The sequence below is a fragment of the Celeribacter sp. ULVN23_4 genome (genome assembly GCF_054788345.1).
This window is the reverse complement of sequence record NZ_JBTVYO010000006.1, coordinates 113,608-167,454: the sequence shown is the minus strand read 5'-3', so window position 1 is coordinate 167,454 and position 53,847 is coordinate 113,608. Positions and strand designations below refer to the sequence as shown.

Here is a 53,847-nt window from a genome sequence, read left to right as displayed (position 1 = left end):
GCAGCAGCTGGGCGCGGAGTTGATTGAAGTTCCTGTGGCCTATGGCCAGATCGACCCGCAGGCGGCTCTGCAAGCTCTAGGCGCGCGCGGTTTGACGCGGGTGTTCTGCGAAGGCGGCGGGGCGCTTGCGGCGTCACTGCTCAGTGCAGGGCTCGCGGATCATGTTGCCCTTTTCACGGCGGGCCTTGGGATCGGGGCGGAGGGCATGCCGGGGCTTGGCGCTTTGGGCTTGGACAGGCTGCAAAACGCGCCGCGCTATCATCTCGACAAGATCGAACAGATTGGCCCGGATGCTCTCACGCTCTGGTCGAAGACTAGCTGAGACCGAGCGTCGCCGCTCGTATCTGCCGCAGTTTTGCGAGCAAGTTTTGCATCAGACGGCTGCGCCCTTTGGGTGACTGCGCAAGATACTCCAAGGCTTCTTCTGGCGACAACGGGGCTCCGGTCTTGGGATCGAAATAGCGCGGATAATCGATGAGCACTGCATGGGCGAGGGCCATGAGGTCGGGCCGTGCGGCACGTCTCGCGGGCACGGCGCCAAGATCGGTGGTCAGTCCCCAGCCCGCATAAAACGGCGTGCCGGTGCAGGTCACTGGTTTGCCGCGCATCAGCGCTTCAAAGCCGATCAGAGAGGTCATGGTCCACACCTCGTCGCAGGCGTCGATCAGAGCCAACGGATCACTGTCTTTTGCGATGACATCAGCGATCTGCGCTGCCTCGTGTACTTTGCCGCGGCGCAGACCTGCTTCGACATCCGGGTGCGGTTTGTAAATCAGGATCGCGTCGGGATGTGCCGTGCGGGCCGCTTGCAGCAAGGAGAGATTGGTCGAAATCTCTCCGGCCCCCAGCGTGATGGAGGCGTCATCCTCGACCTGTCCGGCCACCAAGATGCGGTGTCCCTCCGGCAGCGCGGGCAGGGTGGCTCCGACGTTGTATTTGCTCAGGTGCAGGGCCTTCATCCGGTCGATGAAGCGTTCGATCCGGCTGCGCTGGCCGGGCGTGAGCGTCGCGCGCGCCGTGATCATCTCTTCGAGGGCTGAGGGGCGTGTCGGGTCGAAATAGATGCCTTTGTCGTCCAACACGAGGGACAAGGGGCGCACCAAAGCGGCGCCCAGACCGCGCGAACGCAGGAACCCATCCTCAAGCCGGAGGTCAGACGTGGGAGCGGCCCCCCATGCAATATGGCGCAGGCCTGCGTTTTGTTTCTGCGTGATCGTTTGCGGGCTGTCACTGAAAGTGATCGCAGTGCGCCCAAGGTAGCTCCGCAGAAACCGACGTTTCCAGCGCAGGATGCCGGAGGCGATGTAGCCGGGCGCATCTTCGCGTGCGGCGCGGTCACGGGCTTCCAGCCGGGCGAGGATGTCTTCGAGGTCGAGATTGGTTTCACCAGAATGCCATGTCGTCGCCTGTATCACGGCAGCGAGAAAGAGCTGCGCGCGGGTGAGACGAAGCGTGCTATGGGGATTGGGCGTTTCATCCTCGGTCAACCCGAGCGAGCTGTACCAAGGCTGCCCAAAGACACGGGGGCGATGCCCAGCTAGGATCGCGTCGAAGCCGTAGCCTGAACTGTGCGTGTAAACCGCAGTGGCGCTTTCAAGCAGCCGGTAGAGATTGGCATGCGCAGGAAGGATGGTGAGGCGGGGATCATCCGAGGTTGAGAAGACACCTCCCTCACAGGTCAGTATGACGACATGTGCGTTAAGTATTTCGGTTTGAGCGAACACGAGCATTTCAGCCATGTCCGCCGCACTTGGGGGCGTTTCGGCTCCTGCGGGTTGATCCAAAACGAGTACAAATGGAACATCTGGAGTGAGATCTGGGTCATATGCATTTCTAGAGCGCGACAATTTCAACGAAACCAGCCAATCGATGCTCTGCCGGGCGCGCGCGAGCGAGGCGGTGTCGTCGAGCTGTGGGGCCGCGATCAAGTCATGCCAGTAGAGTGTCGCGCAGGACAGGTCGGTCTCATTCTCGAGCCGTTCGATGAGAAGAGACGGCTGAAACGAAAGCCGCCCCGGCAGGGCAGCCGGGGCGGAGGAAATCATATTGCTCAAGGGCGTCGCCACGCCGATCAGTTGGCGACGTTAGCCAGCGAGTCGACGGAGGATGTCGCACCGGTAATAGCACCCAGAGTTTTCTGCCACTGGGTGAACGGTGCTTCGGTGACATAGATCGTATCGCTATCACGGATCAGGAAGTCGCGCGCAAGGAACAGGCCGTTGGGTTGGGTCAGATCAAGCATGTAGATAAGACGCTGCGCCCCGGAAATATCATCGCGCCCGAGCACTTGCTTGGAAATGGCTTCGGGTTCGTTGCGGAAGACGAAGACACCGGTCGGATCGGCCGAATTGGTGTGCAGGCCGCCAACTTGAGCAATGGCTTCAAGTGCGGAAAGATTGCGTGCTTCGAAGGGGATGACACGTTGCGCACCAGTTGCGCCAAGCGCGGTGAAGGAGCGCGGGTCGGCTTCGACGAGAATGCGGTCGCCGTCGCGGAGCGGGATGTCATATTTCGGATTTTCGTAGAGATCCTGGAACCAGACGGTGCCGGATTTCGAGCCGCGCATGACTTTGACCTGAGCGATGTCGGCTTCGACAGAAACGCCACCGGCGCGGGCCAGCATTGCGGTGAGGCGGCGGGTCGGCCGCTCAATCGGATAGACGCCTTGTCCGGCCACCGAGCCAGTGAGGGTGACTGTCGCGCCATCGCCCGCAGAACGGGTTACCATGACCTGCGGATCAGGCGTTTGCGTGTCGAGCTTCTCGGTGATCAGGCGGCGGATCGCTTCGGGGCTGTTGCCTGCAGCTTTGATGCGGCCAGCATAGGGCACGAAGATAAAGCCGGAGCCATCGACCTGAACATCGGAGAGTACGGTCGCATTGGCACCTGCGCCCGCCAAAAGCCCGTCATCCACGTTTTCCCAGATGGTGAGCGAGAGCACATCGCCCGGAGAGATCGTGTCGGACCCCACAATACCGGCATTCTGGAAGGCGCTGGAGAAACCAAGCTCTTCATTGACGGCGGTTACGGCGTTCACGTGATCGTTCACGGCCACGACGAAGGCATCGCCTTGCTCAAGCACAGAGCCTGCAAAGATTTCTTTTTTGTTCGGGCCGGAGCGGGGCAGGCCACATGCAGAGAGGCTTGTCACCACGGCAACAAGCGCCACAGCGCGGAGTGTACGCGTTGTCAGGATGTTCACTGCTCTGTCTCCTCTGCCCCATATTTTTATCGGGTTTAATCAGAAGATTACTGGCTGGCGAGTCAAAAATCCAGTTTTGTGGCGGGAAAGGGAGACGCGGCGTAAAGGGTGTTGCGCGAAGGTCGCGGGGGTGCAGAGAGTGTGTTTCTGGCGAACGACGTCTCATCATCTAGTGGTGCACATGCCGCGTCATGTGCTCAATTTTGACGCACTTGCAGTTACTTGACGAGACGAAGGGGCTGGCGTGGCGGGGCTTTGCCGCTCAGGAGGGCTGTGTCGGGTGCTTCGGAGGCGAGCATCAGATCGACGACCTGACGCATAAGCTGGCGACGACCGCGTTTCGAATAGAAGCCCCCCGGCACCTGAGAGGTTTCGAGAAGGAACTGACGATAATCGCGATAGGCGCGGGTGTCAGGGCGATCCGGCTGCGCGAAGAACGCTTCAAGTTCCTGATGTGACACGAATTCCGGCTTGTCATAGACCGCACGACCGAGAATGCGCAGCGGGATGCCGAGGGACAGAACCTGCTGCCCGGCGGTCGAATTTACGGTTACGGCGGAACGGGCATTCAGAAGGAGCCTCTGAAGTTTGCCGCCGCGCACGTAATGCACCCGGTCCTCGATCCCGAATTCGGAGGCGATACGGCGAATTTCATGTTTGAGATTGCGCCGGTCATTTTCCAGTGGATGTGCTTTGAACACGAGGTGATGGTGCTGCGGCGCGCCTTTGGCGAAGCCCTTGATCACGTCTGCGACGAATTCCGGCATGGTCGAATAGGGGCTGTGGACCTGAAAGCTGGTGTCATGTTCGAGTTGCAGCAGGGCGATGTGGAACGGATGGCCCGCTGCAAGGATCGAACGGGTGTGCCAGCCGCGCGAAATCCAATGCTGCGGCATGAGAACAAGCCGTTTGAAATAGAGCAGAAACTCGCGCGAGACGGGCAGGTCCCTGTGGCCGCGGTAGTGCCGGAAGCCCGAGTTTCGGAACATGACGAACCAATGGTAGAGCGCGCCGTAGAAGATGTGTTGACGCATATCGCCCCATTGCGCGGGAGGTTCGATATTGTCGTGGTCGATATTGGCGAGCGCCGCCCGCATCTCTGCGACCGAGAGGGTCATCAGGGCGGAGTTCCCGTTGGAGCCATTGCGCTCATAGGTCACCCAATAGGGGCGGATATACCCCTCTTCAAAGACATGAACGGTGAGGCCGAGCGTTTGTGCGCGCTCAATAGTAAGGGCGTGGACCGGACGGGTGTCGCCATAAAGGACGATGTCGGTGATCCCTTTTTGATGCACGATGCTTTCAAAGGTGTCGGGCCAGATCTCTGGCTTGTCTTTGAACGCGATGAAACTGTCTTTGGAAAACCAAAAGGCGCTATCGCCTGCATTAAAGCCGACACGCCAGACCTTGCTCCCGGCAGAGGCCAGCATCTTGCTGAGCCCCCAGAAGAACGGCCCATGTGGCCCCTGAAGCATCAGGAACACGCGGGGCTTTGGGTCTTGGGTCTCGGGGTGGCTTTGCATGACGCTGTCTTGCGCTATCGGGGTGGGTTTGTCTTGGTCAATGTTGGCGTAGTTGCAAATTTCGTCTGATTTGTGGCTCTGTGAGCGCAGGGAAAAGGCGGCGGTAAGACCTTTGAGGGGCAGAAGGGGGGCCGTCTGAGACCCTAGCCGCTTGCGGGGCGGGCGGCGGAAGGCTACCTGTTGGGAGCAAATGCGAAGGAGACGGCATGTTCACAGGGATCATCACTGATATCGGTACCGTGTTGGAATTGGAAAAACGCGGTGATCTGAGGGCGCGGATCGGATGTGCCTATGATGTGGATGGCATCGAGATCGGGGCCTCGATTGCCTGTGACGGTGTTTGTCTGACGGTGATTGCGCTCGGCACCGAGCCGCAGAACTGGTTCGACGTGGAAATCTCGGCAGAGAGCGTGTTGAAAACCAATATCGGGGCTTGGGTCGTTGGCAAGCGGCTGAACCTCGAACGCGCCTTGAAGCTCGGGGATGAGCTTGGCGGGCATATCGTGTCGGGCCATGTTGACGGGGTGGCCGAAATCACGGCCATGGTGGATGAAGGCGACAGCACCCGGATCACCTTTGCCGCGCCAGATGCTTTGGCAAAATTCATCGCGCCGAAAGGATCGGTTGCTCTCAATGGAACGTCCTTGACGGTGAACGAGGTCGAGGGCGTTTCCTTCGGCATCAACGTCATCCCGCATACGCAGGAGGTGACGACATGGGGCGTTGCCAAGGTGGGCGATAAGATCAACCTTGAGATCGACACTCTGGCGCGCTACGTGGCGCGGCTGCAAGAGTGTCAGGCATGAGCGTGCAGGGGATAGGTCACAACGGTGGACCGTCTTTTGATGCGGGCGTGAGGTTCCGGCAGTTTGCCTGGAAGAAAGCACGCAAGGGGCTCTTGGGTGAAAGCCTTCCGATCGAGGTGATCCGCATGCGGGTGCGCCGGGCCTCGGAATTGGGTCTGCCTTATAAATCTTATGCTTCGATTCGTGCTTCGACTGGGCGCGATGTTGTCGGTTTCCTGTTTTCCTCGAATGCCCTGCGGTTGATCCGTCAGGGCGACAAGATGCCGGTTGCCCATGCCGACAAGCTCTCCACTGTGAAAGCCGCGCGCATTGTGGCGGCGCATCGCCCGCTCGTGCCGGAACTGATCGAGGAGCTGGAAACTATTGATCGAGCAGGGAGCGCGCCGCGCCCCTTTGCCCCTTGGGGGCAGCAACGTGCCGCTCTGACGGAGATTTTGGGCCGCTCATTGCCTCGGGATGGCGTGGTGCTGATCTCTGATGCGCCCTTCGAGACGGAATGGTGCATGGCGGGCAAGCTGGCTGGTCAGATTGCCGCCGGGGAGTTTTTCGGCGGCTAAGGGCGATTGCGCACGGGAATTGCGCGGAAATGCTTGGCGATTGTGCATGGCAACGGGCTGGCGTTTATTGGAACAAAGCTGTACGGAAAGGCGACCAAATTTCCAGAAGGCCCGCCGAGACGACCATGTCCGAGACTCTGAAAACCGACAGCGATAGCTATGAAGCCGCCATCTCCCCGATTGAGGAGATCATTGAAGACGCCCGCAACGGGCGGATGTTCATCCTTGTGGACCACGAAGATCGCGAAAACGAAGGCGATCTGGTGATCCCGTCGCAGATGGCGACGCCGGAAGCGATCAACTTCATGGCCACCAACGGGCGCGGGTTGATTTGTGTGACCCTCACGGGCGACCGCATCGACGCGCTGGGCCTGCCGATGATGGCGTCGAACAACTCCTCGCGTCACGAAACGGCCTTCACTGTTTCCATCGAAGCGCGCGAAGGCGTTTCCACCGGGATTTCCGCCCATGACCGCGCGCGCACCGTCGCCGTGGCCATCGACCCGTCGAAAACCGCCGCTGACATCGCGACGCCGGGCCACATCTTCCCGCTGCGCGCCCGCGACGGCGGTGTGCTCGTTCGTGCTGGCCACACCGAGGCTGGTGTCGATGTTGCCCGCCTTGCAGGGCTTCTGCCCAGCTCCGTGATCTGCGAGATTATGAACGAGGACGGCACCATGTCGCGCCTGCCCGATCTCGTGGGCTTTGCGCAAAAGCACGGTCTCAAGATCGGTACGATTTCGGACCTGATCGCCTATCGTCGCCGCCACGACAACCTCGTGACCCAATCGGCCTCCCGCACTGTCACCTCGGCCTTCGGCGGTGACTGGGATATGCAGATTTACACGGACGATCTTCAGGGCGCCGAACATATCGTGCTCTCCAAAGGCGATATTACCGATGGTGCGCCGGTTCTGGTGCGGGTGCATAACCTCAACCCGCTCGAAGACGTTCTCGGCATCGGTCGGACCTCCCGCGAGATGGAAGGTGCGATGGAAGTGATCGCGGAAGAGGGGCGCGGCGTTGTCGTGCTTCTGCGCGACACCACGATGAAAATGGTCGAAGAGGGCGAAAGCTCGCCGCAAACGCTGCGCCAATACGGTCTCGGCGCACAAATTCTCGCGGCGCTGGGTCTGCACAAACTGATCCTCGTGAGCGACAGCCCGCAGCCGAAAGCGCCGGGTCTTGAGGCCTTTGGCCTTGAAATCACCGGCACGCGCAAGATCACGGAAGGGAAGTGACCCATGGCCGCCAATGAACAGCATTATACGCTCGACCTGCCGACATTCGATCAGCCGGTGAAAATCCTGATCGTCGTTGCGCCTTATTACAAGGACATCGCAGACGAGCTGGTCGCCGGGGCCAAAGCCACGGTCGAAGCCGTCGGCGGCACTTGGGATCTCGTCGAGGTGCCGGGCGCGTTGGAAGTGCCGACCGCGATTTCCATCGCTGACAAAATGTCGAACTTTGACGGCTACGTGGCGCTCGGCTGCGTCATTCGCGGCGAAACCACCCATTATGATACGGTTTGCAACGACAGCTCCCGCGCGCTCCAGCTCATGGGGCTGCAGGGCGTCTGCATCGGTAACGGCATTCTGACCGTTGAAAACCGCGAGCAAGCGGTTGTCCGTGCGGAAAGCAAAGGCCAAAATAAAGGTGGCGGCGCGGCGGCTGCGGCCTTGCATCTCATCGCGCTTTCGCGCAAATGGGCCAATCCGAGCAAGGGCGTGGGATTCCACGCGGACGCGATCAAGCTTGCCGGACAGCCTGACGAGAGCACAAAAGCATGACTGAAGAGAACGAACATCTGAAACCGCCGACCAAGCGCGAGATGAAATCTGCCGCCCGGCTCTATGCCGTGCAGGCCCTGTTTCAGATGGAAGCCTCCGACATGACCGTCGATAAGGTGCGCCGCCAGTTCTACGATCACTTCTTCGGCCTCACGACTGAGGAAGAGGGTGAATTCATCGACGGTGACAGCGACCTGTTCCACGAGATCACCGAGATCGCCGTGAACGATCAGGCCAAGGTTGACCAAATGACCAACCGAGCGCTTGTGGCGAAATGGCCAATCGCTCGGATCGACTCGACGCTGCGGGCGCTTTTCCGTGCGGCAGGGGCGGAGCTTCTGTCCGGGCGCACCCCGCCGAAGGTTGTGATCGTCGAGTTCGTGGATGTGGCAAAGGCCTTCTTCCCGGAAGGGCGCGAGGCAAAGTTCGTCAACGCGGTGCTTGATCACATGGCTCGCGAAGCGCGTCCTGAGGCGTTTTAACGCAAAGGGAAAGCGCTCCACGAAGCGCTCTCACCGAAATAATCTATGAAGACGCCCTGCAAATCGCGGGGCGTTTTGCATTTGAGCGCTGCGACGGAATGGAACTGGAAAAAATTGCAGTTTCTGCTACAATTTTTGAATATGTCCTTCGTCGGAGTGCAGACCATGCCCAAGCTCGTCAAGCTTTACATCACACAAGTTCTGATTGGCTTTGCCATCGCTGCAGCCTTTGTGGGCGCGCTTCTGTACTTCAATGTCGCCAATCTTTGGCATCTCGTGACGCATACCGAGGCGGGGATCATCGCGGTGATCGTGCTTTGGTTTGCCAATGGGATCGTATTTTCCGGCGTTCAGTTCGCCATCTCCATCATGCGCATGGCTGGCAAAGACGATGACGGTCAGGGCGGTAAGCGCGATGAGCTTCCGCTCATGGCGATGCAGCCGGTGCCGGTGGAAGCAAATCAACGCCGTTGAGAGCTCTACGTTTAAAACAAGAAAACGCGCCCTTTGAGGCGCGTTTTCTTGTTGGGGCCTTTGAAAAAGGCGGCGGGGGACCACAGCATCCGTAGCAGCGCATTTTGCTCCCGAAGCCTGAAAAATCAGGTGGGCGCCAGGTAACTGGACCAGGATCCAGACAGAGCCAGCTCCCATTCGGTTGCGTAAGGCCACCGGAGACTTGCGCCCATGTGTACGAGAAGAGCAGATCCCGCCTGAGGCCCGAGATAGGGCTTTGTTGGGGAGACGACAAGGGGGAGGCGTTGAAAATCGCGCGAGACTGCGGCAGGGTCCGGCCATGACCGATACGTTCCTCACCTCCGCCCAACCCGGCCAGCTTTTGGCGCGCGGTGTCAGCCGCCACCTGCGGTCCTATGATTTCGCCTGTGTCGAGGAATGGGTGCCGACGCGCGGGCTCCGGGTCGATGTGCTGGCTTTGGGCGCGAAAGGCGAGGTCTGGGTGATCGAGTGCAAATCATCACGGGCCGATTACATGTCCGATGCCAAATGGCAGGGCTATCTCGACTGGTGTGACCGGTTTTTCTTTGCTGTCGATGCGGATTTCCCAACGGAGATTCTGCCCTCTGAGGCGGGGCTGATCATCGCGGATGCCTATAATGCGGAAATCATTCGGATGCCTGATGCAGACAAGCTTCCCGCTGCGCGCCGCAAGGCCGTTCATCTGAAAGCGGCGCGCGATGCCGCCGCGCGTTTGCAGGGCTACCGCGATCCGGGCGTGGCCGCACTCTTCGGAGGGGACGCGTGAGACGTCCTTACTTGGACATCTTGCGGGCCTGAGCCGCAGCCGCGCGGAGTTCTTCGGCGATCTCTTCCGCTTCTTCGGGCTCGAAATCCATCGGAATTTCGATGCCGCCATTGGCTTCGATGAACATGCGCACCATGCCGAGCGTGGTCGGCCCGATTTGCAGGTTGGCTTCGAGGTCGCGTTCCGAGTTGATGCCCATGGGAGCTCCTTTTGATCTGCCCCGAGATACGCTGTCGCTTTGCATGACGCAAGAGGAACAGAAGGCGGCGGGCAATCGGGGCTTTTGACATTTTCTCGCAATCTGCCTCTTGCATTCATCTGCCCGCCTCGTTAAATCCCCCGTCAGTGCCGCCTTAGCTCAGTTGGTTAGAGCGCCTGATTGTGGATCAGGAGGTCCCCCGTTCGAGCCGGGGAGGTGGTACCACCCTTTCTTCAAAATTTGGAATTCTCTCAGCCAGTTGCCTGTGCTGTGAATACGCTTGCGCCCGGTCGTCTATGCTTGCGCGACTTTATTGTGCCTCTTGTCGTGGTGTCATGCTGCGTATAGGGCGGAGTTGGGGCGCTAACGTACGTCCTGTAGATTTTGGCAGCGCAGGAACATCACATGAAAAATCAGGTTCAGCTCATCACTTACGCCGATCGTCTGACGGGGGCCGGTTTCCCCGCGCTGAAAGAGATGCTCGAAGGCCCGCTCAAAGGCCTCTTTGGCACCGTCCATGTGTTGCCGTTCTTTGACCCGATCGACGGGGCGGATGCGGGGTTCGATCCGACCGATCACACCACTGTCGATCCGCGTCTCGGGACATGGGCGGATGTGCACGCGCTTTCGATCGGCACCGATGTGATGGCCGACATGATCGTCAATCACACCTCCGCGCAATCGACGGCCTTTCAGGATTTCCTTGCAAAAGGCGCTGAGTCTGAGTTTGCCGATATGTTCATGACCTATGGTAAGGTTTTCCCGAATGGTGCCACGGAAGAGGATCTTCTTGCGATCTACCGTCCGCGCCCCGGATTTCCCTTTACAAAAATGCGCTTTGGTGACGGCAAACACCGCCTCGTTTGGACGAGCTTCACCGAGAACCAGATCGACATCGACGTGAAAAGCCCGGACGGCGCGGCCTATCTCGACCGTATTTTCGATGCCTTCTCCGAAGGCGGCGTGTCCTCCATCCGCCTTGATGCGGCGGGCTATGCGATCAAGAAAGCTGGCACGAGCTGTTTCATGATCCCGGAAACCTACGAATTTCTGGGCGTTCTGGCGCAACGCGCCAAGGCACGTGAGATGGACGTGCTTGTCGAGATTCACAGCTATTATCAGGATCAGATCGACATCGCGAAACGCGTGGATCGGGTCTATGATTTCGCGCTGCCGCCCTTGGTGCTCCATGCGCTCTACACCGGCGACGCCGCCCCGCTTGCGAACTGGCTGGACATCAGCCCGCGCAACGCGATCACGGTTCTGGACACCCATGACGGTATCGGCGTGATCGACGCCGGGGCCAGCACGGATGGTCGTCCTGGTCTTCTGAACCCGTCGCAGATCGACAATCTGGTCGAAACCATGCACGAAAAATCCGGCGGCACCAGCCGGGAGGCCACGGGGGCAAAGGCCTCCAACATGGATCTCTATCAGGTCAACTCGACCTATTTTGACGTGCTGGGACAGAACGAGACGGAATATCTCATCGCGCGCGCGGTTCAGTTCTTCGCGCCGGGTATCCCGCAGGTCTATTACATCGGCCTTCTTGGCGGGACCAATGACATGGAGCTTTTGCGCAAGAGCGACGTCGGGCGCGACATCAATCGGCACTATTACACCGAAGACGAAGTCACCGCTGCCCTTGCCACGCCGATGGTCCAAGAGCTTTGCGAGCTGATCCGCTTCCGCAACAGCCATCCGGCCTTCAAGGGCGCGTTTAGCTTCACCACCCCATCCGAGGGTGTGATGGAGATGAGCTGGAGCGCTGGCGAAGACCACGCCGTGCTCACAGTGGACTTCAAAGAAAAAAACGCCGCGGTGCGGCACAAAACCTCGGGCGAAGACGAAAAGGCATTTGAGATCAAGTCTTGATCCATGACGCGCTGCGGCGTCTTTTGGGTGCGGCAAAATGTAGCAGTTTTGTGAATTTTGTGATATCCTTCCAAAAAGGGAGGAAAAAATGCATCTTTATTTCGCGGGCGCGGTTTATGCCGCCTTTGTCATGTCACCGATCCTGTTTTTCGCTCTCATCAGTCGTGAGCTGAGCCGGGATTTGTAAAAGCACAATGGGGAAGACGGAGGGATGGGAGGTCCCTTCGTCTTCCTTGAAATCCATTGGGGGGAGGCGCCGGCGGGAACGTGAAAGTTCCTCCGGCGTTCATTTTTGTAAAACGCGTTTAGAGAGAGGACGGGACGTTTGGGGCTTGCGCCCTCTCAATTCGTAGCCGTGTTGATGGCAACACGCTGGCGCAGAGTGCCCGTCGCGGCATCGAAAATCAGAATCTCATTCTCCGCGACAATCGCCACCCAATCAGAGCCACGGGTGAAGGCTTCGGGCGTGACACCCTTCGGAATATCGAGCGTTTCGGGCAGGTCGAAAGAGACGGATGTGGACGCCAAATCCTCGGCGGACGGGAAACGGGTGACAAAGGACACGATCAGCACTAGAAACCCGACAATCATCACCACCAAAAGTGTCATGACCAGTCGGCGCAGAAGCGTCAGCCGGGCGGCATCTTTCGGGTCAATCTCTACCGGATCGCTCATGTCTGTTTCTGCCCCTGTCGTCAAAGTCGAATTCGTGATCGCGGAAAACCCGCCCAAGCGCCTTGATAAGGCGATTGCCCGCGATGTGCCAGAAGAAGCAGTGCTGTCGCGCTCGCGTCTCGTCAAATTGCTCGCGGATGGTGCGATCAAGGTGAACGGCACTGTGGTGATGGATCAGAAGGGCAGGGTGGCGGAAGGCGACCAGATCGAGATCACGGTGGAAGAAGCCACCGAGGTCGAAGTGCAGGCGGAGGACATCCCGCTCGACGTGATCTACGAGGACGAAGATCTGATCGTGGTGAACAAGCCCGTCGGCATGGTGGTTCACCCCGCGCCCGGCTCCCCGTCGGGCACTTTGGTCAATGCGCTGATGTTCCATTGCGGCGATACCCTGTCGGGCATTGGTGGGGAGAAGCGTCCCGGCATCGTGCATCGGATTGACAAGGACACGTCCGGGCTCTTGGTTGCTGCGAAATCCGACAAGGCGCATCAGGGGCTCGCGAAACAGTTCGAGAAACACACGGTTGAGCGGAAATATTACGCGCTGGTTTATGGCGCGCCGGACCCGATGGACCCACGTCTTCGTGGTGTGAAAGGCGTGAGTTTCGAAGGTTCCAACATCCTGCGCATCACCTCTTTTCTGGGGCGCCACAAAACGGATCGCCAGAAACAGGCGGTTTCTTTCACGGAAGGCCGTCACGCGGTGACACGTGCGCGGGTGGTGGAGCTGTTCGGCACACCGCCGCAGCTTGCTCTGGTGGAATGCTGGCTTGAGACCGGGCGCACCCACCAGATTCGCGTGCATATGGCGCATGCCGGGCACGGGCTGGTCGGGGATCAGACCTATGGCGGGCGGCGCAAACTCAATCACAAAGCGCTCTCGGACAAGGCTCGGGCGGCCGTGGATGCGTTCCCGCGTCAGGCGCTTCATGCGGCGGTTCTGGGCTTTGTGCATCCCGTCACGCGTGAAGATATGCGCTTCGAGGCGCCGCTGCCCGAGGACATGCAGCACCTCTTGGATCAGCTTTAAGCCGCAGCGCTCGCCATGTGGCGGTGACCGAACAGGAGCCAAAGGCAAAATGCGGTCTCCGACACCAGTGGGATGAGATAGACGAGTTCTATCTTTGCCGCGAAGTCGGGGGCGAGCAACGCCGAGAGGCTTCCAACCAGATACACCGCAGCAGAGGCCATGAGCAGAGGCGGCAGCCAGTTCGGAGCGATCTCCGCGCGGCAGAGAAGCTGCGCCATGAGGGCTGTATTGAGCGCGAAGAAGATCAACCCGAGGTCATAGCCATCGGCATGAGCGGCGAGCAATGCGGGAGCCAACTCCGGGGCCTGCAGTGCTTCGGTCGTTTCGCCCGCGTGAACTCGATCTCATTGCCCGCAAACTCGGGGATGAGCGCGCGTATCTCTATGCCTCGCGGGACTATGCCGCGCAGATCGAGCATGACATTGCTTCTGGGCTGATGAGGGATGTGTCCGAGGCCGACGTCATTGGCTTCGACAGCGGGCCAGAGCTTCGGCTGGCTTTGGAGGGGATCGGGCTGAGCGTGACGCCAGAGCGGTTTTAGACCCTGTCCAATTCCTTTTTGGTGGTGCTGGATATGATCCGATCCGGGCTTGGGGTGGGCATCTTGCCCGAGCGGGTGGCCGAGCGGGAGCAGGGAGTGGTTCGTGTTGGTGACCTTCCGCCGCTCAGCTATCCGCTCGGGATCGTGGCGCATCGGGAGCTGCGAACATCTGCACGTATTCGCGCGGTTTTCGACGCTTTGGTGCAGAATATCACTTTGTAACAGAGGCCACGTTGGCGTGATTTCAATGAAATCTAGTGGAAGAACGGCGGAACCGGGCTCATCTTTCGTTTAGACCTTGAGGATAGAAACGCGTTGCCGCCCCTTGAAAGCGCTAACAGCGCTTCCTAAATGGAATGTTAAGCCTTATAACATGGGCGCGTATGACGCGGGAGAGATGTGAGACATGAGTAACTATGCGAATTTGCCGGCTCCGAGTCCTGAACAGGGGCTGAACCGCTATCTGCAAGAAATTCGGAAGTTCCCGATGCTGGAACCCGAAGAAGAATACATGCTCGCCAAACGCTGGGTGGACCACGAAGATGCGCCTGCCGCGCATAAACTGGTGACGTCCCACCTGCGCCTGGCGGCAAAAATCGCCATGGGCTATCGTGGCTATGGCCTGCCGCAGGCCGAGGTCATTTCCGAGGCCAACGTGGGCCTGATGCAGGCGGTCAAACGCTTTGACCCGGAAAAAGGTTTCCGTCTGGCGACCTATGCCATGTGGTGGATCCGCGCGAGCATTCAGGAATATATCCTGCGCTCGTGGTCTCTGGTCAAACTCGGCACCACCTCGGCGCAAAAGAAACTGTTCTTCAACCTGCGCAAGGCGAAAGCCCGGATCGGTGCGTTTGAAGAGGGTGATCTGCATCCGGACAACGTCAAACAGATCGCGCATGATCTGGGCGTGACCGAGGATGAGGTGATCTCGATGAACCGCCGCATGTCGGGGGGCGACGCCTCGCTCAACGCCACGGTCGGTAGCGATGAGGACGGCTCTGCGCAATGGCAGGATTGGCTCGAAGACGAAAGCGCCAACACTGCCGCCGATTACGAAGCGCGGGATGAAATGGAAACCCGCCGCGAGCTGCTCGTGAAGGCGATGGATGTGCTCAATGATCGTGAGAAAGACATCCTGATGGAGCGCCGTTTGAAAGATCAGCCGATGACCCTTGAGGAGTTGTCCGGTAAATACGATGTGTCGCGCGAACGCATTCGCCAAATCGAAGTCCGTGCTTTCGAGAAGCTACAGACAAGGATGCAGGAGCTCGCGAAAGAACAGGGTCTTCTCGAACAGGCCTAAGCGCGAAACTCAAATGCAATGGGGCGGTCTTCGGGCCGCCCTTTTTACGTCTCGATGCAGCCTCGATGCCCACAAAAAAGTGACGGTTTTGATGCGGATCAAGGCCGGATTATGCGACTCGGGGTATTCTTGAGATGTTGGATAGGCAAGAAAAGGAGGAGACATGAGAATGTTCCGCGCTTCTGGCTCAGACAACATGGAGGATCCGCCGCAATAACCGGAACCTCCGGCTTAGGTCTCTTGGATCCGTGGAGGGATATCCGAGGGCAAGGGTGGAGAAGACGGTTTGAGGATTCGCCGGGTGCTGCCGATTGAGGCTTTGAGACCCCGGATGAAGCGAGACGGAGGAGCATGTGCCCCCTCGCTCAAAGGGCCAACACCCGGAAGAGTCCTCCCGGTAGGGGGAGGAATCCTTAGGGAGGTACAAGTGGATAGGGCGCCCCTGATCGGGCGCCCGTGTTCGTTTCGGGGTATGCGCTTTTTGAGTCCTGTGCAGCTCTGTTTTTGTACCTCCGCTTGCAGCTATGCCACCTGATCGCCATATGTTTGATATGACGCGTTTTCTTATTTCCTTGGTCTGTGTTTTCGGACTTCTGAGCGCTCCCGCCACTGCGGCCCCGCAGGGTGAGGCTGGATCACAGGTTCAGGACACGCCGGGATGCGTTATCCTGCTCCACGGTCTCGCGCGCACGGATCGATCAATGGACCTCTTGGCCTACACTTTTCAGGCTGCCGGCTATGAAGTGGTGAACCAATCCTATCCCTCGCGAGAGGCCCGGATCGCGCTTTTGGCTGACCCGGCGCTTCGTGGCGCGCGGGCCTCTTGTGCCAAGCTGTCCCCCGATACCCCGCCTGCAGTTGTGACCCATTCGATGGGGGCGATCCTCTTGCGCAGCTTTGCGGCGGATCATCCGGAGATGGACTGGGACCGCGTGGTGATGCTTGGACCGCCCAATCACGGGTCTGAAATCATCGACCGTTTCGAAAGCTTCGCCGCGTTCGGGCTCGCCAATGGTCCGGCGGGCTTACAGCTTGGCACAGATGGTCTGCCGAAGACATTACCGCCCGTACCCTTTGAGACGGGCGTCATTGCCGGGAGCCAGTCGCTTAATCCCATCCTGTCGGCTGTGGTTGAGGGCGAGGACGACGGCAAGGTGTCTATCGAGAGCACAAAGGTGGAGGGAATGAGCGCGCATTTGACCCTGCCGGTGACGCACACGTTCATGATGCAAAACCCGCGCGTGATTATTCAAACGCTGAACTTCCTTGAAACCGGCGCTTTCGACCCCGATTTGAGCATGGTGAAGGCGTTACAGCGGCTTTGGGCGCTCGCCGATACCGAGTAAGCGCCAATGGATCACGCCGGAGATTTTGGTCCCGCGCCTGACGCGCTACACTTGATAACGATGACAACAGAATCACACAGGGAAACACGCTATGGCCGACCCGCATGAATTCGATCACGTGATGCCCGAACTCGGCGCGACACGGGAGAAGCGGCCCGAGGAAATCACGGAGAACATCGGCGCGCGTATCCTGTTTTCCATTCTTATCTGGATCATGATGAACCTCGCCTCGACGATCATCGGGGTGCTTGCGATCCTGCAGGCCGTCATTCTTTTGCTCAACAACAAGAAACCGAATGCCCGTGTGGCCGATGCGGGAACCGATATGGGCATCTGGTACGCGAAGGCAACGCGCTACATCACAGGGGATAGCGAGGTAAAACCGTGGCCCTGGACGGAACTGGATTGAGCCGCTGGAAGCTCGGAGCGGCTGCGGCGGTTGTCTTTGCTTTGGGGATCGTTGCAGGACGTGGGCTTGAGCGATGGATCTACGAGGATGCCTGTCTGGATTTAGGAGGCGGGCGGAACCCGACCGGCTATCCGGTCTGTGTGATTGAAAAGTAAACGGAAAGGCAAACGCCATGGCGGGCGGATGGGCAAAAGACGGGGCGGTGAGCGAACAGATCGAAGCCTCGATCAGCGACGAGCTGGCACGGATGAAACAGCACCGCACGCCGATTGGTGAGAGCTTTGCGGAATGCGCGGAATGCGGCGAGGACATCCCGGAAGCCCGACGCAAAGCCATCCCCGGCGTCAAACTTTGCATCGACTGCCAGCGTGAACGCGACAGCAGCTTTAAACCGCGCGGCGGGATCAACCGGCGTGGCTCGAAAGACAGCCAGTTGAAGTGATCAGGCCAGTTTAAGAGATTAAAGCGTTTCTACTTAAACCTGAATCAGGGTTTGAGCAGAAACGCGGTGCAACGTCCAAGCGGAGCGGGCGTTTCGACTTTATGTGATAGATCAAGTTAAAGTCGAAACGCTTTAGGAGAGGGGCAGCCGCATGATGTGCTGCGGTCCGAACCCACCATCGAGATACAGCGCGTTCGTGTCGATGAACCCGCCCTTGAGGTAAGCTTTCCGCGCATTCGGGTTGCGGCAGTTCACGGTCAAATAACAGGCTGAATATCCCGGATAAGTCACACTCAGATAAGAGCGTAACGCAAGGCAGGCTGCGGAGGCGTAGCCTCGGCCCTGAGACGCGTGATCAATCAGAAACTGACGAAGGCCCAGAACGCTATCAGGTGCAAAATCGTGATGCTCCGCATAGTCCCGGTCGATGGCGAAAAAGCCGACGGGTTGGCCTTGGGCGAGGATTACATGACCATCGCGCGCCGCACCGCTGGACAGGGTGACAGAGGGCAGATCGGCAAAGCCCGCTTGGTCGGGCGGCAAGGAAAACCCCGCGAGACGGCTCACGTCTTCGCGGGGCAGAGGGGCGAGCGTGATGCTCACTCCATCGCTTCCAGTTCGTCGATGAACCCAGAGATCATCGACAGGCCTTTGTCCCAGAATTTTGGATCAGAAGCGTCGAGGCCAAAGGGTTTGAGAAGCTCTTTGTGATGTTTTGAGCCACCCGCCTTGAGCATGTCGAAATACTTCTCTTGGAACCCGTCCGGTTGCTCCGTGTAGGCCGCATAAAGCGCATTCACGAGCCCGTCGCCGAAAGCATAGGCGTATACATAGAAGGGCGAGTGGACGAAATGCGGGATGTAGGACCAGTAGGTTTGATATTCCGGGAAGAATTCAAACGCCGGGCCGAGGGATTCGCCCTGCACCGACATCCAGATTTTGTTGATTTCTTCCGGGGTGAGTTCGCCGCCGCGCCGCGCTTCATGCAGTTTGCATTCGAAGTCGTAGAAGGCGATCTGGCGCACGACCGTGTTGATCATGTCCTCAACTTTGCCCGCCAGCATCACCTTGCGCTCGGTCTGGGTTCTCGCGCCTTTGAGCATCTGTTGGAAGGTCAGCATTTCGCCGAACACCGACGCGGTTTCCGCGAGCGTCAGCGGAGTATCGGCGAGCAGTTCGCCTTGGCCCGCAGCCAGCACTTGGTGCACGCCGTGACCCAGCTCGTGCGCCAGTGTCATCACATCGCGCGGTTTGCCGAGGTAGTTGAGCATCACATAGGGGTGCGCGTCGGTCACGGTCGGGTGGGCAAAAGCGCCGGGCGCTTTGCCCGGTTTCACGCCCGCGTCGATCCAGCCTTTGGTGAAGAACGGTTCGGCAATCTCCGCCATGCGCGGATCAAAGCCCGCATAGGCGTCCATCACGGTCTTGCGGGCCTCGTCCCAACCGACGGTGCGCGTGGCTTCCAGAGGCAGCGGCGCATTGCGGTCCCAGACCTGCAACTTATCGAGGCCAAGCCAGCCGCGTTTCAGTTCGTAGTACCGGTGAGAGAGTTTCGGATAGGCCGCGACCACAGCGTCGCGCAGCGCCTGCACCACTTCGGGTTCCACGTCATTGGAGAGGTGACGCCCGGTTTGCGGCGTCGGCATGCCGCGCCATTTGTCCTCGACCTGACCCATTTTGGACAGGGTGTTGTGAACGCGGGCGAAAATTTTGATGTTGTCGCCCAGAACCTTGCCGATCTCGCGGGCGGCGGCCTCGCGGACCGAGCGGTCCTGTTCGGTCATAAGCGTCGTGGTGGCCTCGATCCCGAGCGTCTCGCCATTCACTTCGAATTTCAGGTCCGCAATGGTTTCATCGAACAACTTGTTCCAAGCGGAGGCACCGACCACGGACATGTCGTGCTCATAGCGCTCCAGCTCGTCGGAAAGCTGATAGGGGCGCATTTTGCGCATGCGCTCGAAGATCGGACGGTAGCGGGACAGGCCATCATGCGTGAGCATGTCTTCGAGCTTGTCTTCCGGGATGCGGTTCACTTCGAGCGAGAAGAACACCAGAGGCGCGGTGAAATTCGTGATCTTGTCCTGAATGTCGGAGAGGAATTTCGCGCGTTCGCCATCGACCGTGTTCTGATAGTAGAGCAGTCCTGCGAAAGAGCCGAGACGTCCGGCCACCTGCGAAATCCGTTCGTTGCGCAGGATGCAGTCATGCATGCCCTCGCCGTCGAGATCAGCCAGCTTGCCCTCAAAATCCTCTGCAAAGCTGGCGCAGGCTTCTTCGAGCCAATCCAGATCGCGTTTGACCTCGGGCGCGTCGGTCGCAGGGTAGAGATCGGTGAGGTCCCAATCCGGCAGGTCTCCGAACGCGTTATGCCCGCTCTGGGCGTTTTGATCGAAAACCGGTGTGGGAAGGGTGAACCGCATCGCATCTATCCTCTTGTTGTTTCTCAACAGATAGGGCGTCCGGCGGACGGATGCAAAGGATCAGGCGGCGATTTGATCGGAAAAAAGCTTGGCGAGATGGTCATAGAACAGCTTGCGCGTGGCGGCCGTCTCCATCGGGATCTCGTGACGGGCTCCGGACACTTCGATCAATTCGCAGGAGTGCCACCGCGAGGCGAAGGCGCGCACCGCGTCAGTGTTGACGATCTTCTCGTCCAATCCGAGGAAGCAGAGCACCGGGATGTCGGGCATGGGATGGTCAAACGCCCAGTCGTTTTCCGTGATGGCCTCTGACACCCAATGGGACGAGGGGCCGCCGAGGGACAGGTCTGGCTGTTCAACGATCTGACGCGCCATATAGTCGAACATCTCGCGGTCTGAGGTCAGCAGATTGTCCTCAAACCCATGCCAGAGCATGTAGCTCTCGGGTTTCGTTCCGGGCGCGCGCAGGTTCTGCAGGCCAAGCGCATGTAAAACGGGGGAGACGAAGCGCGCCAAAAGCTTTTGGACCGGAGACAGGCCGATCCCCCACATCGGGGCGGAAAAACCTGCGGCTTTGAAAGGCTTGCCCTCGATCAGGGCGCGCACGCCGATCGCGCCGCCCATGGAATGCCCGATCAGGAACCACGGTTTCGGCATGGCTTTTTCTTCGGCCAGTGCGATGACCGCATCGAGGTCTTTCTGGTAATCCGCGAAGTCTTCTACATGGCCGATGCGGCGATCTTTGAGCAGGCGGTCCGCGATGCCCTGTCCGCGCCAGTCTATGGCGAGCGAGGCAAAGCCGCGGGCGGCGAAATCCGCAGCCCCGCGGCCATATTTTTCAACGCATTCGGTGCGTCCGGGGAGAATGAAAACCGTGCCCTTCGCATCCTCTTTGGGCCAGAACCCAACGCGAATGCGCACCCCGTCGGAGGCGGTAAGCCAATAGGCTTCTCCGCCTTCGGGGCCGTCTGCAAGATCGGCAAAAAAGGGTGCGGGCTCGGCCATCTCGGGTGTCCGGATCAGGCCAGAGCAGCGCCGAGCTGCATGGCGAGGCCCATGTCGCCATCGACCGAAAGTTTGCCCTGCATGAAGGCTGCGGTCGGGTTGACGTCGCCTTCGATCATGCCTTGAAACGTGTCGAGATCGGCGGTCAGGGTCACGTCTGCGTCGTCATCGGATGCGCGCACGCCGTCAGCGTCCACAACGATGGCGCCTTCGCCTTCGATCACGAATTTCGCAACGCCTGCGCTAAAGCCGTCGATTTTCTCGGACAGGGCTTCCACAGCCTTGGTGATGATATCGCTCATTTGTCGTCCTCCGGTTGTCTGGCGCGCCATGTGTTCAGCTTTGCCACTTATTTGTGACTATGAACATGGGGGTCAGAAAGCTACAATCCAGATCGTTATGAAGAGATTACGACAGTTTCTCAAATGTGCCGTTACGTTCGGGCTGTTTTTTGCGGCCTCCGGCGCTTTTGCCGCGGATGCGGCGAAGCTTGACGAGCTGTTTTCGGCGCTTGCGAAGGCCGATCCTTATGACGCCTCCCGGATCGAGCAAGAATTGGCTCTGGAGCTGTCGCGGTCAGGTTCTGATGCGATGGACCTGTTGTTGGAGCGGGGCCGTGCGGCGCTTGATGCCGGGGATATCTACGCCGCGATTGATCACCTGACCGCCCTTGTGGATCACGCTCCGGATTTTACAGAAGGCTATAACGCGCGTGCGACCGCCTACTATATGGCCGGGCTTTACGGGCCGGCGATTCAAGATATTGCCGAGGTTTTGAACCGTGAGCCGCGCCATTTCGGAGCGCTTTCAGGCCTCGCGCTGATTCTCGAAGACATCGGCGATGAGCAGCAGGCGCTGTCCGTTCTGAAAAAGCTCGAAGAGATACATCCGAATATGGCGGGGCTATCTGAACGGATCGCCCGGCTTGAACTGGCGCTCGGTGGCGTGTCGCTCTAAGGTCCCCATTGAAAACGCGAGACAGGACGACACGCTATGACGAGCGCGATGGGCGGCGGCCGGATCACGGCTGTACTTGGCCCCACCAATACAGGCAAAACCCACTATGCGATCGAGCGCATGCTGGCCCACCGAACAGGTGTGATCGGCCTGCCGCTGCGGCTTTTGGCGCGCGAGGTTTACGACAGGATCGTGGCTGTGCGCGGCCCGTCCGTCGTGGCGCTTGTGACCGGTGAAGAACGCATCGTGCCGCCACGCACGCAATATTGGGTCTGCACCGTCGAGGCGATGCCGACGGGTATGGGGGCGGATTTCCTCGCGGTCGATGAGATCCAGCTTTGCGCCGACCCGGAACGGGGCCACGTGTTCACGGACCGTTTGCTCCATGCGCGCGGCACCCATGAGACGCTGTTCATGGGCTCTGACTCCATGCGTTCGGTGATCGCCGAGCTTGTGCCGAAAGCGCAGTTCATGCACCGCGACCGTTTTTCGCGTCTGACCTATGCAGGTTCGAAAAAGATAAGTCGAATGCCCGCGCGCGCCGCAATCGTCGGGTTTTCGGTTGATGATGTCTATGCCATTGCCGAGCTTCTGCGCCGTCAAAAGGGCGGGGCGGCGGTGGTCATGGGGGCTTTGTCCCCCCGGACCCGCAACGCGCAGGTGGAAATGTACCAGAACGGCGATGTGGATTACCTCGTCGCCACGGATGCGATCGGCATGGGGCTCAACCTTGATGTGACCCACGTTGCGTTCTCTTCTACGGTGAAATTCGACGGGCGGCGGATGCGCCATCTGATGCCGAACGAACTGGCGCAGATCGCGGGCCGGGCGGGGCGGTATCAGACCGACGGGACTTTCGGAGTCACGGGGGAAGCGGAGCCATTTGATGTCGAAGTGATCGAGGCCATCGAGGAACACCGCTTTACCCCGCAGAAGAAACTCAACTGGCGCAATCCCCGACTTGAGTTTGGCTCGCCGGACAGGTTGATCGCCTCTCTTGAAATGGCGCCCTCGGATCCCGCTTTGGTGAAAGCGCGGGAGGCGGACGATCTGCAGGCGCTCAAGACGCTGTCAACCTTGCGCACAGTGCGTCCGCGACTTCGCACAGCGCGGGACACGAAACTGCTCTGGGACGTTTGCCGCATTCCCGATTTTCGTGGAATCAGTCATGGTGAACACACGTCACTTCTTGAGCGAATATTTGAATTTTTACACGAATATGGGCGCGTTCCGGACGATTGGATGGCTCAACAGGTCAAACGCATTGACCGGACCGAGGGCAATATCGACACTCTGTCTAAAAGACTCGCCTATATCCGCACTTGGACCTATGTTGCGCAGCGCGAAAACTGGGTTGATGACGAAAGCCATTGGCGCGAGGCAACCCGCGCTGTAGAAGACCGACTGTCGGATGCGCTGCATAGTGCACTGACGCAAAGATTTGTGGACCGGCGGACGAGTGTGCTCCTTCGGCGGCTCAAACAGAAGGAGGGCCTTGTGGCCGACGTGAACGACAAAGGTGAAGTGACGGTTGAGGGCGAATTCGTCGGCCGTCTTGAGGGGTTCCGCTTTATGCAGGACAAAGCCGCGACCCCGGATGAGGCCAAGACCCTCGCCGCTGCCGCCATGGCCGCTCTTGCGCCAGAATTCAATCTGCGCGCCGACCGGTTTTACAATGCACCCGACACGGAGATGGATTTCACCGACCAAGGTGGCCTGATGTGGGGCGAACATGCCATCGGGAAACTCGTTGCTGGCGATGACGCGCTCAAACCGCGCGCCGTGGCCTTCGTTGACGAGGGTGTTGCGCAGGATGTGGTGGACAAGGTCCAGCGCCGTCTGCAGCATTTCATCGACCGCAAAGTTGCGACCCTTTTTGAACCGCTTCTGAACATGTCGCGCGACGAGACCCTGACAGGGTTGGCGCGTGGCTTTGCGTTCCGTCTGGTTGAAAACCTCGGTGTCATCCCGCGTGAAGCGGTGGCCCAAGAGGTCAAAGAGCTGGATCAAGACGCCCGTGGCGCGCTGCGCAAGCACGGTGTGCGCTTTGGTCAGTACACGATCTTCATGCCGCTGCTTCTGAAACCAGCGCCGACGCGTCTGCGTCTTCTGCTCTGGGCTCTGAATGCGAAATTCGACGAATTCCCGGATGCCCCGCCGCCGGGTCTGGTGACCATCCCCGCCGTTGATCAGGCCCCTGACGGGTATTACCCGATGTCTGGTTACCGCCTGTCTGGCGAACGTGCGATCCGCATCGATATGCTGGAGCGTCTGGCCGACATCCTGCGCTCCCAAGACAGCCGTGGCGGTTTTGAAGCCACGCCGGACATGCTCTCGATCACGGGTATGACGCTCGAACAGTTTGCCGATCTCATGGGCGGGCTGGGCTACAAGGCCGAGAAGGGCGAACGCGTCAAAGTCAAAACCGTCGATCAGGTCGTCTCCGATGACGCGATGCCCGCTGGCGAAGCCGAAGTGCCGGAAGCCGCTGATCTCTCCGGCGTGGCCGCCGAGATCCCGGACGAAGGTGAAGCCCCGTCTGCCGAGATCGCGGAGCCGGTTCCGGCCGAGGACGAAGCCGCAGAATTCGACGAGACCGAAGTGCCCGAGGGCGTCGCTGTCGATGCGGGTGTTGTCGAAGACGAGACCGAAGAGTTCTACACCTTCACTTGGGGTGGCAACCGCAATGCCAACCGTGGCCCCCGTCGCCAGAACGCAGGCGGTGACCGCCCGCAAGGCAAAAAGGGCGGTGGCAAGCCTCAGGGCAAAAAAGGTGGCAAGCCGCGCCGTGAGGGTGGCCGTGACGGCGGCAAGGGGCATGGCGGCAACCAGCCGAAAACCTTCTCCTCCCGCCCGCCGAAGAAAGAGAAAGCCATCGACCCGGACAATCCGTTCGCGGCCCTGATGGCGCTGAAGGACAAGAAGTAAGTCCATATGGAAAAGCGGGAGACCATTCGTCTCGACAAGTGGCTGTGGTATGCCCGCTTTTTCAAAACCCGCGGGCTGGCGGCGAAAACCGTCACCGGCGGGCATGTGCGGGTCAATTCCTCGAAAGTGGCGAAAGCGGCAACCTCTGTCGGTTCGGGCGATGTTTTGACCTTTCCGCAGGGGCGGCATATCCGGGTGATCCGGATCGAAGCCTGCGGGACGCGGCGTGGCCCGGCGCCGGAAGCACAGTCGCTTTACGAAGACCTGAGCCCACCGGAGATCAGCAAGGACCCTGTTCCGTCTGTGCCACGGTTTGAGGGAAAAGGTCGCCCAACCAAGAAAGATCGGCGCATGACGGACCTTTCGCGCCCAGACATGCTTGAATGATCGCGCGCTTGCCGCTAGCAAGTGCGGAAGTAATCAGATTTGGATGAACCGCAATGACATACGTCGTGATTGATAACTGCATCTCCTGCAAATACACCGATTGCGTGGAAGTCTGCCCCGTGGATTGTTTCTACGAGGGTGAGAACATGTTGGTGATCCATCCTGATGAATGTATCGACTGTGGCGTTTGCGAACCGGAATGCCCGGCTGACGCGATCCGCCCGGACACTGAGCCGGACATGGAGAAATGGGTCGAATTGAACCGCAAATACGCGGAGCTTTGGCCGGTGATCCTCGAAAAGAAAGACCCGATGCCGGGTTACGAGGACAAGGACGGCGAAACCGGAAAGCTTGAGAAATACTTCTCTGAAGAGCCCGGCGAGGGCTCCTAAGCGGTCCTTTCGCAGTCGCGGCGATGATTCGCCTTTGAATTGAACACACCCGAGTTATCGTTTTTGAAGCGTGTATCGCGCTGACCAAGCGGTAAGTAATTGGAATCCCGTGTAACCCCCTGAAAACCGTGCCGATATCCGGTCGCAGATGGCGCGATGCTTTCTTTTGACCAAATTTTATGGTATAAAGGGGGGACCATATAAGGGCATATCGACCTCAACCCCCTGAAGCAGAGCTTTTTCGGGGATTGAGTTTTTCGCGCCTCTTACACCGTCGTCGAAGGTCGTTATGCCGTCAACGACATCGTCCAATGGCTTTTGTGTGTGCCATGCGGACGGGGTGAAAGAGACCGAAAGGTCGGTGGCCTGCGTGGTGTAAACGGTCCCGTCTGAGGAAAAAACCTGCAAATGAGCAAGACCAAGAAATCCGAATTCCGCCCCAACGATTTCGTTGTTTACCCGGCCCATGGCGTTGGCCAGATCATGTCGATCGAGGAACAGGAAATCGCGGGCATGTCCCTCGAACTTTTCGTCATCGCCTTTGAGAAAGACAAGATGACCCTGCGCGTGCCGACAAACAAGGCCGTGGAAAGCGGGCTGCGCTCGCTGTCTTCGCCGGAACTGGTGCAGGACGCGATGAAGACCCTGAAAGGCAAGGCCAAGGTCAAGCGCGCCATGTGGTCCCGCCGCGCTCAGGAATACGAGCAAAAGATCAACTCCGGCGACCTGATCGCCATTGCCGAAGTGGTGCGCGACCTGCACCGCACCGACGATCAGCGCGAGCAGAGCTATTCCGAGCGTCAGCTCTATGAAGCGGCTCTTGACCGCCTGACCCGCGAAGTCGCTGCCGTGTCCGGCACCGGTGAAGCGGAAGCTCAGAAGAAAGTGGACGACGTTCTGGTCAGCCGCGCTGCCTAAGACGTTCCGTCTTAAGCTAATCGTTAGAACCGCCGCGAGGGAGACCTTGTGGCGGTTTTCTTATGCGGGGTTACACCAAGGCCGTGAACACGGTGAGCGCGGCGATCTCCCCGAGCAATTGAGTAGCCCCCAGAACATCCCCCGTTTGCCCGCCGATCTTCGTTTGCGCGATCCGTGCAACGGCATAGGTGGTCGCCACGATGGCTGAGCTGGCAAGAATGGTCGGAACAAAGCCGACCACGATCCAGGATAAGAGAAAGGCGATGACTGCACCGAGGCTGGCGGCATCGCGTGGCGGGCGTCCCGTTGTGACCGACAGTCCGTCTTGGCGCGCATGGGGCAGGAGGGTCATGAGATAGGGCATCGCGGCGCGCGACAGCATGGCGGCGGCGATCATACCGGTGACGATCACGTCCTCATGCGCCAAGGATGAGAGCGCGGTGAACCGGAGCAGGAGGGCAAGGATCAGGGCAAGGACGCCATAGGCACCGATCCGGCTGTCGCGCATGATCTCAAGACGGCGCGCGCGGTCGAACCCGCCCCAGAACCCGTCTGCGCAATCTGCCATCCCGTCCTCATGCATTGCGCCTGTCGTGATCACCAAGGCCGCCAAGGCAAAGCCGGCGATCAGCCCCGCTCCGAGCCCGAACCAACCCGCGATCGTGGCCACGGCTCCCGCGACCAAGCCGACCGCCAATCCGGCCAGAGGAAAGGCCCATGCCGATTGAGCGCTGCGCTCGAAACCGGCGCGCACCGGAATGCGAGTCAAAAGCGCGAGCGCTGTGGCGATGTCGGGGGCTTGCGGTCTGAAACGTAGGGTCATGGCATCCTCGTGAACATTCGGTCCTGTCCTTGCTCACCTACAGGGGATAGAAGCTCGGTGAGCCGAATTCAATGAGGGAGACTTGGGCATGACTTTTTCCGATCTTGCAGGGTTCGAGGCGCTTTTGAAAGCGGCTCCGGGGCCGGATCTTGGGGCGAAAGCAGGGGCGGAGGCGCGCAATGGCCAGCTGACGAAGCCTGCGGGTTCGCTTGGGCGGCTTGAGGAGATCGGGATTTGGTATGCCGCATGGCGCGGGGAGGCGCGGCCCAGCATCTCTCGCCCACAAGTGGCTATTTTTGCGGGCAATCACGGGATTGCCGCGCGTGGCGTGTCGGCCTTCCCGACCGAAGTCACCGTGCAGATGGTGGCGAATTTCGAGCACGGCGGCGCTGCGATCAACCAACTTGCCCGCAACGCCGGAGCCACGATGTCGATCCATCCGATCGAATTGGATCGCCCCACCGCAGACTTTACCGAAGCCCCCGCGATGACTGAGGCGGAATGTGTCGCCGCCCTGAAAGTGGGCTGGGAGCAGGTCGATCCGCAGTCGGATTTGCTGGTCGTTGGCGAAATGGGCATAGGGAACACAACGTCTGCTGCGGCGATTGCCAATGCATTGTTCGGTGGCGCGGCGGCCGATTGGGTTGGGCGCGGCACCGGGGTCGATGACGCCGGGCTGAAGATCAAGGAAGAGGTTTGTGCGGCGGGCGTTGCCCTGCACGGGGACAAATCTCCCTTGGACATTCTTGCCTCGCTGGGCGGGCGCGAGGTGGCGGCGATGGCGGGCGCGATCGCACGGGCGCGGCATCTGCGTATCCCGGTGGTGCTCGATGGCTTCATTTGTTGCGCGGCGGCGGCCACGCTTGAGAAAGCGGTGCCGGGTGCGCTGGATCACTGTATCGCGGGCCATGTCTCTGCCGAAGCGGCTCACGGGGCGGTGTTGCGCGGCATCGGTAAGGAGCCACTTCTGTCGATGGGGCTGCGTTTGGGCGAGGGCTCCGGCGCGGGGCTGGCCATGCCTTTGGTCAAAGCTGCCGTGGAATGCTTGTCGGGCATGGCGACCTTTGCCGAAGCCGGGGTGTCGGACAAGTAAAGGACGGGAGGTCAGCGTTGTCTCACTGTTTTGAGAAGCGCTTTAGGCTGCACTGTCTTTCTTGCGGCTCTGTTCCAACTGCGTGAGCAGCGCCGCTTCGAAATCCTTGTCGAGCGTTTTCGAGCGCTCGATATAGGCCGGGTTCTCGGACGTGGGTTTGTTCGGCTCCCAAAGTTCCGCCAAAGACCGCAAAGCTTCGCGATCATGTTGGTAATAGGCTTTTTCAGTCATGGCCGCGTCATATTCGGAGAAGCCCATTTCCTCGAGCACATACCGTCCGGCGCGCAGACTGCTGTCGAACATCTCGCGCACGATTTTATCGGCCCCGGCTTTGTAGAGTTCATAGACATGGATACGGTCACGGGCGCGCACGATGATGAAAAGATCGGGCCGCAGGGACCGTGCGTATTTCACGAGACGGGTGGCGGCTTGCGGGTCGTCGAGCGTGATCACCAGAACCCGTGCGGTATCGATGCCCGCCGCGTGCAGGAGTTCCGGACGGGTCGGGTCGCCAAAGAAGCCTTTGAACCCGAATTTGCGCATCAGCTGAATGGTTTTCAGATCGTGATCCAAGACGGTGGTTTGAAAGCCGGAGGCCTGCACCAGCCGGTTCACCACTTGGCCAAAGCGCCCGATGCCCGCGATGATGATTTTCTGCTGATCATCGATGTTGTCTTCCGGCTGATCTTCCACCCGTTCCGACAGTTTCGTGCGCAGATAATCATGCAGCATGAAGAACAGCGGCGTGAACATCAGCGACAAGGCGATGACCAAAAGCACGCGCTCGCCGAGATAAGACGACAGCACGCCTTGTTGCAGTGAGAAGGTGGTGAGCACCATGCCGAATTCCCCGGCCTGAGCCAGAGAGAGGGTAAACAGCCACTGCGCTCGCTTGCGCAGTTTGAAGATCAGCCCGATGGCGAATAGGATCACGCCTTTCAGAACCATCAGAGCCACGGTCAGGCCGACGATGGTCAACGGGTCGTGGAAGAGAACGGTGAAATTGATCCCGGCCCCGACTGCGATAAAGAACAGGCCGAGCAGCAGGCCTTTGAAGGGTTCAATCGAGCTTTCCAACTCGTGGCGGAATTCCGAGTTCGCCAGTACGACGCCTGCGAGAAAGGTGCCGAGCGCGGGGGACAGGCCCACGGCACTCATCAAAAGCGCAATGCCGATGACGATGAGCAGGGCCACGGCGGTGTAAATCTCGCGCATGTTGGCGGAATGGATGTAGCGAAACACGGGGCGGGTGAGGAAGACCCCGGCCAAGATGATCGCGCCCACAGCGCCCAGCGTCACCAGTGTGACCTGCCAGCCGGGGAGGCCGGCCACGAGAGAGGCGCCATGCGTTGCGGCATCATGGGCCGCGTCAGCTCCGCGGCTGATCGAGCCATCCGGGTTGAGCTTGAGCTGTGATCCCACCGCCAAGAGCGGCATGAGTGCCAGCATTGGGATCACTGCGATATCTTGTGTGAGCAAGACAGAGAAACTTGCTCGACCTCCGCCGGTATGGATCAGCTTCTTTTCTGATAACGTCTGCAAAACCACAGCCGTGGAGGACAAGGACAAGATCATCCCGAGCGCCAGCCCCGTTTGCCAGGTTTGCCCCGCCCAGATCGCCAGCCCCATAATCGCCGCTGTCGTGAGTGTGATCTGCAACCCACCGAGGCCCAATAGCTTGTGCCGCATCTCCCAAAGGCCGCGCGGGTCCAGTTCCAGGCCGATCAGGAAGAGCATCATCACCACACCGAATTCGGCAAAGTGCATAAGGTCGGTGCTTTCCGAATGCTGGATCATTCCGAACAGCGGCCCGATGGCCATCCCGGCTAAGAGATAGCCCAGAACCGACCCGAGCCCGAGACGTCGGGCGAGAGGCACGGCCACGACCATAGCTGCAAGATAGATAACGGCTTGGGTCAGTGCGCCTTCCATCGGCGAGGCTTCCTTTCATCGGAGCAAAGGGGCGGTCTCAGCCCATAGTCATGTTTCGCCTTAAAGAGATAAAGGCTTCTTAGGCATCGACAAGTGACGAATGTCGTTTTCCGGCATCGCTTTGAGCTTATTCCGAAAAAGACATGTCGCAATCGACGGTGGATGAGAACTCAACCGCCGATTTCAAGCGTGATCGCGCGGCCGTGTTTCGCATAGGTAAGGCTGTCCGAGGAAATCGATTGAACCTGCCCACCATCGAGCTTGTCGCCGACTTTCACCTTGGCAAAGCGCCCCGAAGGCAAGCGCACCAAAGCGCGGCGGTCGGAGCTTGAGCCGTAGACCCCCATCAGGTTCAGCTTGCGCAAGTTGATCGCATTGTTGACCGTCGCAGCGCGGGCGACATTGGCCGGGCCGCTTTTCGGGAGCGTGCTCTCAGGAACGCGCGCTGTGACCTTTTCAGCTGCGGAACTGGCGGTCGTCCCGGCATCTGCCGCAGCAGCAGCGGCCGCTTCGGCGGCGCGGGCAGCAGAAGCGAGTTTCTCAAAATTCTGTGGCCGGGCTTTCGGAATGAGCGAGGCCGTCACGACAGGGGCAGTCCGATCTGCTTGGTCAGCACCGGAGGACCGCGCCTCTTCAGCCGCCAGTTCCTGCGCCGAAGCCGGGCGCGGCTGCGGTTTGATCCGACCAAGTTCCGCACGGGTCAGACCGCCCAGATTGGCCTTTTCGTTGTTCTCGACCAAACTTTCGGGTCGCAGCTTCGGCTGAAACTTGGCAAGGGCAAGAAATTGCGGATTGTCTTCATTTTGACGCGCGGGAGCGAGGGCGCTTTCCACGGCTTCATCCACGGCACTGCCGGGGCGCGGTTTCGGGGTGGCCGCTGGACGCCCGGCATACACCACCGCGCCATCGGGCATCACGGTGCCGTCAGGCGTCGCACGAATGAAACCGTCCTCATCGTAATCGTAACGCGTCCCCAAGGGCGCGGGCGGCAGGGCGGCACGCGGGGCTGTCTCGCCGACATGGCGGGAGGCTTCCGGCAGAGCAACGGCATCCTGCGAGGCGATCTTGTGGTCGATGGACGCTGTATAAAGCGCGTTCAGATCATCTTCGACGCTCTCTCCCGTCCCGGAAACTGGGGCCAGCGGCCAGATGCCCGTCGCGGCATACCGTGCGGCGAGAGCTTCGGTGTCGAGCGCATCCTCGGCAAGCTCTTCGGACGGCGGCGCAGGGACGGTGGCTTGTTCGAGAAGTTCGGGCGTCAGCTCGGCTTCTTCGTCTTCGGCGTTGGTCTCCAACTGCGCGACGTCGGTTTCATCCGTCGATGTGTCGGTCTCCGGCAGCAGGGTGCTCTCGGTTGAGGTTTCCTCACTGCCCGGAGCGGGAACGATGGAGCTGCTCTGCGTGTCTTCAACAACTGGCGGACTGTCTGAAGTGTCGCCGTCCGGGAGCAACCCGGCAGCGAGGCCAGCCAACAGCAAAAGTACGACCAGACCGCCGGTGAGTTTAAGACCGAAATGGCGGGGTTTGTTGCGGGCTTCGCGGTTCCTGCGACGTGCACCGAAGACGGTCAGAGCCTCTGCCTCGTCCTCGGAGTTCTCAACACGGTCGAGACCCGCAGCCCGATCCGACAAGGGCGACATGTCTTCGCCCGCTGCGGATGAGGTCTTTGGCAAGGGGGCTTTGACGATGTCTTCCGTTGAGGCAACGGGCTTGCTCGCGACCTTTGCGGCGGGTTTCTCCGCCGATTTCGCAGCGAGCGAAGACAGAGATTTCAATTTGCCCAACGCACCTGCGCCATTGCGCGCCTTGCCAACTTGCGGCTCCACCTTTTTCGCGGGGACGATGGGGGCAGGCATGGGCGGCGGCTCGGGCAGGGGGGCGGCTTTGCCCGGGCGTGGCGCTTTGGGTTTCGGAGCCTCTTCGAGCTCCTCAATCGGCAGTTCGGCAGATGTCACGGAAAGCTGTGGCCGCTCTACAGGCGCGTCTGCACCGGGCACATCGCCAGTGTCAGAGGTCTCAGCTTCGGGTTTACTGGCCTCTTTGCCAAGGGAGGGGGCAATCGCGGAGAGAACGCGGGACGGTTGAGCCGACAGGATCGGCGTGGCCTTCGCTGTCGTTGTGTCAGCCTTGGCGTCCGGTGTCTCGCTCTCAGTCTGTCGCCGACTGTGAAAGGTCGATGTCGGGACGTTTGTTGGTTCAGAACTCTCGGGTGGGAGCTTTTCCTGTTCCGCTGGAGACGACTGTTCTTCCGGAGCGGTGTCTGCCTCTGCGGGAGGTGTCTCCGCCAAAACGCTGTCTTGTTCCTCGGGGGCGGTTGATGCGGTTTCGTTCTCCGCGAGAGGAGGCGACAGGGTCTCGGGCTCCTCAGTGGAACCAGCGGTGTTTTCTGCCAGAGTGTCCGTCGGGGCGATCAGCGGTTCCGCTGTTGGAACGGCGCGCTGGGGCAGGATTTCGATGGGCTTGCTGTCTGGCTCAATGACGCTCTCGGCGCCGATCAGAGTGTCGGCATTGCGCGCACGGCCGAAAAATGGTTCGCCCTCGAATACGCCGTCTGCGGGCATGGCAATGAAGGACACGGGATTAAACCGATGCTCCATCGCAAAGCTTTCCGCTTCGTCCAGCGTTTCGCGGGCCAAGACGGCGATCTGGATCCTTTGTCCCGCCACGGTGCTGTCCCACACGAGATCGTCCAAAGCGTAGGGCGTTGCGCCATCCAGAGCGGCTCGAATGGCAGCGTCACGTTCGTCCGGTCCGGGGTCGGGGATGTCGCGATACAGGATTTGGCTGTCCGGGATCACCAACTTGGTGGCAAGGCCTGCGGTGGAAATGGTGGTCGCGCGTTCGCGCAATTCGGCGAGTTTCGCGGCCATATCCGGATCATCAAGCGCGACTTCCCCCGTGATGTGCCATCCATGCGAAGCGCGGTGCAAAAGCATGATGCCGTCATGGCTCAAATTCAGGGCAAAATTCGGTTTCATTTCCGTATGCTGGCTCGACTGGTCCCGGGGTCACGGGGCACCCTAACGCAGCTTCTCGGGCATGCAAAGCGAAACCGGGCTGAGGTTGAGGTGAGCCCCGACCGGCTGGCGAAACCTTGCCGGGTCAGACTATAGCGCAGAGGCCCGAGGGGCTTAACGCATCCAAAGCCCGGCTTTCTTGATCTGATTGCGGATCATTTTTTCCCGGCGTGGCAGGTTCTCGCGATCAAACATCGCGCGGATTTTGTCGCCCTTCGGTTGGTACACGAGCCGCTTGATCGGTTCATATTCCTTGAGCACCTTTTTGATCCAATTCGGTTTCGCAACCTCTCGCAGAACATCAACCACGCGATCCTTCTCGCGTGCAAAAAGGAGCGGGAAGGTGCGGTAGTGGCAGGAGATCGCGCCGTCGAGCGTGTCGTCCGGGATCGTCTTTCGCGCGCCGCCAAAAGAATGGATCACGAGCGGCAGAGCAACCTGATCGAGCCAAGGGTCAAAGGTTTGCAGGCTCGCCGCTTCGGGCGGATTGTCCCGGATTTCCAAAGCGTATTCGAGGAAGCGCTGGCCGAATTTGCGGGGGCACTCATAGAAGAAGAATCCCGCGTTGAAATAGAGGTAGCGTTTCCAATATTCGTTCGGCTGTTCCAGATCGAGCGTACTGTCGAACTCCAACCCGAACCGGTCGTACAGCGATTTCCAAATTTCCGTATAGCCGGGGCCGTACAATTCGATTTGCGGCCAAGTGCCCTCGACCTTGAGGGAGGCGCAGGGGCAGGAGAAATCGAAGGGGACAGAGGAAAGCGGCCCGGTGATCAGCGTGTCGCTGTCAAAGAACACAAAGGGCTCGCCTTCGGGCAGCGACAGAAGTGCCTCGATCTTGTTGCCATAGGGATAGCTTTGTCCGAAATGGTGGTTCTCAAAAGGAAGTACCTCTGCGCCCAGACGTTTCAGCGCGGCCAACAGATCGGCCTGTTTCATGCGCGGGTCATCGGTCCATTTTTCGCCGGGCTGTGGCTCCGCGATGAAAAGTTTGCCCTTGAAGTCCGGGTCCATCGCACGAAGCGATGCCGCGAACAAAAGCGCCTCATACATCAAGCGCCCATCCTGACCGATGACGACAACATTGAACGGGGCAGGGTTTTGAGGCTTACTGGTCATGCACGAACTCTGTTGGGGTGAACTGTCGGACCGGGGAGGTTAGGGGGACTATAGGGTGGTTTATGGACGACCTAAAGGCGCTAATTCCTTCTTAGAAAAAGGATTGTTTTGATGTTGCCGAGTATGACCAAGGGTATGGGGGCTTTTGCTTTTTTTGTGGCTGCCCATGCCGCGCAGGCTGAAAACTTCACCACTGCGGCGGAGGTGAAGCCGATCTTGCAGGCGACCAAGCCGCAATGGATCGCGGTGCGCAATTACGATGGCAAGGATCTGCTCTACTTCACCAATCTCCTGAGCTGGCGCTGTGGGTTGACGGAGATTTTCTATTCGCTGAACGGTGCCGAGATGGTGCCTTTCGCGATGGAGCCCTGTTATCTCGACACGGCCCAACCCAATGCGCTCAAGGCGGAAACGCTCGACGCGATTTTGGTGAGTTTCCCGCCCGGAACGATCGAGACGGTCGATCTCAACGTGATCTTCGACGACGGCACGTCTGAGCAGACGCAGTATGAGCGTGCCGCCATCGAGATTCAGTAGGCAACTCGCGCTCAGCCGAAAATCTCGGCGAGAAAATCGACCATCGTTTTCCAGCCGCGCGCGCTCGCTGTCTCGCTATAGCCAAAGCCCGGTTGCATCCCCGGTTTTGCGGCCGGGTTGGTGAAAGCGTGGCCCGTATGCCCAAAGGCGTTGAGCTGCCAGCGTGCACCGCGCTCCGTCATCTCCTGAGCAAAGGTTAAAACACTGTCGGGTTTTGCCAGCGGATCGTCCCATCCGTGCAGGACCAGAACTTCTGACGAAATGTCCACGTCCGGCGCGCTCTCCGCACGGTCTAGAATGCCGTGGAACGATGCGACGCCGCAGATGTCTGCGCCTTCGCGGGCGAGATCGAGCACTGCCTTGCCGCCAAAGCAATAGCCGATCCCGGCGGTGCGTTCGGCATCGACCAAATCCTGCGCCTTCAAGGTTTCAAGCGCTGCCACCATGCGCGCGGCGAGCGTTGCGCGATCCGCGTCAAGCTTCCCTTTGACGGCATGGGCCTCCGCCGGATCGTTCGAACTCCAGCCATTTCCGTAATAGTCGATCGCGAAACCGACATAGCCAAGAGCCGCGAGTTCCTGAGCGCGTTGTTCTTCAAAAGGTTTGCGCCCGCTGAAAGCATGCGCGACGAGCACGCCGGGGCGGGGACCATCCAGATCGGCGTCCCAGTGCAGGGTGCCAATGAAGGGGCCGCCCGGGCCCTCGTAGGTGAGTTCCTTGTTGCGCAGTTCCATGCCCGTTCCTTTGTGGGGAGAGGTGTTGCTGGCAAGTCTGAGGCTTTTGATCCGGTGTTCAAGCCTCTTTTCGGTCTTGTGATATCGGCGCGGCACTGACGATCTCCGGCGGATCGACACTGAGGGCTAAGCCATGCACCACACGGCCATCGGACAGGTTCAGCGTTTCGCAGTCTGCGGCGCTGTCAGCCCATTGCGCGCCGGGTGAAAACGCCATGAGCGCCAATGTCATGCCGCGCTTCTCCAAGGTGGCGTGAAGATGCTCCAAAGCGTGCCGGAAACTGTCGCAGCGCGTTTCAAATCGAACCTGCCGACGTCCGCCGCAGGCAAGGTTGAGCATAAGCTGGCAGGCGGGATCGTATCGCCACGCTGCGTGGTAATCGATGATACCTTCTGACGACTGTACGGTCCGACTGAGATGTTGGAACGGTTCGGGCGTTGTGGTGTCTGAGGGATTGCCGAGCTGCGCGCCGGGCGGGGCTGGCGGGCGCTTGAATTGAGCGAGCCAACCGAACAGCCCGGGTCTGCGCGTAAATATGGTCGGGGCGAAATCCGGGGAGAGGCGTTCTTCTTGCAGATCGGTGTCCCATGCGCTGACCCCAGTCGTCTTCTCCGCGTCGAAACCCGGAAGGTCGCAGGGAAGTCCCTGCAATAAAAAATTGCGCGCGATGAGCTTGTTCAGTTCGAGCTGGGCTTGCTGTTGTCCCCAGCCCTCTATTTCGAGTTCGGCAACCCGTGCCTTTAGCGCTTTAACAGTCTGAAGGCGTCCGCGATGTGTGTGCAGCGGCGCATGTGAGAAGGTTTCAGCCACAAGGGCAGGTAGGTCTTGGGGCGTCAAAGCATCAGTCATGCGCAACTCCGAAAAAGTCGGGTGGGCCGAGCATGGCACGTCAGAATGAAGATTATCTTGAGAGAGCGTGAAAATGTTTGGTGACGATGAGGCTTGTTTTCGACAGAGCTCAGGCACCCGTCGTCAAGCTGGCTTGCAGTTTTTCCAAAGCCTGGATCGCTGGATCGTAGCTACTGCCCGACTTTGGGTGGGTTGCCTTCATGTCGCGGTAGAAGCTCAGCCATTTGTCCAATTGGGAGACGGGATATTCGTTGAACCAGATGTTCCCTCTGAGGATGAACGTCTGGCGGTCGTCGCTGAGTCTGGCTGTGAATTTTGACATTGGTGCAAACTCCTAAAAGGAACGGCCAATGTCAAATGTGGAGGAGGGATTGGAGCACATTGCGCTCCGATTTGGGCAACCGACAAGCACTTGCGTGTGCCAGTTGCCCGAACAGGATCAGAAGGTGAGCGTGCCTTCGACTTTCTTCAGGCTGAGGCGCGCCATGCCAAGATTCGCGTTCGAGCGGTCAAGCGCGACGTAGAGAAACACAGTCGGGACGGAGGTCAGCGGACGGATCAGGTGCAGCTGTGTGCCAAGGGTGATGAGGATGTCCTCGATATGGTCATCCCCCAGCCCAAGCACGCGCATGGCGTTGCTCTTGGCGCGGACGACTTCGGTGTTCGCTGCGGCAGCGGCTTCGAGATCGAAGGGGATGCGGCTTGTCTCGCTGGCGAGCATGAGGCCGGTTTCGCTATCCACGAGGCAGGCTCCGATGAAGCCGGAGATGTTTTTGAGATCAGAGATATTCATAGTGTACGTTCTTTATTTGGGGAGGTTTTTAGGTTCGTCTGAGAGGAGGGTTTTGAGGGAACGCTTTGTTCGAAAGGCGTTGGGAAAAGGGCAATTTAAGGAAAAGTCCTCCTGAAAATATGTCAAAATCATGATTTTTGCATATGGATGTATACATATCATTTTTGGGAAAATTCATGAATTGAGGGGCTTAGCGGGAATAATCACGCATGTCGGTATCTTATTGAAATTGCTCGCCTAAAGGTTGTTTTGAGAAAAAATGGGATTCGTCGGCATGTGAAAAAGCCATTGCGGAGAATCATACCGAACCGGTGGCGGCGGAAGAAGCCGACCTCTTGTTGAGATGATGGGACGGGGGCTGCCCTAGAGGGAGGGAGCGAGACATAAGCTTTATAAGCTTCGCCAGCTTTCTCGGATACAGTGTCTGGAGAAAAGTGGTGGGCGACCCTGGAATCGAACCAGGCATGAGTCTCCTCGGCGGAGTTACAGTCCGCTGCCGCACCTTGCAGCCCGTCGCCCACTTTTCGCAGTCTTGGTCGTTCATTCGCTCGACCGTTCCGCGTTGTGTGGGGGGGTGGATACAAGCGAGTTCGGGGGGCGTCAACAGGAAAATGACTTGTACTTAGAGATTGCGCGCGGCAGGAAGGGGAAAGCATTCAAACCGGGACGGCAGAGCCATGAAAAAACCCAAGTGGGTCATCGAAAAAGAGCAGCAGAAGCGCAAATCGGCGCAGGAAACCGTGTGGCTTTTCGGGCTTCATGCGGTGCGTGACGCTCTGGCCAATCCTGCGCGGGAGAAACTGCGGCTGTTGGTGACGAAAAACGCCATGGCGAAACTCGAAACCGAAATTGCCGCCTGCGGGATCGCGCCGGAAGAAATCGATCCGCGTAAATTCCACGATCCGCGCAATCACGGCGTGCCGATTGATCCGGGGTCGGTGCACCAAGGGGCCATGCTTGAGGTGAAGCCGCTCAAATGGGGGGCTGTTGAAGAAGTCTGTTTGGCGGCGGGGGAGGGCGTGCCCTCTGTCGTGCTTCTGGACCAAGTGACCGATCCGCATAACGTCGGCGCGATTCTGCGGTCTGCCGAAGTGTTCGGCGCGGAAGCCGTGATTGCTACTGCGCGTCACGCTGCGCCGGAGACCGGGGCCTTGGCGAAAACTGCATCCGGGGCATTGGAACGCCAGCCCTATCTGCGGGTGCGCAACCTCTCCGAGACGATTCTCAAGTTGCAGGAGTTGGGCTTTGCCTGCCTGGGGCTCGACGGCGAAGCTGAGGTGACGATTGATGAGGCGCTTGGCGGTCTCAAGGGCCGTCCTGTGGCGCTTGTGCTGGGGGCTGAGGGGCCGGGGCTGCGCCAGAAGACACGCGAAACCGTGGATCAGCTTGTGAAAATCCCCTTCGCGCGAGATTTCGGGTCGCTCAACGTATCGAATGCCGCTGCGGTGGCGCTTTATGCAGTCGCAACGCGAGGCTGATGAAGACGGGAGAAAGGTGCGACGAATTCACATGTCGTTCACGTTTTTCTTACAAACTCTTCAATATGGAGAACGACCACCTATCTATCCTGGTGAAACGCGCAGTTTGGAACACGCGCGTTGTTCTCACTGTCCCTCGTTCCATACCTTTGCCCGGGCCTTGTGCCCGGGCTTTTTTCTTTCTCAGAACGCGCTATGGTTTCTCTCATGACATATGTTGATCAGCTGACAGATATCGATATCGCCCGCATCCTTGGAGACACGAAAGTGGTCGCCCTCGTTGGCGCGTCTCCGCGCCCCGAACGCCCCTCACATCAGGTTGGGACGTTCCTTACCGCACGCGGCTACAAGGTCATCCCGGTCAATCCGGGGCAGGCAGGCAAGACCTTGTTTGGCCAGACCGTCGTTGCCTCGATGGAGGAGATCGACGAACCTGTGGATATGGTCGACATCTTCCGCCGCTCAGACGAAGTGATGCATGTGGTTGAGGATGCGCTCAAGCATCTCAAGGGGCTGAAATACGTCTGGATGCAGCTTGGCATCATCAATGACAAAGCCGCCGCTCTGGCCCATGCGCAGGGCGCTGAAGTCGTGATGGACCGTTGTCCGGCCATTGAAATTCCCCGGCTCGGGCTTTGAGGCGGAATTTGAAACGTTTTTGAAGCTGATGGGAGCGTCAGCCGCGAGAGGCCTTTTCCGCAATTCCCGAAAGCCCCTGACGGCGGGCCAGTTCACCCAGCACATCGTCGAGCGGAATATCCCGCGCGGCCAGCATGACCAGCATGTGATAGAGCACGTCGGCGGCCTCGTAGGTGAGGTTTTCCTTGTCGTCGATGGCGGCGGCGATGATCGCCTCGACGGCCTCTTCCCCGAATTTCTCGGCGCATTTCTGCGGCCCTTTGGCGAAAAGTTCCGCGGTCCAGGAGCTTTCCGGATCGGCGGATTTGCGGGACAGGATGACCTGTTCGAGATCGTGCAGAACGGACATGGCCAGCTCCTTAGTTGAGACGCATTAATTTAGACGCATGGGGATACCCTTGGCGGCCATGTAGTCTTTGGCCTCCTGAATGGTGTAATCCCCGAAATGGAAAATGGAGGCGGCGAGCACGGCGCTCGCGTGGCCTTCGGTGACACCTTCGACGAGGTGGTCGAGATTGCCGACCCCGCCGGAGGCAATGACCGGAATGTTCACGGCATCTGCAATGGTGCGGGTCATTGGCAAGTTGAACCCTGCGCGGGTGCCGTCGCGGTCCATCGAGGTCAGAAGGATTTCGCCCGCGCCCTTGCTCTCAATCAGCTTGGCGAATTCCACGGCGTCAATTGGATGACCGTCTTTGTCGAGCGCGGCTTTACGGCCCCCGTGGGTGAAGATCGCCCATTTGGTCGGATTGCCCTCGGCGTCCCATTCGATGGTTTTCGCATCAATCGCACAGACGATGCACTGGCTGCCAAAGTGATCTGCCGCGCGGGCGATCACGTCCGGATCGGCCACCGCCGCCGAGTTGAAGGACACTTTGTCGGCACCGGCAAGGAGGAGATTACGCACATCTTCCGTGGTCCGCACACCGCCACCGATGGTCAGCGGCATAAAGCACTGTTCGGCGGTGCGGGTCGCAAGGTCGTACATCGTGCCGCGGTTCTCATGGGTGGCGTGGATGTCCAGAAAACACAGCTCATCGGCGCCTGCTGCATCATAGGCCCGGGCGCTCTCGACCGGGTCGCCCGCGTCGATCAGGTCCACGAAATTCACGCCTTTCACCACACGGCCATCGGCCACGTCGAGGCAGGGGATGATGCGGGTTTTGAGCATGGGGCGCGCGCCTTTCGTCAGTGTCGGCCATGGCTTACTGCGCCGACGCGCGCGATGCAATCATTTGGACGCTGTGCGACGGCCAAGCCAGAGGCGCAACAAGATGGCAATTAGGGCAAGCGGACTCATAAGAAACGTGAAAACCACGGGGACGAAGCTGAAGTACAGGGCCAGCCCCCATTCTTTCCCGCCGATTTTGCAAGACAGCGGTTCGAACATATCGCTGATCAGACCGCAACCGGTGATCAGGCTCACCACCCAAGACATGAGGGCCGTTACGATGGGCAGCGTCCAAAGGAGCAGAAAGACGGAAAGAGCGCGTTTCATGCGGCGCGGGCGATCCGGCGCATGGCGTTCCGCACGATCAGCACGTGAAACGGTTTGACGATCATCAGATACGCCCGCCCCAGTGCATTGTTGCGATGAACCCAGGTCGCCATGTGAATACGCCCCGCGTCTTGTCGGATGCAAATGCGAAAATTCAGGTGGGTGTCGTCGGTGCCGATGATGAGCTCGTCTTTGCCTTCGTATTCCACCGGAAACATCGCGTCCTCGCCACTGTCGGCGATCTCTGTTTTCAGGCCGAGAGGCTTCACGATCCAATTGCGCAGGCGCAAAAGCGCGTCGGCCCAGCCGGGCATAGTCAGGCCGATGTTCGCGGCCTCACGCGGCGACAGAGCGCTATTGACGGCGTAACCGTCGATGAAATCTCCGGGCAGGACTTTGGTCCATAGGTGAGAAGTCGAGGGGAGGGGGATATGTTGAACCTGTGCCATCGGTACTCTTCGGGTGATGTTGATGGCGTTCACTGAAAGGTGAAATCTAGCACAAAGATAGGAGCATGTTGACGCAGGGCTATCGGCGGCGGGGGCGACGGATTAGATCGACCACGATCAGGATCACAAGTGCAAGGGCCAGAAGAGCCGCGAGTGGCAAGGTCAACAGCAAAAGCCAGCCTGTCATACCCAATCCGGCAAGCGTGCCACCCCAGTCATGCCCGTTCACGATACAAGGATAAACGCCCGCCTCATCCACGCGACAGCCATGGCGCTCTGCGAACCACGACACCCAGATCAGCGCCGGGATCGGGGCAAGGCAGAGCGCGATGCCGAGGGAGAGGAGGGTGTAGAGGGCTTTCTTCAAGCCTTCATCACCATGAGCGCTTCCGCCAGATCAATCGCCCCATCGTAAAGCGCGCGGCCCGAGATAGCCCCATTGAGCGGGGCACCGCAGGCTTTGAGGTTTTCTAGATCGGCAATCGACGACACGCCGCCGCTTGCGATCACTGGGATCGACACGGCATTGGCCAAGGCTGCGGTTTCTTCGATGTTGGGGCCCTTCATCGCGCCGTCGCGGTTGATGTCGGTGTAGATGATGGCCGAGACGCCCGCGTCCTCAAAGGATTTCGCAAGATCGGTGGCGTTCACGTTGGTCTCTTCGGCCCAGCCTTTGGTCGCGACCATGCCTTTGCGGGCGTCGATGCCGACCGCAACATGGCCGGGGAAGGCTTTCGCGGCTTCGCGGACCAGATCGGGGTTCTCGACGGCAACGGTGCCGAGGATCACGCGCTCAAGGCCTTTGGACAGCCACATCTCGATGGTCTTCATGTCGCGAATGCCGCCGCCGAGTTGGGCGGGAACTTTGCACTGTTTGAGAATCTCTTCGACGGGGGCTGCGTTCACCGGCTCACCCGCAAACGCGCCATTGAGATCGACAAGGTGCAACCACTCGCAGCCCGCTTCGACAAATTCAAGCGCTTGTGCGGCCGGATTCTCGTTGAACACCGTCGCCTTCTCCATCTCGCCTTTGTAAAGTCGCACGGCATTGCCGTCTTTCAGGTCGATGGCGGGATAGAGGATCATGGGCTGGCGCTCCTGTCGTGAAACTGTCGCGCTTCCTTTGGCATGATTGCCGGGGAAATGCAAAACCCGCTTTGGAAGAAATGTGCCGTTGCGTTAGTCTTGCTTCAAAGTCGTTCGCCCGATCAGGATATGGGCATCTAGGGAGGATATACTATGAAACGATTTACGACTGCGGTCGTGACCGCGTTGGCGCTGGCAGCGCCTGCCTTTGCTGCCGATCCGGTGGAAGGCACATGGAAGACGCAGGTCGATGACGGGCATTATGCTTATGTTTCGATCAAACCCTGTGGCGCGCAGATTTGCGGCACCATTGCGAAGGCGTTTGATGCAAGCGGTCCGGTTCAATCCGAGAACATTGGCAAGCCAATCGTTTGGGACATGGTCGCAGCAGGCGGTGGGTCCTATAAGGATGGCAAGATCTGGCAGCCGTCGACCGGCAAGGTCTACAACTCGAAGATGACGCTGTCCGGCAATACGCTGAAGGTCAAAGGCTGCGTCGGGCCGATCTGTAAGGGGCAGACCTGGACGCGGGTGCAATAAATCCAGGCGTCAAAAATGAGAAAGGGGCCTCTTGCGGGCCCCTTTGTCTTTTCTCGGGGGAACGCCTTGAGATCTTACGGTTTCCAAGCGAGGAAATTCGAGACGATACGCAGACCGGCCCGTTGGCTTTTCTCCGGGTGGAATTGCATGCCGATCATGTTGTCGCGCGCCACGATGGCGGTGACCTCTTCGCCGTAGTTCACATAGGCCAGACGATGCGCCGGGTCCGCCACTTTGAAGTGGTAGGAGTGGACAAAATAGGCGTGATCGCCCGTGCTCACACCGTCCAGCACCGGGTGCTCGCCCTCAATGTGGAGGTTGTTCCACCCCATATGCGGCACTTTCAGGCTCGGGTCGGAGGGCTCGATTTTAACGACTTCGCCGCCGATCCAGTCAAACCCTTTCGTTTCCTCGTATTCGAGGCCACGGGTCGCCATCATCTGCATGCCGATGCAGATGCCCATGAATGGCCGACCTTTCTCCGTGACGGCCTCGGAGATGGCCTCGAACAGGCCTGTGTAATCGAACAGCTGTTTCTTGCAGGACGGAAACGCGCCGTCGCCCGGAAGGACGATGCGGTCGGCTTTTGCCACCACGTCCGGTTCGGAGGTGACGACAATGGTGCCCGCGCCGCTTTCGCGCGCCATGCGTTCAAAGGCTTTATGCGCGGAGTGGAGGTTGCCGCTGTCGTAATCGACGAGTGCTGTAAGCATGTCTTTATCTCTATGCAGTGCGGGCGCGCTTCAGAGCGCGCCCTTGGTCGAAGGCAGGCTGTCTGCCATGCGCGGATCGATCTCAAGCGCCATGCGCAGGGCGCGTGCGACGGATTTGAAGGCCGCCTCGGCGATGTGGTGGGAATTGATCCCATGCACCTTGTCGATGTGCAGTGTGAGGCCCGCATTGGTGGACAACGCCTGAAAGAACTCGCGCACCAGTTCGGTGTCGAACGCGCCGATCTTATCGGTCGGAAACTCGACGTTCCACACGAGGAAAGGGCGCGCCGAAAGATCGAGCGCGCAGGCGACCTGCGTGTCGTCCATGGCGAGGGCAAAGTGGCCGTAGCGGTAGATGCCCTTTTTGTCGCCGACGGCTTTTACCAGAGCCTGACCCAGCGCGATGCCGGTGTCTTCGACCGTGTGGTGATCGTCGATGTGATAATCGCCCTTCGCGCGGATGGTCATGTCGATCAGCGAGTGGCGCGACAACTGGTCAAGCATGTGGTCGAAAAAGCCCACGCCCGTCTGGTTGTCATATTTGCCAGTGCCGTCGAGGTTGATCTCGACGGTGATCTCGGTTTCCGCAGTTTGGCGGCTGATTGTGGCTTTGCGCATGGGCCATCCCTTTTGTCGCTTCATGCCGCTTATACGCGCGTGTCAGGGGATTTGCCAATGGGCGGGGGGATTGTGCAAAAGCAAAAAGCCTCCCCGAGGGGAGGCTTTTTTGTAATTGGAGCGGGTGATGAGATTCGAACTCACGACATTTACCTTGGCAAGGTAACGCTCTACCCCTGAGCTACACCCGCTCGGGTGCCAACCTGTGACGTCGGTTCGGTTACGTCCTTCCTGGGGCTGGTCATGACCGTGACGGTCACAACCGGAAGGAATTGGAGCGGGTGATGAGATTCGAACTCACGACATTTACCTTGGCAAGGTAACGCTCTACCCCTGAGCTACACCCGCGTCCTTCGGGTGAGGCGTGAGATATGAAATCCCGCCCGGGGCTGCAAGAGGAAAATCGCGCTTCGGGCAGATTTTTTCTCGGATGCCTTAAAACTGGACTTTTCGGCGTGTGGTATGTTCTCGATCAGATCGGCGATGCACGCGGCTGTGATCGGGATAGTCAACCTGACGCAGAGACATATGCTGTTTTTTAAATATATCTTTGATGTGGATTAAGGACGGAGGCCGGAAGGCGGGCTCTGATCACGATCGTATTTCAAGCTGGCCGCGCGGCCAGACAATCTTTCTCAGGTGTGCCATGACCAACCCTAAAACCCATATCATGATCCTCGGCAGTGGCTTCGGCGCGCTGACCGCCGTGCGCGAGATACGCAAGGCCAAGATGAATGCCCGTATCACCGTGGTCTCGCCGAACAATCATCTGACCTATCTTCCCAGTTTGATCTGGATGCCGTCGGAGCTTCGGAGCGCGTCCGACATTGATGTCGATCTGAGCAAATTCTTTGCCCGCGAAGAGGTCGATTGGCTGAAGGGCCGCGTGGTCAATGTGCGCGAGATGGGGCGCACGGTCGATGTTGAGACGGAGGCGGAGACCATTGCCGTTTCGAATGACGTGCTGATCATCGCGACCGGCGGGCGCTATCTCAAGAAGATGCCGGGGCTGGCGGAACATGCGATCATCCCCTGCGAAGGCGCCATGAATGGCCAGCTTATCCATGACCGCATTCGCGACATGGAGGGCGGTACGATTGCCTTTGGTTTCGGCACCAACCCGAAAGAGCCGCAGGCGGTGCGCGGTGGGCCGATGTTCGAGTTCCTGTTCGGAGTCGACACAATGCTGCGCCAGCAGGGGCGGCGGGACAAATTCAAACTCGTTTTCTTCAACGGCTCGGACCGTCCCGGCCAACGTCTCGGGCCGAAAGCGGTAGACGGTCTGCTGCGTGAGATGTGGAAACGTGACATCTCCGTGCATATCGGTGCGAAACCGCAGCGCATCGAGGCGGATAAGATTGTGACGGAGCGCGAGGAAATCCCCGCCGACCTTGTGCTGTTCATGTCCGGGCTGACTGGTCCTCTGTGGCTCGACAACACCGAATTGCCGCGCAGCGCCGGCGGCTTCATTCAGGCGGATGAAAAATGTCGGGTGGTCGGCTGGCCGAAAACCTATGTCGTGGGCGATACCGGTTCATATCCGGGGCCGGACTGGCTCGCGAAACAGGCGCATCAGGCCGATCTTCAGGCCGAGGCCGCCGTTGCCAATATCGGCGATGAACTGGCGGGGCGGGAGCCAAGCCATAATTTCAAGGCCGAGCTGGTCTGCATCGTCGACTCGGTGAACAAGGGCATTCTGGTGTTCCGCAATTACAAGCACGCGCTCACCCTGCCGAAATGCCGGGTCTTCCACTGGGCCAAGCGGTTCTTCGAGTGGCAGTATCTCAGAGCCTACCGGAACTAAAAGAAAGGGGCCGTTGGGCCCCTTTTTCGATTTCAGAAAATCGCCATCAGAATGTCGGCGACGGATAAGGCTAGCAGCAGGGCAAAGGTCGACAGGATGCCGTATTTGCGGCCCCACTCCTTGTCGCCCCCTTGCATCCCGTAAGCATGCATTGCGCGCGAGGCCACAAGAACGATCCCGGCGAGATGGACGAACAGGGCTGGGGCGCCCATCGCCTCGAACCCGGCAATCAGAATCAGCGTCAGAGGCGCGTATTCGTTGAAGTTGCCATGCGCGCGGATGCGGCGGTTGAGCGTGTCATCGCCGCCATCGCCAAGCCCTTGATGCAGGACGATGCGCTGTTTGATGACGTGGATCGAAAGGTAAAGGTAAAGCAAGCCGGTCAGTCCGGCGTAGAAAGCGGTCAGTGTGAGAGTCATATCTGCGTCTTTGAATGAGGAGGTTCGCATGCGCCGTAAAGCGGTCGGATAGTGCGAGTTTATTCAAACATATTCAAAAGTCATTGTGTGTTGCCGCACAGTCGATGCGCGAGCGAAGAGGCGTGACCCGTCGTCGCGGTTTAACCCTGTGCGCTGCGCGGATAATGGATCGTGTTGTGAAACTGGGCGATCGTGTCGCCTTGGTTCCGATAGCCATGAGGCTGATCAGCGGGGAAACGGAGCCCGTCGCCCGCGCGCAGAACCCGCCATGCACCATCATGCAAGAGTTCCATCTCGCCCGTGGTCACGAAGACATCCTCGACCACACCCCGGTCATGCGGCTGCGAGACATGGCTTTGTCCCGGCTCTAGCGTCATCAGAAAGGTTTCCGAACCGAACACGGGATCGAAGGGAAACACCGTTTGATAGCCGATATTGGCGCCAAGCTTTTTCGGATGGGGCTGCGCCGGGGCGTAGCTGCCGGTGGTTTGCACCGTGTCTTCGATGAATGCCGTGAGCGGCAGGTGAAATCCTTTTGCAATCTTCCAGAGCGTCGCCAGAGTGGGGGAGGATTCCCCGCGTTCGATCTGGCCCAACATGGCCTTGCTTACGCCTGTCACCTCCGCCGTCTGCGCGAGGCTGAGGCCCGCAGCCGTGCGCACGGATTTCAGGTGGATGCGGATCGTGTCGTCACTCATGGGTTCGCCTGATTGCCTATTGTGCGTTATAGCGTCCGTGCGTTATAGCGGTCTTGGCCGTTATAACGCACAATTGCGGCACTTCAAATCCAAACGCTCGTTTTGCAGAGGTTTCGCATGTTCGGACTGAAACTCTCCCATATCGTCGCTGGCGCCGTCGCGGTGCTTCTGGGCTACACAAGCAGTGTCGCGATCATCTTTCAGGCCATCGACGTCCTCGGCGCGACACAGGCGGAGGCAAACAGCTGGATGCTGGCGCTGGGCCTCGGCATGGGGATCAGCGGGCTGATCCTGTCGCTGCGCTACCGCATGCCGATCCTCACCGCATGGTCCACGCCCGGCGCGGCGCTTTTGGTGATCAGCCTTGAAGGTGTGCCGCTGGCGCAGGCAATCGGGGCTTTCGTCTTTTGTGGGGTGTTGCTGACGCTCACCGGGGTAACGGGCTGGTTCGAAAAGCTCTCGCGCTTCATTCCCGATGCGCTGGGCAGTGCGATGCTCGCCGGTATTCTCTTTCGCTTCGGCCTTGGGGTGTTTTCCTCAATGCAGGAAAACCTGCTGCTGGTGGGGCTGATGTGTGCGACCTACCTTGCCGGGCGACGCTGGTTCGCGCGGTTTGCCATTCCAATGGTACTTTTGGTCGGCATCGTCTTCTGTGCGCTCACGGGGGCTTTTGACACGACGCAGCACGTGAATTTCGAGATCGCCAAGCCCGTCTTCGTCATGCCCGAGTTCACCCTCGCGACGCTCATCGGGGTCGGTCTACCGCTTTATATCGTGACCATGACCTCGCAAAACGTCCCTGGTGTCGTGACCCTCAAGGCGGCGGGCTATGAGCCGCCAGTTTCCGCCTCGATCACGGTCACGGGGCTGACCTCTCTTATCCTTGCCCCCTTCGGGGGCTACGCCTTCAATCTTGCGGCGATCACGGCGGCAATCTGCGCGGGGCCGGAGGCGGATGACAATCCGGCCACGCGCTACAAGGCGGTGGTGGTCGCGGGTGTGCTCTATTCCATCGTCGGGCTGATGGGGGCGGCTGTGATCAGCCTGTTCCTCATCGCGCCGAAAGCCCTCGTGGTCACGGTCGCGGGGCTGGCGTTGCTCAATACGATCTCTTCGAGCCTCACGGCGGCTTTGAAAGATCCCGATCAGCGCGAAGCTGGCCTCGTTACCTTCATGACCACTGTATCTGGCATCTCGTTCCTAGGTATCGGCGCTCCGCTTTGGGCGCTTGTGTTCGGTGGGCTGACGTCTCTGGTATTGACCCGCAAGACATGAAACCTTTGGAATGAAAAAAGCCCCGCTCTTCAGCGGGGCTTTCTGTCTTCTGTCGCGCGGTCTTACTCGAACTCGACGAGCAAATCCTTGGCGTCGATCTGCGAACTTGGGATCACATGGACCGCTTTGACCGTGCCATCGTGATCGGCGGTGATGGAGGTCTCCATTTTCATCGCTTCGATGGTCAAAAGCACATCGCCTTTCTTCACGGTCTGTCCCGGCACCACGGCAACGGTCGCCACGACGCCTGGCATCGGAGCGCCGACGTGTTTGACGTTGCCGACCTCGGCTTTCGGATTGACCGCGACGGAAGCGGCGGCGGAGCGGTCTTTGACGCGCACGGTACGCGGCTGGCCGTTGAGTTCGAAGAACAGTTTGACCTCACCCGTCTCGGTAATATCCGAAATCGCCTGACAGCGGATTTCCAGCGTCACACCCGGATCGATGGTCGCCGAAATCTCTTCGCCTTCTTCCATGCCATAGAAAAAGTTCTTCGTCGGCAGCACCCGCACGGGGCCGTATTGCTCGTGGCGGCTGACGTAATCGGAGAACACCTTTGGATACATCAGATAGCCGTTGAAATCCTCCTCGTCGAACTCCTCGTCAGGGAACTTGGCTTGAAGTTCGGCGCGAAGCTCGTCGAAATTCGCAGCCTTGAGGTGCAGGCCGGGGCGTTCGGTGTTGGGCTTCTCCTTGCCGAGTGCTTTCTTGATGATCGTGTCGGGGAAACCGCCCGGCGGCTGGCCGAGGTTGCCGCGCATCATGTCGATGACCGAGTCCGGGAAGGCCACATCGACCTTCGGATCCTCGACCTGATCGCGTGTGAGACCTTGAGACACCATCATAAGTGCCATGTCGCCCACCACTTTGGAGGAGGGGGTCACTTTGACGATGTCGCCGAACATCATGTTCACATCGGCATAGCATTGCGCCACCTCATGCCAGCGCTCCTCAAGCCCGAGCGAACGGGCCTGCGCCTTGAGGTTGGTGAACTGACCGCCCGGCATTTCGTGCAAGTAGACCTCGGAGGCCGGCGCTTGGAGGCCGCTCTCGAAGGCCGAGTACTGGCCGCGCACGGCTTCCCAGTAGTTCGACATCTCGCGGATCGCGGCAATGTCGAGGCCGGTGTCGCGTTCGGTGAAGCGTGTGGCTTCGACGATGGAGCCAAGACAAGCTTGCGAGGTGCCACCGGAGAAAGCATCCATCGCCGCGTCCACCGCATCGACGCCCGCGTCGGCGGCGGCGAGGATGGTGGCTGCGGCGGCACCTGAGGTGTCATGGGTGTGGAAGTGGATCGGCAGGCCGACCTCTTCCTTGAGCGCCTTGATGAGCTGGCGCGCTTGCGCGGGTTTCAACAGGCCCGCCATATCCTTCAGGCCTAGTACATGCGCACCGGCGGCCTTCAGGTCCTGACCCATTTTGACGTAATATTTCAGATCGTATTTCGAGCGCGCCGGATCAAACAGATCGCCGGTGTAGCAGATCGTGCCTTCGCAGACCTTGCCGCTCTCGATCACCGCATCCATCGCGACGCGCATGTTCTCGACCCAGTTGAGGCTGTCGAAGACGCGGAACACATCGACGCCGGTCTCGGCGGCTTGGCGCACGAATTCCTGTACCACGTTGTCCGGGTAGTTCGTATAGCCCACGCCGTTCGAGGCGCGCAAAAGCATCTGCGTCATCACATTCGGCATGCGCTCGCGGATGTCGCGCAGACGTTGCCACGGGCATTCCTGCAAGAAGCGATAGGCCACATCAAAGGTCGCGCCGCCCCAGCATTCGACGGAGAACAGTTCTGACAGGTTCGCCGCGTAGGCGGGGGCCGCGTTGATCATGTCGATGGAGCGCATCCGGGTCGCCAGAAGCGATTGGTGCCCGTCGCGCATCGTCGTATCTGTGATCAGCAGTTTTTTCTGATCCAGCATCCAGTCCGCAACGGCCTGAGCGCCTTTCTCATCCAGCAGCTGCCGCGTGCCCATGGGCGGAGTTTCCGCCTTGAGCGCGGGCACCACGGGTTTGCGCGCGTCGGCAGCGGGCTTGGCGCGGCCAATGGTTTCCGGATGGCCGTTCACCGTGATCTCGGCGAGATAGGTCAGGATTTTCGTCGCGCGGTCGCGGCGCTGTTTGAAATCAAACAGTTCCGGCGTCGTGTCGATGAATTTCGTCGTGTACTCGTTCGACAGGAACACCGGGTGTTTCAACAGGTTCTCGACGAAAGCAATATTGGTCTGAACGCCGCGAATACGGAATTCGCGCAGCGCGCGGTCCATCCGGGCAATCGCCGCTTCTGGCGTGCGCGCCCAAGCGGTCACTTTGGTCAGGAGGCTGTCGTAATAGCGCGTGATCACAGCGCCGGAGTAGGCGGTGCCGCCATCAAGGCGAATACCCATGCCGGTCGCGGAGCGATAGGTGGTGATCCGTCCATAGTCGGGGATGAAATTGTTCGTCGGGTCTTCGGTCGTCACACGGCATTGAAGCGCGTGGCCGTCGAGTTTCACGTCATATTGGCTGGCGACCCCGGTGGCCTCGGTGAGGCTTTTGCCCTCCGCGATCAGGATCTGTGCGCGGACGATGTCGATGCCGGTCACTTCCTCGGTGACGGTGTGCTCCACCTGCACGCGGGGGTTCACCTCGATGAAGTAGAACTTGCCGCTTTCCATATCCATCAGGAATTCGACGGTCCCGGCGCATTCGTAGTTCACATGTTCACAGATGCGCTTGCCCAGATGACATAGCTCTTCACGCTGCGCAGGCGAGAGATACGGGGCAGGGGCGCGCTCCACGACCTTCTGGTTGCGGCGCTGCACGGAACAGTCGCGCTCGTAGAGGTGGTAAATATTGCCATGGGTGTCGCCAAGGATTTGCACCTCGACGTGGCGGGCCTTGGTGATCATCTTTTCGAGATAACCTTCGCCATTGCCAAAGGCGGCTTCGGCCTCGCGGCGGCCTTCCTTGACCTTTTCCTCAAGCTCCTCAGTGTTCATGATCGGACGCATCCCGCGCCCGCCGCCGCCCCAGGAGGCTTTGAGCATCAGGGGGAAACCGATCTCTGCGGCCTCTTTGCGGATTGCATCGAAATCGTCGCCCAGAACTTCGGTTGCCGGAATGACAGGCACGCCCGCCGCAATCGCAACCTTGCGCGCGGAGGCTTTGTCGCCGAGCTGGCGCATGGTCTTGGCTTTGGGGCCGATGAAGGTGATGCCCGCCTCAGTACAGGCATCTACGAAATCGGGGTTTTCCGACAAAAGGCCGTAGCCGGGGTGGATCGCGTCTGCACCGGCCAGTTTGGCGACGCGGATGATCTCTTCGATGGAGAGGTAAGCTGCGACGGGTCCCATGCCCTCGCCGATTTTATAGGCTTCATCCGCCTTGAAGCGGTGCAGCGAAAGCTTGTCTTCTTCGGCGTAGATTGCAACGGTGCGTTTGCCCAGTTCGTTCGCGGCGCGCATCACGCGGATGGCGATCTCGCCGCGGTTGGCTATCAGGACTTTTTGAAAGTCGGCCATGTCGAAGGGTCCCCTTGTCTTCTTCTTCATTGAAGCGTTTCGCGCCACAGATCTACGAGAGCGGGCAATACGCTTTGGATCGTTTTGGTCTCCTGAGCCGCGTACTTTCTCCTCCCGTCACCGGGCTTTTTGCGCCGGGCTCATCAGGTCAGGTTAGGGATTTCTGCAGTGCAGTAAATCCCCTGCGGGGGGCTGAGTCCATTTTGTGGACAAATCCATTGGAAAGGCAAAAGAAATTCCCCCTCCAAGAGGAGCATCTTGGAGGGGGTTTGCAAGATTTGCACCTTATTTTCGGGTCATTAGCAAAGGCCTGCCGCAGCGGCAGGGGGCTTTTGCAAAACGCGGCACGCGAGAATCAATGTTCCCGGCTGGAGCGTGTCTGAAGCGGGATTTCGCGGAGGAAAAACGCGATCACGAGCCCCGCGAGCGCCAATCCGGCTGCGATCCAATAGACCGGGTGGAGTGCGCCGGAGACTGTTTGCGCGATAAGCCCGCGCGTGGCGTCCGGGAGTTGCGCCAAGATTTGCGGGCCAAGTTCTGTCGGGTTCGAAAGTCCTTCGATCTGGCTGCCGCCCATCATGCTGGCCATGCGGCTGGCGAAGAGTGCGCCGAAGAGAGCGACTGCGATGGAGCCCCCAACTTGGCGGAACATGAGGGCCGCCGCCGTTGCAGTGCCGATCTGCTGGCGGGGAACTGCATTTTGAACGGCCGTGGTGACGACCGGGAAAATGCATCCCATGCCTGCGCCCAGCCCGGCCAGTGACAGCCAAAGCGACCAAGACGACATTTCCGGGGACAAGCGGGTGAGCGATACCAAGGCGAGTGCCGCGAGGGTCAGGCCGATTTTCGGCAACAGCCGGTAACGTCCGGTGCGGCTCATATATTGGCCGGACAGGGTAGACGCGGCGAGGATGCCGAAGGTCATCGGAATGAGTTGCAGCCCGGATTGCGTCGCGGTAGCACCTTTGGCCATTTGCAAGAATACGGGGATGAAGGTCAGCGCGCCGAAGATCAAAGCGCCCGAAACGAAAGAGATCACGGAGGTGATCGTGAACACATTGGTCTTGAACAGGTCCATCGGGAGGATCGGCTCGGTTGCTTTGCGCTCAATCAGCACAAATCCGAGCGTCGTGGCAATGAAGAGGGCACTGAGACCCAGACCCATCGGGGACAGGATCGCGAATTCTTTGCCGCCGAGGGCGGTCAAAAGCACGATGGAAGACAGTGAAAGGGTGAGGGCCAGCGCTCCGGCGTAGTCGATCCGGTGCTGCACACGGACGCCGCGCGGTTTGAAGCCAAACACGAACCCGGCCAGAGCCAAGGCGCCGAAGGGCAGGTTGATGTAGAAGATCCAGTGCCAGGACAGTGTGTCCACGAACCAGCCGCCCATGAGCGGGCCTGCGACAGAGGATACACCGAAGACCGAGGCGAAAACGCCTTGGATTTTGCCACGTTCGCGCGGTGGGATGACATCGCCGATGATTGACAGGGCGAGCACAAACAGGCCGCCGCCGCCAAGCCCTTGAAGCGTACGGGCCGCGATCAGGAAGCCCATGGAGCCGGAGAGGCCACATAGCACGGAGCCGGTTAGGAACAAGGTGACGGAAAAGATCACGACGTTGCGCCGCCCGTAGAGATCGCCGAGCTTACCATAGAGCGGGGCGACGACGGTCGAGGCGAGGATATAGGCCGTGACCACCCAAGACAGATGCTCCAACCCGCCAAGGTCCGCGACGATGGTCGGCAGAGCGGTGGAGACAATCGTCTGGTCCAGAGCG

General features: G+C 59.5%; 59 protein-coding genes and 4 tRNA genes (2 of these 63 cut by a window edge). 30 read left to right on the top strand and 33 right to left on the bottom strand.

Annotated elements, in window-relative coordinates; translation table 11 throughout:
• Positions 1-322 carry the final stretch of a bifunctional diaminohydroxyphosphoribosylaminopyrimidine deaminase/5-amino-6-(5-phosphoribosylamino)uracil reductase RibD gene (ribD, locus tag ACYBHZ_RS14095; RefSeq protein ID WP_460274920.1) on the top strand. 779 nt of this gene lie to the left of the window's left edge, so only the last 322 of its 1,101 coding nucleotides appear in the window; the start codon falls outside the window, past its left edge; it ends in the stop codon at positions 320-322.
• On the opposite strand, the gene ACYBHZ_RS14090 is transcribed toward ribD, so the two are convergent.
• The 3 genes from ACYBHZ_RS14090 to ACYBHZ_RS14080 all read right to left on the bottom strand — a co-directional run bounded on the left by ACYBHZ_RS14090 (position 315) and on the right by ACYBHZ_RS14080 (position 4,725).
• On the bottom strand, positions 315-2,045 hold the full coding sequence (locus ACYBHZ_RS14090; RefSeq protein ID WP_460274996.1) for a capsular polysaccharide biosynthesis protein: 1,731 nt from the start codon (positions 2,043-2,045) through the stop codon (positions 315-317). The two genes, ribD and ACYBHZ_RS14090, sit on opposite strands and share 8 nt — an antisense overlap.
• Positions 2,046-2,071: 26 nt before the next feature.
• Complete coding sequence (locus ACYBHZ_RS14085) at positions 2,072-3,202, bottom strand: polysaccharide biosynthesis/export family protein (protein ID WP_460274919.1); 1,131 nt, start codon at positions 3,200-3,202, stop codon at positions 2,072-2,074.
• A 218-nt stretch (positions 3,203-3,420) separates the two neighbouring features.
• Positions 3,421-4,725, bottom strand: coding sequence for a capsule biosynthesis protein (locus ACYBHZ_RS14080; protein ID WP_460274918.1), 1,305 nt, complete (start codon positions 4,723-4,725; stop codon positions 3,421-3,423).
• Positions 4,726-4,931: 206 nt separating this feature from the next.
• On the opposite strand from ACYBHZ_RS14080, the gene ACYBHZ_RS14075 reads away from it, so the two are divergent.
• The 7 genes from ACYBHZ_RS14075 (at position 4,932) to ACYBHZ_RS14045 (ending at position 9,621) form a co-directional block, all read left to right on the top strand.
• A complete protein-coding gene (locus tag ACYBHZ_RS14075; RefSeq protein WP_460274917.1) occupies positions 4,932-5,531 on the top strand; it encodes a riboflavin synthase in 600 nt (199 codons plus the stop codon).
• On the top strand, positions 5,528-6,088 hold the full coding sequence (locus tag ACYBHZ_RS14070; protein WP_460274916.1) for a hypothetical protein: 561 nt from the start codon (positions 5,528-5,530) through the stop codon (positions 6,086-6,088). The genes ACYBHZ_RS14075 and ACYBHZ_RS14070 overlap by 4 nt, the downstream gene beginning before the upstream one ends.
• A 125-nt stretch (positions 6,089-6,213) precedes the next feature.
• Positions 6,214-7,329, top strand: coding sequence for a 3,4-dihydroxy-2-butanone-4-phosphate synthase (gene ribB / locus ACYBHZ_RS14065; protein ID WP_460274915.1), 1,116 nt, complete (start codon positions 6,214-6,216; stop codon positions 7,327-7,329).
• A gap of 3 nt (positions 7,330-7,332) precedes the next feature.
• A complete protein-coding gene (locus ACYBHZ_RS14060) occupies positions 7,333-7,878 on the top strand; it encodes a 6,7-dimethyl-8-ribityllumazine synthase (RefSeq protein ID WP_460274914.1) in 546 nt (181 codons plus the stop codon).
• Positions 7,875-8,360, top strand: coding sequence for a transcription antitermination factor NusB (gene nusB / locus ACYBHZ_RS14055; protein WP_460274913.1), 486 nt, complete (start codon positions 7,875-7,877; stop codon positions 8,358-8,360). The genes ACYBHZ_RS14060 and nusB overlap by 4 nt, the downstream gene beginning before the upstream one ends.
• 165 nt (positions 8,361-8,525) lie before the next feature.
• A complete protein-coding gene (locus tag ACYBHZ_RS14050) occupies positions 8,526-8,834 on the top strand; it encodes a hypothetical protein (protein WP_460274912.1) in 309 nt (102 codons plus the stop codon).
• Between the two features lie 319 nt (positions 8,835-9,153).
• On the top strand, positions 9,154-9,621 hold the full coding sequence (locus tag ACYBHZ_RS14045) for an MmcB family DNA repair protein (protein WP_460274911.1): 468 nt from the start codon (positions 9,154-9,156) through the stop codon (positions 9,619-9,621).
• 7 nt (positions 9,622-9,628) lie between these two features.
• Here the strand turns inward: ACYBHZ_RS14045 and ACYBHZ_RS14040 are convergent, their stop codons facing one another.
• The gene (locus tag ACYBHZ_RS14040; RefSeq protein WP_460274910.1) at positions 9,629-9,820 is read right to left on the bottom strand and encodes a DUF6324 family protein; all 192 of its coding nucleotides are present in this window, start codon (positions 9,818-9,820) and stop codon (positions 9,629-9,631) included.
• Positions 9,821-9,968: 148 nt separating this feature from the next.
• Here ACYBHZ_RS14040 and ACYBHZ_RS14035 point away from each other — a divergent pair.
• Both ACYBHZ_RS14035 and gtfA read left to right on the top strand, forming a co-directional pair.
• Positions 9,969-10,045: transfer RNA gene (locus ACYBHZ_RS14035), tRNA-His, on the top strand.
• A 180-nt stretch (positions 10,046-10,225) separates the two neighbouring features.
• A complete protein-coding gene (gene gtfA, locus ACYBHZ_RS14030) occupies positions 10,226-11,695 on the top strand; it encodes a sucrose phosphorylase (RefSeq protein ID WP_460274909.1) in 1,470 nt (489 codons plus the stop codon).
• A gap of 342 nt (positions 11,696-12,037) precedes the next feature.
• Here gtfA and ACYBHZ_RS14025 read toward each other — a convergent pair whose 3' ends face one another.
• Entirely contained in the window at positions 12,038-12,370 is a 333-nt protein-coding gene (locus tag ACYBHZ_RS14025) for a DUF6476 family protein (protein WP_460274908.1), read from the bottom strand.
• On the opposite strand from ACYBHZ_RS14025, the gene ACYBHZ_RS14020 reads away from it, so the two are divergent.
• A complete protein-coding gene (locus tag ACYBHZ_RS14020; RefSeq protein WP_460274907.1) occupies positions 12,369-13,400 on the top strand; it encodes an RluA family pseudouridine synthase in 1,032 nt (343 codons plus the stop codon). The genes ACYBHZ_RS14025 and ACYBHZ_RS14020 overlap by 2 nt on opposite strands.
• Here ACYBHZ_RS14020 and ACYBHZ_RS14015 read toward each other — a convergent pair.
• Positions 13,397-13,696 (bottom strand): DUF4386 domain-containing protein, encoded by a 300-nt coding sequence (locus tag ACYBHZ_RS14015; RefSeq protein WP_460274906.1) that lies wholly within the window; start codon positions 13,694-13,696, stop codon positions 13,397-13,399. The two genes, ACYBHZ_RS14020 and ACYBHZ_RS14015, sit on opposite strands and share 4 nt — an antisense overlap.
• A gap of 14 nt (positions 13,697-13,710) precedes the next feature.
• On the opposite strand from ACYBHZ_RS14015, the gene ACYBHZ_RS14010 reads away from it, so the two are divergent.
• From ACYBHZ_RS14010 to ACYBHZ_RS13980, 7 genes are all read left to right on the top strand, one after another.
• Positions 13,711-13,941, top strand: coding sequence for a hypothetical protein (locus tag ACYBHZ_RS14010; RefSeq protein ID WP_460274905.1), 231 nt, complete (start codon positions 13,711-13,713; stop codon positions 13,939-13,941).
• 18 nt (positions 13,942-13,959) lie between these two features.
• Entirely contained in the window at positions 13,960-14,163 is a 204-nt protein-coding gene (locus ACYBHZ_RS14005; RefSeq protein ID WP_460274904.1) for a LysR substrate-binding domain-containing protein, read from the top strand.
• Positions 14,164-14,347: 184 nt separating this feature from the next.
• Positions 14,348-15,244, top strand: a complete 897-nt coding sequence (gene rpoH, locus ACYBHZ_RS14000) for an RNA polymerase sigma factor RpoH (protein ID WP_460274903.1) — start codon at positions 14,348-14,350, stop codon at positions 15,242-15,244.
• Positions 15,245-15,795: 551 nt separating this feature from the next.
• Complete coding sequence (locus tag ACYBHZ_RS13995) at positions 15,796-16,590, top strand: esterase/lipase family protein (protein ID WP_460274902.1); 795 nt, start codon at positions 15,796-15,798, stop codon at positions 16,588-16,590.
• A gap of 91 nt (positions 16,591-16,681) precedes the next feature.
• Positions 16,682-16,999 (top strand): DUF4389 domain-containing protein, encoded by a 318-nt coding sequence (locus ACYBHZ_RS13990; protein ID WP_460274901.1) that lies wholly within the window; start codon positions 16,682-16,684, stop codon positions 16,997-16,999.
• Positions 16,996-17,154 (top strand): hypothetical protein, encoded by a 159-nt coding sequence (locus ACYBHZ_RS13985; protein ID WP_460274900.1) that lies wholly within the window; start codon positions 16,996-16,998, stop codon positions 17,152-17,154. Before ACYBHZ_RS13990 ends, ACYBHZ_RS13985 begins: the two co-directional genes overlap by 4 nt.
• A gap of 17 nt (positions 17,155-17,171) precedes the next feature.
• Positions 17,172-17,441, top strand: a complete 270-nt coding sequence (locus tag ACYBHZ_RS13980) for a DksA/TraR family C4-type zinc finger protein (RefSeq protein ID WP_460274899.1) — start codon at positions 17,172-17,174, stop codon at positions 17,439-17,441.
• Positions 17,442-17,573: 132 nt separating this feature from the next.
• On the opposite strand, the gene ACYBHZ_RS13975 is transcribed toward ACYBHZ_RS13980, so the two are convergent.
• The 4 genes from ACYBHZ_RS13975 to ACYBHZ_RS13960 are packed head-to-tail and all read right to left on the bottom strand — an operon-like array spanning position 17,574 to position 21,168.
• Positions 17,574-18,044, bottom strand: coding sequence for a GNAT family N-acetyltransferase (locus tag ACYBHZ_RS13975; protein ID WP_460274898.1), 471 nt, complete (start codon positions 18,042-18,044; stop codon positions 17,574-17,576).
• Positions 18,041-19,861: a M3 family oligoendopeptidase gene (locus ACYBHZ_RS13970; protein ID WP_460274897.1), complete on the bottom strand. Its 1,821-nt coding sequence runs from the start codon at positions 19,859-19,861 to the stop codon at positions 18,041-18,043. The genes ACYBHZ_RS13975 and ACYBHZ_RS13970 overlap by 4 nt, the downstream gene beginning before the upstream one ends.
• A 60-nt stretch (positions 19,862-19,921) precedes the next feature.
• Positions 19,922-20,866 (bottom strand): alpha/beta fold hydrolase, encoded by a 945-nt coding sequence (locus ACYBHZ_RS13965; RefSeq protein ID WP_460274896.1) that lies wholly within the window; start codon positions 20,864-20,866, stop codon positions 19,922-19,924.
• Positions 20,867-20,880: 14 nt separating this feature from the next.
• The gene (locus ACYBHZ_RS13960) at positions 20,881-21,168 is read right to left on the bottom strand and encodes an SCP2 sterol-binding domain-containing protein (RefSeq protein WP_460274895.1); all 288 of its coding nucleotides are present in this window, start codon (positions 21,166-21,168) and stop codon (positions 20,881-20,883) included.
• 97 nt (positions 21,169-21,265) lie between these two features.
• On the opposite strand from ACYBHZ_RS13960, the gene ACYBHZ_RS13955 reads away from it, so the two are divergent.
• The 5 genes from ACYBHZ_RS13955 (at position 21,266) to ACYBHZ_RS13935 (ending at position 26,448) form a co-directional block, all read left to right on the top strand.
• Positions 21,266-21,823: a tetratricopeptide repeat protein gene (locus ACYBHZ_RS13955; RefSeq protein ID WP_460274894.1), complete on the top strand. Its 558-nt coding sequence runs from the start codon at positions 21,266-21,268 to the stop codon at positions 21,821-21,823.
• Positions 21,824-21,859: 36 nt separating this feature from the next.
• Positions 21,860-24,751 (top strand): helicase-related protein, encoded by a 2,892-nt coding sequence (locus ACYBHZ_RS13950; RefSeq protein WP_460274893.1) that lies wholly within the window; start codon positions 21,860-21,862, stop codon positions 24,749-24,751.
• 6 nt (positions 24,752-24,757) lie between these two features.
• Entirely contained in the window at positions 24,758-25,138 is a 381-nt protein-coding gene (locus ACYBHZ_RS13945) for an RNA-binding S4 domain-containing protein (RefSeq protein WP_460274892.1), read from the top strand.
• A gap of 53 nt (positions 25,139-25,191) precedes the next feature.
• Positions 25,192-25,530: a ferredoxin FdxA gene (gene fdxA, locus ACYBHZ_RS13940; protein WP_460274891.1), complete on the top strand. Its 339-nt coding sequence runs from the start codon at positions 25,192-25,194 to the stop codon at positions 25,528-25,530.
• A gap of 408 nt (positions 25,531-25,938) precedes the next feature.
• A complete protein-coding gene (locus ACYBHZ_RS13935; RefSeq protein WP_066705623.1) occupies positions 25,939-26,448 on the top strand; it encodes a CarD family transcriptional regulator in 510 nt (169 codons plus the stop codon).
• Positions 26,449-26,518: 70 nt separating this feature from the next.
• Here ACYBHZ_RS13935 and cobS read toward each other — a convergent pair whose 3' ends face one another.
• Entirely contained in the window at positions 26,519-27,271 is a 753-nt protein-coding gene (gene cobS, locus ACYBHZ_RS13930; protein ID WP_460274890.1) for an adenosylcobinamide-GDP ribazoletransferase, read from the bottom strand.
• Between the two features lie 88 nt (positions 27,272-27,359).
• Between cobS and cobT the strand changes: the two genes are divergently transcribed.
• On the top strand, positions 27,360-28,364 hold the full coding sequence (gene cobT, locus ACYBHZ_RS13925; protein ID WP_460274889.1) for a nicotinate-nucleotide--dimethylbenzimidazole phosphoribosyltransferase: 1,005 nt from the start codon (positions 27,360-27,362) through the stop codon (positions 28,362-28,364).
• 42 nt (positions 28,365-28,406) lie between these two features.
• On the opposite strand, the gene ACYBHZ_RS13920 is transcribed toward cobT, so the two are convergent.
• The 3 genes from ACYBHZ_RS13920 to ACYBHZ_RS13910 form a co-directional block, all read right to left on the bottom strand.
• The gene (locus tag ACYBHZ_RS13920) at positions 28,407-30,296 is read right to left on the bottom strand and encodes a monovalent cation:proton antiporter-2 (CPA2) family protein (protein ID WP_460274888.1); all 1,890 of its coding nucleotides are present in this window, start codon (positions 30,294-30,296) and stop codon (positions 28,407-28,409) included.
• A 170-nt stretch (positions 30,297-30,466) separates the two neighbouring features.
• The gene (locus tag ACYBHZ_RS13915) at positions 30,467-33,274 is read right to left on the bottom strand and encodes a hypothetical protein (protein ID WP_460274887.1); all 2,808 of its coding nucleotides are present in this window, start codon (positions 33,272-33,274) and stop codon (positions 30,467-30,469) included.
• Positions 33,275-33,427: 153 nt separating this feature from the next.
• Positions 33,428-34,432, bottom strand: coding sequence for a hypothetical protein (locus tag ACYBHZ_RS13910; protein ID WP_460274886.1), 1,005 nt, complete (start codon positions 34,430-34,432; stop codon positions 33,428-33,430).
• Positions 34,433-34,543: 111 nt separating this feature from the next.
• On the opposite strand from ACYBHZ_RS13910, the gene ACYBHZ_RS13905 reads away from it, so the two are divergent.
• Positions 34,544-34,969 carry a hypothetical protein gene (locus ACYBHZ_RS13905; RefSeq protein WP_460274885.1) on the top strand — a complete coding sequence of 142 codons (426 nt, stop codon included), beginning with the start codon at positions 34,544-34,546 and terminating at the stop codon, positions 34,967-34,969.
• 11 nt (positions 34,970-34,980) lie between these two features.
• On the opposite strand, the gene ACYBHZ_RS13900 is transcribed toward ACYBHZ_RS13905, so the two are convergent.
• The 5 genes from ACYBHZ_RS13900 to ACYBHZ_RS13880 form a co-directional block, all read right to left on the bottom strand.
• The gene (locus ACYBHZ_RS13900; RefSeq protein WP_460274884.1) at positions 34,981-35,703 is read right to left on the bottom strand and encodes a dienelactone hydrolase family protein; all 723 of its coding nucleotides are present in this window, start codon (positions 35,701-35,703) and stop codon (positions 34,981-34,983) included.
• Between the two features lie 58 nt (positions 35,704-35,761).
• Positions 35,762-36,553, bottom strand: a complete 792-nt coding sequence (locus ACYBHZ_RS13895; protein ID WP_460274883.1) for a hypothetical protein — start codon at positions 36,551-36,553, stop codon at positions 35,762-35,764.
• 109 nt (positions 36,554-36,662) lie between these two features.
• Complete coding sequence (locus ACYBHZ_RS13890; protein ID WP_460274882.1) at positions 36,663-36,875, bottom strand: hypothetical protein; 213 nt, start codon at positions 36,873-36,875, stop codon at positions 36,663-36,665.
• 117 nt (positions 36,876-36,992) lie between these two features.
• A complete protein-coding gene (locus ACYBHZ_RS13885) occupies positions 36,993-37,346 on the bottom strand; it encodes a roadblock/LC7 domain-containing protein (RefSeq protein WP_460274881.1) in 354 nt (117 codons plus the stop codon).
• 435 nt (positions 37,347-37,781) lie between these two features.
• Positions 37,782-37,865 (bottom strand) — tRNA-Tyr (locus ACYBHZ_RS13880).
• Between the two features lie 158 nt (positions 37,866-38,023).
• On the opposite strand from ACYBHZ_RS13880, the gene rlmB reads away from it, so the two are divergent.
• Together rlmB and ACYBHZ_RS13870 are read left to right on the top strand one after the other, a co-directional pair.
• Positions 38,024-38,824 (top strand): 23S rRNA (guanosine(2251)-2'-O)-methyltransferase RlmB, encoded by an 801-nt coding sequence (gene rlmB / locus ACYBHZ_RS13875; protein WP_460274880.1) that lies wholly within the window; start codon positions 38,024-38,026, stop codon positions 38,822-38,824.
• 207 nt (positions 38,825-39,031) lie between these two features.
• On the top strand, positions 39,032-39,463 hold the full coding sequence (locus tag ACYBHZ_RS13870; RefSeq protein ID WP_460274879.1) for a CoA-binding protein: 432 nt from the start codon (positions 39,032-39,034) through the stop codon (positions 39,461-39,463).
• 37 nt (positions 39,464-39,500) lie between these two features.
• Here the strand turns inward: ACYBHZ_RS13870 and ACYBHZ_RS13865 are convergent, their stop codons facing one another.
• The 6 genes from ACYBHZ_RS13865 to hisA form a co-directional block, all read right to left on the bottom strand.
• Positions 39,501-39,812 (bottom strand): phosphoribosyl-ATP diphosphatase, encoded by a 312-nt coding sequence (locus tag ACYBHZ_RS13865; protein WP_460274878.1) that lies wholly within the window; start codon positions 39,810-39,812, stop codon positions 39,501-39,503.
• Positions 39,813-39,836: 24 nt separating this feature from the next.
• The gene (gene hisF, locus ACYBHZ_RS13860; protein WP_460274877.1) at positions 39,837-40,634 is read right to left on the bottom strand and encodes an imidazole glycerol phosphate synthase subunit HisF; all 798 of its coding nucleotides are present in this window, start codon (positions 40,632-40,634) and stop codon (positions 39,837-39,839) included.
• A gap of 60 nt (positions 40,635-40,694) precedes the next feature.
• A complete protein-coding gene (locus ACYBHZ_RS13855; RefSeq protein ID WP_460274876.1) occupies positions 40,695-40,961 on the bottom strand; it encodes a hypothetical protein in 267 nt (88 codons plus the stop codon).
• Positions 40,958-41,410 carry a DUF2867 domain-containing protein gene (locus ACYBHZ_RS13850; RefSeq protein ID WP_460274875.1) on the bottom strand — a complete coding sequence of 151 codons (453 nt, stop codon included), beginning with the start codon at positions 41,408-41,410 and terminating at the stop codon, positions 40,958-40,960. The genes ACYBHZ_RS13855 and ACYBHZ_RS13850 overlap by 4 nt, the downstream gene beginning before the upstream one ends.
• Positions 41,411-41,489: 79 nt before the next feature.
• A complete protein-coding gene (locus ACYBHZ_RS13845) occupies positions 41,490-41,777 on the bottom strand; it encodes a hypothetical protein (protein WP_460274874.1) in 288 nt (95 codons plus the stop codon).
• The gene (hisA, locus tag ACYBHZ_RS13840; protein WP_460274873.1) at positions 41,774-42,496 is read right to left on the bottom strand and encodes a 1-(5-phosphoribosyl)-5-[(5-phosphoribosylamino)methylideneamino]imidazole-4-carboxamide isomerase; all 723 of its coding nucleotides are present in this window, start codon (positions 42,494-42,496) and stop codon (positions 41,774-41,776) included. The genes ACYBHZ_RS13845 and hisA overlap by 4 nt, the downstream gene beginning before the upstream one ends.
• 153 nt (positions 42,497-42,649) lie before the next feature.
• Here hisA and ACYBHZ_RS13835 point away from each other — a divergent pair, with 153 nt between their 5' ends.
• Positions 42,650-43,036, top strand: a complete 387-nt coding sequence (locus ACYBHZ_RS13835) for a DUF2147 domain-containing protein (RefSeq protein WP_460274872.1) — start codon at positions 42,650-42,652, stop codon at positions 43,034-43,036.
• 74 nt (positions 43,037-43,110) lie between these two features.
• Here ACYBHZ_RS13835 and hisH read toward each other — a convergent pair whose 3' ends face one another.
• The 4 genes from hisH to ACYBHZ_RS13815 all read right to left on the bottom strand — a co-directional run bounded on the left by hisH (position 43,111) and on the right by ACYBHZ_RS13815 (position 44,715).
• Entirely contained in the window at positions 43,111-43,749 is a 639-nt protein-coding gene (gene hisH / locus ACYBHZ_RS13830) for an imidazole glycerol phosphate synthase subunit HisH (RefSeq protein WP_460274871.1), read from the bottom strand.
• Between the two features lie 30 nt (positions 43,750-43,779).
• Complete coding sequence (gene hisB, locus ACYBHZ_RS13825; protein ID WP_460274870.1) at positions 43,780-44,367, bottom strand: imidazoleglycerol-phosphate dehydratase HisB; 588 nt, start codon at positions 44,365-44,367, stop codon at positions 43,780-43,782.
• A gap of 116 nt (positions 44,368-44,483) precedes the next feature.
• Positions 44,484-44,558, bottom strand: a tRNA-Gly gene (locus ACYBHZ_RS13820).
• An 82-nt stretch (positions 44,559-44,640) separates the two neighbouring features.
• Positions 44,641-44,715 (bottom strand) — tRNA-Gly (locus ACYBHZ_RS13815).
• Between the two features lie 298 nt (positions 44,716-45,013).
• On the opposite strand from ACYBHZ_RS13815, the gene ACYBHZ_RS13810 reads away from it, so the two are divergent.
• The gene (locus ACYBHZ_RS13810; protein WP_460274869.1) at positions 45,014-46,171 is read left to right on the top strand and encodes an NAD(P)/FAD-dependent oxidoreductase; all 1,158 of its coding nucleotides are present in this window, start codon (positions 45,014-45,016) and stop codon (positions 46,169-46,171) included.
• A gap of 32 nt (positions 46,172-46,203) precedes the next feature.
• On the opposite strand, the gene ACYBHZ_RS13805 is transcribed toward ACYBHZ_RS13810, so the two are convergent.
• On the bottom strand, positions 46,204-46,590 hold the full coding sequence (locus tag ACYBHZ_RS13805; RefSeq protein WP_460274868.1) for an MAPEG family protein: 387 nt from the start codon (positions 46,588-46,590) through the stop codon (positions 46,204-46,206).
• A 140-nt stretch (positions 46,591-46,730) separates the two neighbouring features.
• The gene (locus ACYBHZ_RS13800; protein ID WP_460274867.1) at positions 46,731-47,288 is read right to left on the bottom strand and encodes a helix-turn-helix domain-containing protein; all 558 of its coding nucleotides are present in this window, start codon (positions 47,286-47,288) and stop codon (positions 46,731-46,733) included.
• A gap of 117 nt (positions 47,289-47,405) precedes the next feature.
• Between ACYBHZ_RS13800 and ACYBHZ_RS13795 the strand changes: the two genes are divergently transcribed.
• Positions 47,406-48,563: a benzoate/H(+) symporter BenE family transporter gene (locus ACYBHZ_RS13795; RefSeq protein ID WP_460274866.1), complete on the top strand. Its 1,158-nt coding sequence runs from the start codon at positions 47,406-47,408 to the stop codon at positions 48,561-48,563.
• A gap of 62 nt (positions 48,564-48,625) precedes the next feature.
• On the opposite strand, the gene ACYBHZ_RS13790 is transcribed toward ACYBHZ_RS13795, so the two are convergent.
• Entirely contained in the window at positions 48,626-52,069 is a 3,444-nt protein-coding gene (locus ACYBHZ_RS13790; RefSeq protein ID WP_460274865.1) for a pyruvate carboxylase, read from the bottom strand.
• Positions 52,070-52,424: 355 nt separating this feature from the next.
• Positions 52,425-53,847, bottom strand: partial view of an MDR family MFS transporter gene (locus ACYBHZ_RS13785; RefSeq protein ID WP_460274864.1) — the 3' portion only. Its footprint extends 119 nt past the window's final position; the window shows 1,423 of its 1,542 coding nt (coding positions 120-1,542); its start codon lies off the right edge, out of view — the gene reads right to left on this strand; it ends in the stop codon at positions 52,425-52,427.

Coding starts and splice junctions, on each gene's coding strand:
- ACYBHZ_RS13805 (WP_460274868.1), bottom strand. CDS start 46,590: ATGACTCTCACACTGACCGCTTTCTACGCCGGACTGACCGGCTTGCTT.
- ACYBHZ_RS13990 (WP_460274901.1), top strand. CDS start 16,682: ATGGCCGACCCGCATGAATTCGATCACGTGATGCCCGAACTCGGCGCG.
- ACYBHZ_RS14060 (WP_460274914.1), top strand. CDS start 7,333: ATGGCCGCCAATGAACAGCATTATACGCTCGACCTGCCGACATTCGAT.
- ACYBHZ_RS13850 (WP_460274875.1), bottom strand. CDS start 41,410: ATGGCACAGGTTCAACATATCCCCCTCCCCTCGACTTCTCACCTATGG.
- ACYBHZ_RS13970 (WP_460274897.1), bottom strand. CDS start 19,861: ATGCGGTTCACCCTTCCCACACCGGTTTTCGATCAAAACGCCCAGAGC.
- ACYBHZ_RS13950 (WP_460274893.1), top strand. CDS start 21,860: ATGACGAGCGCGATGGGCGGCGGCCGGATCACGGCTGTACTTGGCCCC.
- ACYBHZ_RS14080 (WP_460274918.1), bottom strand. CDS start 4,725: ATGCAAAGCCACCCCGAGACCCAAGACCCAAAGCCCCGCGTGTTCCTG.
- ACYBHZ_RS14090 (WP_460274996.1), bottom strand. CDS start 2,045: ATGATTTCCTCCGCCCCGGCTGCCCTGCCGGGGCGGCTTTCGTTTCAG.
- hisH (WP_460274871.1), bottom strand. CDS start 43,749: ATGCTTACAGCACTCGTCGATTACGACAGCGGCAACCTCCACTCCGCG.
- ACYBHZ_RS13965 (WP_460274896.1), bottom strand. CDS start 20,866: ATGGCCGAGCCCGCACCCTTTTTTGCCGATCTTGCAGACGGCCCCGAA.
- cobS (WP_460274890.1), bottom strand. CDS start 27,271: ATGACCCTACGTTTCAGACCGCAAGCCCCCGACATCGCCACAGCGCTC.
- ACYBHZ_RS13795 (WP_460274866.1), top strand. CDS start 47,406: ATGTTCGGACTGAAACTCTCCCATATCGTCGCTGGCGCCGTCGCGGTG.
- hisB (WP_460274870.1), bottom strand. CDS start 44,367: ATGCGCAAAGCCACAATCAGCCGCCAAACTGCGGAAACCGAGATCACC.
- ACYBHZ_RS13890 (WP_460274882.1), bottom strand. CDS start 36,875: ATGTCAAAATTCACAGCCAGACTCAGCGACGACCGCCAGACGTTCATC.
- ACYBHZ_RS14025 (WP_460274908.1), bottom strand. CDS start 12,370: ATGAGCGATCCGGTAGAGATTGACCCGAAAGATGCCGCCCGGCTGACG.
- ACYBHZ_RS13800 (WP_460274867.1), bottom strand. CDS start 47,288: ATGAGTGACGACACGATCCGCATCCACCTGAAATCCGTGCGCACGGCT.
- ACYBHZ_RS13865 (WP_460274878.1), bottom strand. CDS start 39,812: ATGTCCGTTCTGCACGATCTCGAACAGGTCATCCTGTCCCGCAAATCC.
- ACYBHZ_RS13935 (WP_066705623.1), top strand. CDS start 25,939: ATGAGCAAGACCAAGAAATCCGAATTCCGCCCCAACGATTTCGTTGTT.
- hisA (WP_460274873.1), bottom strand. CDS start 42,496: ATGATCCTCTATCCCGCCATCGACCTGAAAGACGGCAATGCCGTGCGA.
- ACYBHZ_RS13790 (WP_460274865.1), bottom strand. CDS start 52,069: ATGGCCGACTTTCAAAAAGTCCTGATAGCCAACCGCGGCGAGATCGCC.
- ACYBHZ_RS14020 (WP_460274907.1), top strand. CDS start 12,369: ATGTCTGTTTCTGCCCCTGTCGTCAAAGTCGAATTCGTGATCGCGGAA.
- ACYBHZ_RS13960 (WP_460274895.1), bottom strand. CDS start 21,168: ATGAGCGATATCATCACCAAGGCTGTGGAAGCCCTGTCCGAGAAAATC.
- ACYBHZ_RS13945 (WP_460274892.1), top strand. CDS start 24,758: ATGGAAAAGCGGGAGACCATTCGTCTCGACAAGTGGCTGTGGTATGCC.
- ACYBHZ_RS13855 (WP_460274876.1), bottom strand. CDS start 40,961: ATGAAACGCGCTCTTTCCGTCTTTCTGCTCCTTTGGACGCTGCCCATC.
- hisF (WP_460274877.1), bottom strand. CDS start 40,634: ATGCTCAAAACCCGCATCATCCCCTGCCTCGACGTGGCCGATGGCCGT.
- ACYBHZ_RS13980 (WP_460274899.1), top strand. CDS start 17,172: ATGGCGGGCGGATGGGCAAAAGACGGGGCGGTGAGCGAACAGATCGAA.
- ribB (WP_460274915.1), top strand. CDS start 6,214: ATGTCCGAGACTCTGAAAACCGACAGCGATAGCTATGAAGCCGCCATC.
- ACYBHZ_RS13920 (WP_460274888.1), bottom strand. CDS start 30,296: ATGGAAGGCGCACTGACCCAAGCCGTTATCTATCTTGCAGCTATGGTC.
- nusB (WP_460274913.1), top strand. CDS start 7,875: ATGACTGAAGAGAACGAACATCTGAAACCGCCGACCAAGCGCGAGATG.
- ACYBHZ_RS13895 (WP_460274883.1), bottom strand. CDS start 36,553: ATGACTGATGCTTTGACGCCCCAAGACCTACCTGCCCTTGTGGCTGAA.
- gtfA (WP_460274909.1), top strand. CDS start 10,226: ATGAAAAATCAGGTTCAGCTCATCACTTACGCCGATCGTCTGACGGGG.
- ACYBHZ_RS13870 (WP_460274879.1), top strand. CDS start 39,032: ATGACATATGTTGATCAGCTGACAGATATCGATATCGCCCGCATCCTT.
- ACYBHZ_RS13885 (WP_460274881.1), bottom strand. CDS start 37,346: ATGAATATCTCTGATCTCAAAAACATCTCCGGCTTCATCGGAGCCTGC.
- ACYBHZ_RS13905 (WP_460274885.1), top strand. CDS start 34,544: ATGTTGCCGAGTATGACCAAGGGTATGGGGGCTTTTGCTTTTTTTGTG.
- ACYBHZ_RS14050 (WP_460274912.1), top strand. CDS start 8,526: ATGCCCAAGCTCGTCAAGCTTTACATCACACAAGTTCTGATTGGCTTT.
- ACYBHZ_RS13835 (WP_460274872.1), top strand. CDS start 42,650: ATGAAACGATTTACGACTGCGGTCGTGACCGCGTTGGCGCTGGCAGCG.
- ACYBHZ_RS13915 (WP_460274887.1), bottom strand. CDS start 33,274: ATGAAACCGAATTTTGCCCTGAATTTGAGCCATGACGGCATCATGCTT.
- ACYBHZ_RS13910 (WP_460274886.1), bottom strand. CDS start 34,432: ATGACCAGTAAGCCTCAAAACCCTGCCCCGTTCAATGTTGTCGTCATC.
- ACYBHZ_RS13995 (WP_460274902.1), top strand. CDS start 15,796: ATGACGCGTTTTCTTATTTCCTTGGTCTGTGTTTTCGGACTTCTGAGC.
- ACYBHZ_RS13900 (WP_460274884.1), bottom strand. CDS start 35,703: ATGGAACTGCGCAACAAGGAACTCACCTACGAGGGCCCGGGCGGCCCC.
- rlmB (WP_460274880.1), top strand. CDS start 38,024: ATGAAAAAACCCAAGTGGGTCATCGAAAAAGAGCAGCAGAAGCGCAAA.
- ACYBHZ_RS13955 (WP_460274894.1), top strand. CDS start 21,266: ATGAAGAGATTACGACAGTTTCTCAAATGTGCCGTTACGTTCGGGCTG.
- fdxA (WP_460274891.1), top strand. CDS start 25,192: ATGACATACGTCGTGATTGATAACTGCATCTCCTGCAAATACACCGAT.
- ACYBHZ_RS14075 (WP_460274917.1), top strand. CDS start 4,932: ATGTTCACAGGGATCATCACTGATATCGGTACCGTGTTGGAATTGGAA.
- ACYBHZ_RS14040 (WP_460274910.1), bottom strand. CDS start 9,820: ATGGGCATCAACTCGGAACGCGACCTCGAAGCCAACCTGCAAATCGGG.
- rpoH (WP_460274903.1), top strand. CDS start 14,348: ATGAGTAACTATGCGAATTTGCCGGCTCCGAGTCCTGAACAGGGGCTG.
- ACYBHZ_RS14070 (WP_460274916.1), top strand. CDS start 5,528: ATGAGCGTGCAGGGGATAGGTCACAACGGTGGACCGTCTTTTGATGCG.
- ACYBHZ_RS14045 (WP_460274911.1), top strand. CDS start 9,154: ATGACCGATACGTTCCTCACCTCCGCCCAACCCGGCCAGCTTTTGGCG.
- cobT (WP_460274889.1), top strand. CDS start 27,360: ATGACTTTTTCCGATCTTGCAGGGTTCGAGGCGCTTTTGAAAGCGGCT.
- ACYBHZ_RS13810 (WP_460274869.1), top strand. CDS start 45,014: ATGACCAACCCTAAAACCCATATCATGATCCTCGGCAGTGGCTTCGGC.